At 48.9% G+C, this 45,138-nt stretch carries 41 protein-coding genes and 1 riboswitch (1 of these 42 running past the window's edge); of the genes, 30 read left to right on the top strand and 11 right to left on the bottom strand.

What is annotated here, in order from left to right:
* Positions 1–62: 62 nt before the first annotated feature.
* Positions 63–935 carry a helix-turn-helix domain-containing protein gene (locus tag B2U10_RS04075; RefSeq protein WP_290785799.1) on the bottom strand — a complete coding sequence of 291 codons (873 nt, stop codon included), beginning with the start codon at positions 933–935 and terminating at the stop codon, positions 63–65.
* 147 nt (positions 936–1,082) lie between these two features.
* Between B2U10_RS04075 and B2U10_RS04070 the strand changes: the two genes are divergently transcribed.
* From B2U10_RS04070 to B2U10_RS04055, 4 genes are all read left to right on the top strand, one after another.
* Entirely contained in the window at positions 1,083–1,229 is a 147-nt protein-coding gene (locus B2U10_RS04070) for a hypothetical protein (RefSeq protein WP_290756601.1), read from the top strand.
* Positions 1,230–1,308: 79 nt separating this feature from the next.
* Positions 1,309–2,514: a hypothetical protein gene (locus B2U10_RS04065; protein WP_290785796.1), complete on the top strand. Its 1,206-nt coding sequence runs from the start codon at positions 1,309–1,311 to the stop codon at positions 2,512–2,514.
* Positions 2,507–3,244 carry a hypothetical protein gene (locus B2U10_RS04060; RefSeq protein ID WP_290785793.1) on the top strand — a complete coding sequence of 246 codons (738 nt, stop codon included), beginning with the start codon at positions 2,507–2,509 and terminating at the stop codon, positions 3,242–3,244. Before B2U10_RS04065 ends, B2U10_RS04060 begins: the two co-directional genes overlap by 8 nt.
* A gap of 141 nt (positions 3,245–3,385) precedes the next feature.
* Complete coding sequence (locus B2U10_RS04055; protein WP_290785790.1) at positions 3,386–3,697, top strand: hypothetical protein; 312 nt, start codon at positions 3,386–3,388, stop codon at positions 3,695–3,697.
* Positions 3,698–3,734: 37 nt separating this feature from the next.
* Here B2U10_RS04055 and B2U10_RS04050 read toward each other — a convergent pair whose 3' ends face one another.
* The gene (locus B2U10_RS04050) at positions 3,735–4,154 is read right to left on the bottom strand and encodes a helix-turn-helix domain-containing protein (protein WP_290785787.1); all 420 of its coding nucleotides are present in this window, start codon (positions 4,152–4,154) and stop codon (positions 3,735–3,737) included.
* A gap of 207 nt (positions 4,155–4,361) precedes the next feature.
* Between B2U10_RS04050 and B2U10_RS04045 the strand changes: the two genes are divergently transcribed.
* On the top strand, positions 4,362–4,886 hold the full coding sequence (locus B2U10_RS04045) for a VanZ family protein (RefSeq protein WP_290785782.1): 525 nt from the start codon (positions 4,362–4,364) through the stop codon (positions 4,884–4,886).
* 17 nt (positions 4,887–4,903) lie between these two features.
* Complete coding sequence (locus B2U10_RS04040; protein ID WP_290785779.1) at positions 4,904–5,899, top strand: ATP-grasp domain-containing protein; 996 nt, start codon at positions 4,904–4,906, stop codon at positions 5,897–5,899.
* Positions 5,900–5,965: 66 nt separating this feature from the next.
* On the opposite strand, the gene B2U10_RS04035 is transcribed toward B2U10_RS04040, so the two are convergent.
* Positions 5,966–6,724, bottom strand: coding sequence for a homing endonuclease associated repeat-containing protein (locus B2U10_RS04035; protein ID WP_290752739.1), 759 nt, complete (start codon positions 6,722–6,724; stop codon positions 5,966–5,968).
* A gap of 29 nt (positions 6,725–6,753) precedes the next feature.
* A complete protein-coding gene (locus B2U10_RS04030; RefSeq protein WP_290785777.1) occupies positions 6,754–8,022 on the bottom strand; it encodes an O-antigen ligase family protein in 1,269 nt (422 codons plus the stop codon).
* Positions 8,023–8,360: 338 nt separating this feature from the next.
* On the opposite strand from B2U10_RS04030, the gene B2U10_RS04025 reads away from it, so the two are divergent.
* The 13 genes from B2U10_RS04025 to B2U10_RS03965 are packed head-to-tail and all read left to right on the top strand — an operon-like array spanning position 8,361 to position 22,795.
* Positions 8,361–8,996: a YveK family protein gene (locus B2U10_RS04025; protein ID WP_231496901.1), complete on the top strand. Its 636-nt coding sequence runs from the start codon at positions 8,361–8,363 to the stop codon at positions 8,994–8,996.
* Positions 8,997–9,017: 21 nt separating this feature from the next.
* Complete coding sequence (locus B2U10_RS04020) at positions 9,018–10,883, top strand: polysaccharide biosynthesis protein (protein WP_290785773.1); 1,866 nt, start codon at positions 9,018–9,020, stop codon at positions 10,881–10,883.
* A gap of 15 nt (positions 10,884–10,898) precedes the next feature.
* Positions 10,899–12,158 carry an oligosaccharide flippase family protein gene (locus B2U10_RS04015; RefSeq protein WP_056063271.1) on the top strand — a complete coding sequence of 420 codons (1,260 nt, stop codon included), beginning with the start codon at positions 10,899–10,901 and terminating at the stop codon, positions 12,156–12,158.
* 12 nt (positions 12,159–12,170) lie between these two features.
* Complete coding sequence (locus tag B2U10_RS04010; RefSeq protein ID WP_290785769.1) at positions 12,171–13,457, top strand: glycosyltransferase family 39 protein; 1,287 nt, start codon at positions 12,171–12,173, stop codon at positions 13,455–13,457.
* Entirely contained in the window at positions 13,447–14,481 is a 1,035-nt protein-coding gene (locus tag B2U10_RS04005; RefSeq protein WP_035410391.1) for an NAD-dependent epimerase, read from the top strand. The genes B2U10_RS04010 and B2U10_RS04005 overlap by 11 nt, the downstream gene beginning before the upstream one ends.
* A complete protein-coding gene (locus B2U10_RS04000) occupies positions 14,471–15,820 on the top strand; it encodes a phenylacetate--CoA ligase family protein (RefSeq protein ID WP_290752719.1) in 1,350 nt (449 codons plus the stop codon). Before B2U10_RS04005 ends, B2U10_RS04000 begins: the two co-directional genes overlap by 11 nt.
* 12 nt (positions 15,821–15,832) lie before the next feature.
* Positions 15,833–17,176 carry a nucleotide sugar dehydrogenase gene (locus B2U10_RS03995; RefSeq protein ID WP_290785766.1) on the top strand — a complete coding sequence of 448 codons (1,344 nt, stop codon included), beginning with the start codon at positions 15,833–15,835 and terminating at the stop codon, positions 17,174–17,176.
* Positions 17,164–18,273 (top strand): glycosyltransferase family 4 protein, encoded by a 1,110-nt coding sequence (locus B2U10_RS03990; RefSeq protein WP_035410382.1) that lies wholly within the window; start codon positions 17,164–17,166, stop codon positions 18,271–18,273. The genes B2U10_RS03995 and B2U10_RS03990 overlap by 13 nt, the downstream gene beginning before the upstream one ends.
* Before the next feature lie 15 nt (positions 18,274–18,288).
* Positions 18,289–18,909, top strand: coding sequence for a sugar transferase (locus tag B2U10_RS03985; RefSeq protein WP_290752713.1), 621 nt, complete (start codon positions 18,289–18,291; stop codon positions 18,907–18,909).
* Positions 18,890–19,960, top strand: coding sequence for a lipid II:glycine glycyltransferase FemX (locus B2U10_RS03980; protein WP_035410377.1), 1,071 nt, complete (start codon positions 18,890–18,892; stop codon positions 19,958–19,960). Before B2U10_RS03985 ends, B2U10_RS03980 begins: the two co-directional genes overlap by 20 nt.
* A complete protein-coding gene (locus B2U10_RS03975; RefSeq protein WP_290785762.1) occupies positions 19,957–21,108 on the top strand; it encodes an aminotransferase class I/II-fold pyridoxal phosphate-dependent enzyme in 1,152 nt (383 codons plus the stop codon). The genes B2U10_RS03980 and B2U10_RS03975 overlap by 4 nt, the downstream gene beginning before the upstream one ends.
* Positions 21,109–21,131: 23 nt before the next feature.
* Entirely contained in the window at positions 21,132–21,875 is a 744-nt protein-coding gene (locus B2U10_RS03970) for a hypothetical protein (protein WP_290785759.1), read from the top strand.
* Between the two features lie 29 nt (positions 21,876–21,904).
* Positions 21,905–22,795 (top strand): LCP family protein, encoded by an 891-nt coding sequence (locus B2U10_RS03965; protein ID WP_290785756.1) that lies wholly within the window; start codon positions 21,905–21,907, stop codon positions 22,793–22,795.
* 275 nt (positions 22,796–23,070) lie between these two features.
* Here B2U10_RS03965 and B2U10_RS03960 read toward each other — a convergent pair whose 3' ends face one another.
* Together B2U10_RS03960 and B2U10_RS03955 are read right to left on the bottom strand one after the other, a co-directional pair.
* A complete protein-coding gene (locus B2U10_RS03960; protein ID WP_290752698.1) occupies positions 23,071–23,676 on the bottom strand; it encodes an AmiS/UreI family transporter in 606 nt (201 codons plus the stop codon).
* Positions 23,677–23,821: 145 nt separating this feature from the next.
* A complete protein-coding gene (locus tag B2U10_RS03955) occupies positions 23,822–25,075 on the bottom strand; it encodes an SH3 domain-containing protein (protein ID WP_290774658.1) in 1,254 nt (417 codons plus the stop codon).
* 172 nt (positions 25,076–25,247) lie between these two features.
* On the opposite strand from B2U10_RS03955, the gene B2U10_RS03950 reads away from it, so the two are divergent.
* Complete coding sequence (locus B2U10_RS03950) at positions 25,248–26,159, top strand: Gfo/Idh/MocA family protein (protein WP_290785753.1); 912 nt, start codon at positions 25,248–25,250, stop codon at positions 26,157–26,159.
* 66 nt (positions 26,160–26,225) lie between these two features.
* Here B2U10_RS03950 and B2U10_RS03945 read toward each other — a convergent pair whose 3' ends face one another.
* Both B2U10_RS03945 and B2U10_RS03940 read right to left on the bottom strand, forming a co-directional pair.
* Complete coding sequence (locus B2U10_RS03945) at positions 26,226–26,846, bottom strand: hypothetical protein (protein ID WP_290785750.1); 621 nt, start codon at positions 26,844–26,846, stop codon at positions 26,226–26,228.
* Positions 26,843–27,532 (bottom strand): hypothetical protein, encoded by a 690-nt coding sequence (locus B2U10_RS03940; RefSeq protein WP_290785747.1) that lies wholly within the window; start codon positions 27,530–27,532, stop codon positions 26,843–26,845. The genes B2U10_RS03945 and B2U10_RS03940 overlap by 4 nt, the downstream gene beginning before the upstream one ends.
* A 133-nt stretch (positions 27,533–27,665) precedes the next feature.
* Here B2U10_RS03940 and B2U10_RS03935 point away from each other — a divergent pair, with 133 nt between their 5' ends.
* Together B2U10_RS03935 and B2U10_RS03930 are read left to right on the top strand one after the other, a co-directional pair.
* The gene (locus B2U10_RS03935; protein ID WP_290785744.1) at positions 27,666–28,739 is read left to right on the top strand and encodes a glycerate kinase; all 1,074 of its coding nucleotides are present in this window, start codon (positions 27,666–27,668) and stop codon (positions 28,737–28,739) included.
* A 63-nt stretch (positions 28,740–28,802) separates the two neighbouring features.
* Positions 28,803–29,372 carry a hypothetical protein gene (locus B2U10_RS03930; RefSeq protein ID WP_290784492.1) on the top strand — a complete coding sequence of 190 codons (570 nt, stop codon included), beginning with the start codon at positions 28,803–28,805 and terminating at the stop codon, positions 29,370–29,372.
* A 47-nt stretch (positions 29,373–29,419) separates the two neighbouring features.
* On the opposite strand, the gene B2U10_RS03925 is transcribed toward B2U10_RS03930, so the two are convergent.
* Positions 29,420–29,899 (bottom strand): glutathione peroxidase, encoded by a 480-nt coding sequence (locus B2U10_RS03925; protein ID WP_035410348.1) that lies wholly within the window; start codon positions 29,897–29,899, stop codon positions 29,420–29,422.
* A 170-nt stretch (positions 29,900–30,069) separates the two neighbouring features.
* Here B2U10_RS03925 and B2U10_RS03920 point away from each other — a divergent pair, with 170 nt between their 5' ends.
* The 6 genes from B2U10_RS03920 (at position 30,070) to B2U10_RS03900 (ending at position 36,334) form a co-directional block, all read left to right on the top strand.
* Positions 30,070–30,264, top strand: a complete 195-nt coding sequence (locus tag B2U10_RS03920; protein ID WP_023469379.1) for a hypothetical protein — start codon at positions 30,070–30,072, stop codon at positions 30,262–30,264.
* Between the two features lie 241 nt (positions 30,265–30,505).
* Positions 30,506–30,659, top strand: a riboswitch (cyclic di-AMP (ydaO/yuaA leader).
* 222 nt (positions 30,660–30,881) lie between these two features.
* Positions 30,882–30,962: a potassium-transporting ATPase subunit F gene (locus B2U10_RS15535; protein WP_081780413.1), complete on the top strand. Its 81-nt coding sequence runs from the start codon at positions 30,882–30,884 to the stop codon at positions 30,960–30,962.
* 23 nt (positions 30,963–30,985) lie between these two features.
* Entirely contained in the window at positions 30,986–32,626 is a 1,641-nt protein-coding gene (gene kdpA, locus B2U10_RS03915) for a potassium-transporting ATPase subunit KdpA (RefSeq protein ID WP_290785741.1), read from the top strand.
* 17 nt (positions 32,627–32,643) lie between these two features.
* A complete protein-coding gene (gene kdpB / locus B2U10_RS03910; protein ID WP_290785737.1) occupies positions 32,644–34,713 on the top strand; it encodes a potassium-transporting ATPase subunit KdpB in 2,070 nt (689 codons plus the stop codon).
* A 14-nt stretch (positions 34,714–34,727) separates the two neighbouring features.
* Positions 34,728–35,249, top strand: a complete 522-nt coding sequence (gene kdpC, locus B2U10_RS03905; RefSeq protein ID WP_290752674.1) for a K(+)-transporting ATPase subunit C — start codon at positions 34,728–34,730, stop codon at positions 35,247–35,249.
* The gene (locus tag B2U10_RS03900; protein ID WP_056063215.1) at positions 35,246–36,334 is read left to right on the top strand and encodes a universal stress protein; all 1,089 of its coding nucleotides are present in this window, start codon (positions 35,246–35,248) and stop codon (positions 36,332–36,334) included. Before kdpC ends, B2U10_RS03900 begins: the two co-directional genes overlap by 4 nt.
* Before the next feature lie 331 nt (positions 36,335–36,665).
* On the opposite strand, the gene B2U10_RS03895 is transcribed toward B2U10_RS03900, so the two are convergent.
* Both B2U10_RS03895 and B2U10_RS03890 read right to left on the bottom strand, forming a co-directional pair.
* Positions 36,666–40,253: an SH3 domain-containing protein gene (locus B2U10_RS03895; RefSeq protein ID WP_290785733.1), complete on the bottom strand. Its 3,588-nt coding sequence runs from the start codon at positions 40,251–40,253 to the stop codon at positions 36,666–36,668.
* Between the two features lie 201 nt (positions 40,254–40,454).
* Entirely contained in the window at positions 40,455–42,485 is a 2,031-nt protein-coding gene (locus B2U10_RS03890) for a thioredoxin domain-containing protein (protein WP_290785730.1), read from the bottom strand.
* 600 nt (positions 42,486–43,085) lie between these two features.
* Here B2U10_RS03890 and B2U10_RS03885 point away from each other — a divergent pair.
* Both B2U10_RS03885 and B2U10_RS03880 read left to right on the top strand, forming a co-directional pair.
* Entirely contained in the window at positions 43,086–43,265 is a 180-nt protein-coding gene (locus tag B2U10_RS03885; RefSeq protein WP_035410333.1) for a hypothetical protein, read from the top strand.
* Between the two features lie 129 nt (positions 43,266–43,394).
* On the top strand, positions 43,395–45,138 hold the 5' portion of the coding sequence (locus B2U10_RS03880) for an FN3 associated domain-containing protein (protein WP_290785727.1). 1,007 nt of this gene lie beyond the right edge of the window; only the first 1,744 of its 2,751 coding nucleotides appear in the window; it begins with the start codon at positions 43,395–43,397; its stop codon lies off the right edge, out of view.

The following is a 45,138-nucleotide window of genomic DNA, read 5'->3' as shown; positions in this document are numbered from 1 at the left end:
AGCAAGTGGCAAAAACAGAATTACCGTATGAGTATGTTGTTATAAATAAGGCACAAGTTTAATTAGATAATGTATTTTGATTTATAGGTTAATATGATTTGCTGATATTCTTTCATTTTTAATAATTCAAAGAATACAAAAGCTCGTTCATAAGATTTTTTGATTAAATCATAGTCTTCGTTTAAATTTTCAAGACAAGAACCTTTTTGGTAATATAGCTGACCAAGCATAGACATATCTTTATATTTTAAACTTTGCTCGATTGCTTCATTAGTTATGTTGAGCGCATACTGCATGTCTTTCAACTGAAAAAGAGTTTTTGAGAAATTATATAGAATGCGAATACGATCTAATACAAGTTCTTCGCTCTCAAAGTCTAGGTTAATAATTTCTTCGTAAACTTTTCTACTATGTGAATAATTTTTATTTTCAGAGTACAGATTTGCAATCGCTGACTTTATTCGAATAATCATGCTAGGAGAATAAAAGGTGGAGGAATACTTTTCCGATAGCTGGCGTAAGACTACAATGCAAGTTCTATAATCAATTTTATTTAATTTGTGAGCAGCAATATTATTGTAATAGTTAAGTAGCAAGCTAACTTCCTCATCAACATTTGATTGTTCTAGTCTTGATTTTGTTTCATGGTAAACGTCATCAAATTCGTTATTTCGAAATTTTTTCAGTAGTTCTTCGTCTAGATGATAGAAAGCTTCACGATAATTGGCATGATCAAAGAATGAAGAAAAAGGAACTTGTAGTTTTTTAGATAGTGCAAAGAGAAGCTCAACCGTCGGTGAATGGGTACCACTCTCGATCTTGCTGATTTCTGCTTGACTGCAAATTCCGTTTGCTAAATCTTTTTGTGTCAGATTATGTTTCTTTCGCAGTCGGCGTAATGCTAAGCCGATTTGCGGTGACATGAATTGATCCATCGGCTCCTCGTCCTTTCGTGAAGATTGAACTGGTACAGGGTACCAATTTCTATTATAGAAGCGAATGGAACGGGATACCACTGATTTACTTGATTTCGTATCAATGTTTCAACGACCATCTCACTTGATTCAGAAAGGGGTACAACCATGACACTCATTTTAAAAGAAACGCGACGTAACATGACTTCTTGCGCTTGGTGTCTCAATCCTGCTACCGTCTCCGTCGCCCCCCTCGCTCATCGGGAAATGGACCGGACTAATACGAAACCAAAAGCAACTATCAAATCGGCTTAATACACACAAAAAGGACTTCATTCGGATAGTAGAGAATGAAGCCCTTTTTTCAATCACTTGACGAGAAAGGAGAGAGGACATGATCGGATTATCACTTTTATCGGAACAAAACGGCTGGTTACAACGTTCCTTGCCATCCCTCGCGATGCAGACTTTTTGTGAGACACATCGTATTTCAATCGATGCCTTTGATTATGATACGCATACGTTTCATGATTTACTCGATTACATGGATTTTCAGGAATATGAGCACTATGTCTTCGTCCTCCAAGGAGAAGGGGAGCGTACGTTGCGTCTCGTTGCCTATTTGCAACACGAGATGCTACACGTCCAGTTTCATTTGATCCGGCAGAACGGGGAGGTTCTGTTCGGTCAACCGGATTTCCTGAACGGTCTCTTCTTACCGCAGGAAGAGATACCGGTTTCGGCATCCGTTCCGGCTGTCCATCATGCTCTCCTTTCGTTGATGACGGGTGTCTATCCCGCATCCGTGCCGCACCATCCACAACCGCTGCGTCATGTCTACATTGAGGACAGCTCATTGTTGGACCGGATTCCAGTAGAGAGTTTTCAAATGATGACGATCAATAGTGTCATTTATTTTGATCATCCGATGCGGCACGATCTGCCGATCATCGAACTGATGAGCCGGACCCCGATTTTGTTGACGTTCTCAGATCGTTTATCTCCGTCACTTGCGTCACAGCTGACGGTTTTATCTCGCGATGCACTTGCCGAGCGGTTACAAGACTGGCAGCAAACGGGGCGCATTCAAAACGATCAATCGATGGGTATTCTCGATTATGCGACATTAAGCGGATTACGCGTCTCGCATCGCCTGTTCTTTTTTGCGGACGGGATTTACGCTGATCGACAAAAAACGATTCAGTTGAGTGCGGATATTTCAAGCGATATTGAATGTCTTCGAGAACAGCAACCTCAACCGGAGGCGCTCGCATCGCAAACGGAACTGGAGTTGTTTCCGTTGTTGTATCAACTGGCAGGGTCGTTTCAAGGGACGAGCCGTTTCATCACCCCTTACTCGGATCTTGAATTACCCCGGACGTCTGGACGGATTGGACCGTTAACATTGATCGGCATTCAAAATGAGGAAGGGTGTTTTGCGTTCGATCGAACGACGTTACGCCTGTTCGAGACGAACGAAGCATTCCTCTGGATTTTAGAAGCGGATCAAAAGGAACAATTCGACGTGTTGCCAGAGCGACTCGGCGCAGACTATGCGGAAGCGATTCAGCATTACAAGGAGTTGATGTATCATGGGTGAGATCTTATTTGGTCCGTTTTTGCGTAAAGGTAGCTACTCCCGCGTCCAAGTGCTCGATCATGTCCAGGGAGATGAACGATTTGGTCGATTGTACCAAGAAGCACAACAGTTAAATGAAGTCGATGAGTTGATGCTCTATCGACGTTATCTACAAAAAGGAGAGCGGATCCTGTTTCATGGAACGTTTGATCCATCCCTGTTTAATCTTTTATCGGATGAGGGGTATGACCTTTATCTGATCGAACCGGAAGCTTCGCGGACGAAGCAAATCGCGGAGGCGTATCAGCATAAGGTTTATGGATGGAGTCATGACGTGACGGACGTCGTCGGACCTGAGTATTTTGATCGAATCATCTTACCGGGAACGACGATTTTACGTTATACGCGCGGGGAATTACTGTTGTTCTTCCGAAACATCCGTCAGTTGCTACGACCGAGCGGACGCTTGCTTGTGTCCTTGTATCACATCGATCACCTGAAATCAATTGTCCATCCGATTGCGACACGACGCTTTCAAAAGACATTACTTTTCTATGGCTATCACATCGATGGGGAGCGTCTTTTGTTCAACGCTTATCTCAAATCCGGACAAGAGGAAAAAGTCAGTTATGCGATCGAATATCTATACGAACCAAAAACGCTGTTTGAATTTGCGACGTTATCGCGTTATCATGGACAATTTCTATATGAAGGAAAGACAATGATGGTATTGGAGTTCGAAAAACAATAAGTACAAAATATAATGTACTAATAAAATAAAAAATATATGTAATATATTGGTTTGAATAGGTCTAAAGACTGGGTAATGAGATACAGTAGTTTCCTTTGCACGATTCAAAGTACATCATAAGAAAGAGGAGCCGGATGTATCATGGAAAATCAGAGCGGAAGTACCTTTCAACAAAGTTGTCTATCGTTCATTGAGACCTTGTTTCCAGACGAACCTTTTCATTTCTTAGAAGAATCGAAAGCGACGGACGCCTTTGGTTATCCCGGTCGTCAATTGTTTTTCTCTTCATCTGCCCGTACTTTGAAATTCACTGTACTCGAGCAGGCGCATAAGCATTACGCACGTGTATTCGTATCCGAGAAAACAAGCGAAAATACGTTTTTTCGTCAGTTATTAGAAGCAACATATGACGACAATCAATTATACATCGATCATATCGTCCAAACAGAATAAAAAAAGAGATCAAAATCAGCTGATTTTGATCTCTTTTTTACGCTTCGATAGAAGAAAGACCCCGCTTTAATGCTTGATCAATGAACGTTGCCATCTCATCCCGGACAGGTGATGAGACGAGTCGACCATCAAAATAGATTTCCTTCGATAGACTGAGATGAACCAGTAAATCTTCAAGAATGAGCTTTAGATCAAGCGGTTGCGATGGTTCAAGCGCTTGTTGCATGAATTCACTCAATGAAGGATGCTGTACATACTTCGGATCGATGAGATCAATGATCGTCGTGTCTAAAGCAAGAGCCAATCGTTCCAAAACTTGAGCAGAAGGAATGCGCTGACCACGTTCGTAAGCGGAAATGTCCGTTGCTGATTCACCACACCGTTCACCTAAAAATTTTTGAGTATACTTGTGTTGTTTGCGCAATTGCATGATTTTTTTTCCTAGTGCACGATTCATGGCACTCCACTCCTATTCTTCAGCTCATTCTTTATAGTACTAATTAACCACTTTCATTATAAAAGAAACCTGATAAATGTAAAATATCGTTTTTCAAGGAAACTAAAAAAATGAACTGGGTTAAAATAGAAATTGATTTTCGGAGAAAATCGCCTATCGTTTCTGTCCGTGCTATTCTAAAGTGATATCACATAAGGGAGTGTCTTCATGAAAAAAATCACCTGGTCCGGCTATGTCGTCTTTGCCGTCCTATTGATCCTCTTCATCTCAAGTTCGATGCCCTATCAGGCGCAATCGATCAAACCTGATCTATCTCGCTATATCCCATTAGGATTCGTCGATCATCTACGATTCATCTCCTTCTCGTATCATGGAGAAGTCAGTGTAGCGGCGCTCGGACGCAGTGGGTTCATTGAATTTTTCATTCGTAAAGCAGCGCACGTCTCGACGTTTCTCGTATTAGGTATCGGCTTGATTGATTTGACGCGTCGTCGTTTGACACCGGGTCTTGCCATCTTATTCGCTTACTCATTAGCAATCACCATCGCTGTGTTTGATGAGTTTCATCAAATTTTAACGGGTGACCGGACTGGTCTCGTCCAAGATGTGCTACTCGATGGAACGGGAGCATTGATCGGAATCGGATGCTATCTGCTCGTTCGTAGGAAAAAAGTCCGGCGTCAAGCAGGAAGTCTTTCTTTCTGGCACGAAAAGAAAAGGCATCACTTTTAACGAAGGAGATTGCCACTATGAAGACTGCCCATTTGTTGATGACAAGCGTCGGTCGCCGGACGAAACTGGTCGAGTACTTCGTCCGTGAGATGCCGGACGGTCGCGTCAGTACTGCGGATTGTAATCCACTTGCACCGGGTCTTTATATGACGGAACGTCATTATCTTGTCCCGCGCATCGACGCACCGGGGTATATCGATCATCTACTAGAGTTGTGTCAGCGGGAAGGCGTAACGGCGCTGTTGTCATTGATAGATCCCGAACTGGAGTTGCTCGCAGCGGCAACGGAACGATTTGAAGCAATCGGTGTCACGGTCCTTGTCTCACCGGTGGATGCGTGCCAATTATGCTTTGATAAATACGCTATGTATACGTATTGTGTTACGGAAGGGATTGCCCATGCACGGACATACGCGACGCTCGACGCATTCAAAAATGCGCTCGCGCAAGGGGAAATCGCATTTCCAGTCTTCGTAAAACCACGTAACGGCAGTGCTAGTCTTCATGTCCAAACCGTCTCCTCCCTTCAGGTCGTCGAAGGATTGTTCGCTGTCCATCCGAATTTATTGATTCAGGAATACTTAAGAGGACAAGAGCTTGGCGTTGATGTTTATGTCGATTGGCTGACGCATGAGGTGACGGATATCTTCATTAAGGAGAAACTCGTCATGCGCGCAGGAGAAACGGATAAGAGTCGCTCCGTCAAACGCGACGACGTCTTTGAATTGATTGAGCAGGTCTTAGCGGGAACTCGTCTCGTCGGTCCACTAGATTTTGATCTGTTCGATGTTGACGGCACGCTCTACTTATCGGAAATCAATCCACGATTTGGTGGGGGGTATCTTCATGCCTATGAATGTGGGGTCAATTTTCCGAAAGCGATCCGAAACAATCTCCACGGGCAACGCAATCCTCGACGGATCGGGGCGTATACGGAAGACATCTATTTGTTGAAGCACGATACGGTGACACTATTACCGGCATCTTTACTTGAGCAGATCGAAAAATCATGATACGCACGAAAAAGGAGTGATCCGGTAACGTACCGGGTCACTCCTTTTTTAGATGGAAGAGAAGGATTAGGAAAGAGAAACGCGTGCACGCTTGAGACATTGCACGGCAGAGGTCCAGCTGCCGAAGAGGGCGTTGATCGTCGAGGTACTCGGAACCGAGCGACCTTCTGCCCATTTTCGGTAATGGATGATGCTGAGAGAAGGTAATTCTTCTTGTGCCTGCCGCAGTGCTTCAAGGACGTCTTCTTCGACCCATTTCCGGCGAGGTGGAGCGATGTCAAGGCAAGCGAGAGCATCTGCCCACGAACCATATTTACGGGCAATCGTCGCGACTGTCGGATGTCCATTTTCCTGTGCCCAAATCGCATACGTCTGTGTTGTCAGACGCGAAAGGACATCGGAAGCTTCAAGTAAAGCAGTGATGATCCGTTCTTCCGTCATCGAGATGGAGCGTGTCATCTCGATCTGTGCTTCTTCAAGCGCACGTGACCAAGAACCGAAACGTAAGTTGATCAGCGTCAAGGATGGTCCGTGTTTGGCTTTTGCCCACTCCCGGTAGCTATTACTATGGAAGGGATGTAAACGTGTCGATGCTTCCTTGATGAAAGTAAGAATCTCTTCATCTGAAAAATACGGACGAATTGATGAGAGACCAGCAGCTTGGAGTGCTTCACGCCAAGAGCCGAATACATTGATGATCGTCGTGATCGATGGAATGTCTTTTCCGACCGACCAGCGCGCATATGTCTTTGCGTCGAGAGAGGGATATTCGATACTAGCTTCGATCAGGCTATCGATGACTTGTTGTTCTGTCCATTTCTTCATGATGTCATACCCCTTTCGTGTAGGTGCGTCTAGGTGTGGGTACTGTCGTGATGTGGAAGTCGACGAAGCGACGCATAAGCAAGAAGGCTGAGCCAAATGAAATAAAATCCACTCGGTCTGACGAGAACACTTTCCGTGAATTGGAGTAACCCGAGCCAGCTGGCTAGCAAGAGCGCGAGGAAAGCGAGATCCGTCGTCTGAATGCGAAGCAGTCGATAAAACAGATACAGAAAGACTGCACCGTACAGCAGACAACCGATGAGACCGAATTCGTAGAGAAACGTGATCGGTGTGCTGTGAAATGTATAAAGAATCCGTTCCCCGAGTTGTTCCTGCATTCCACGCGGGGCACTTCCGATCCCGTGACCGAACCAGAGCGCGTCAGCGGAAGCGTGCCATCCTGCTTGCCAAAGCGTAAATCGTCCGTTAAGACTGAGCAGACGAGGAAGCAGACCTTGAAATGCGAAGACGGCACATAAGATCAGGCTTCCTGTCACATAACAGGCAGCTACCTGCATCCGGCGTCTCGTTCCCGGAACCATTCGAATACTCGTCAAGAGTGCCAGGAGGACGAAGGAGTAGATTCCTGTCTGCGAACCGCTCCTTAGCAAAGCAATGACGATCAGGAGTAAGAAAACAGCGTGCAGAAGACTTTGCCAACGTGGAAACTGTCGGAGTAGATAGAACCAAGCAAGCAGTCCTCCCGGAACGAGCCACGCTGCGAACGTATTCGGATTGTTCATCAGTCCAGCAAGGCGAAGGAATGAACCTTGCTCTCCGACATACAGCTGAGGAAACGACAAAGGACCGATTCGAAGCCATTGTAGGTTTTCGACCGGAACATACTCTGTGCCAAACGAGACGATGAGTGCGTAGGAAGCGAGAAAGACGGCTTGTCCGTAAAGGAAGTAATACAGAAGACGATGCCATTGATCGATCGATGTACGTGAGAGCGAAGAGACGATGCCGACGAAAAGCCAAGTCGAAATGAGGTAAAGCGAAGCAAGGACACGATCCGTATTCGCGTTAAAAAAGAAAAATACAATATGAAATGTCAGATAAATCAGAAAAATAAATCCGATTTGATGTCCAGTTGTGCGATTGACGCGATAGAACGGTCGTAAGATGAACCAACAGACGCTGAACAGAATGATGTAGGCAGGAAGCAACCAAAGTGACCACTGTTTCGGTAACACTTCGTCCGTAAAGGATAGAGGACGAATCCAAGCATCGAGCATGATCCAAATGACTAGGATGGATAAGGCAAACGATGTGGGTATATTGACTGATTTTAACATGATTTCTAAAGACTATCCACCCTTCATATAGGACTTATTACCGATTCAAATACTTTTTAATCGTCAAATTTGTATTTACCCTCATCTTTTAAAAAATCATGCATACCAATGAAAAAATATTAAGAAAAACGCAATCATTTTTTCGTGAATCGCGTTTTTTTTGTGACATGAATTCCTGCTGTGAACTCGCGTCACGCAAACGAGATAGCTACCGAAAAAAATATAATCATTTTCACCAAGCTCTAATTGTTTTGGAATTCGATTGGAAATAAGGTGTAGACATAACCAATGTCCATCCATTCGGTCAAGCTAGAAAGAGGTGAACAACAGTGAGCTCGATGCATCAAAGAAAAACCTTTGGAGATCATCTGACGACACTCCGACGCGGCTGGTGGCTACTGGCACTCTTCACGATGCTCTTCGCAGGTGCCGGATATGCACTCAGCACGTATGTCATTCCGAAGACATATGAAGCGACGGCCTACATCCTCGTCGTTCCTCAAGCAAACGCAGAGGCGACATCGACGCCGACACTCGTCAGTACCTATCAAGATATCTTGCGAAGCCCAGAGGTCGTCGATCAGGTTGCCCAAAAGATGAACGTCACCGACAAGCGATTATTCGATTTGACGGATCGTCTGACGGTCTCGAGCAATCTCGATTCGCAAGTCATCGCCTTATCCATCACAGATCGTTCAGCGGAGCAGGCAGCCATTCAGGCAAATACGATGACGGAAGTCTTCCAGGATTATCTCCCGCAACTGATTAACACGAGTAAGACGGAAGTCTTCTCTAGTGCACGAATTCCAACGAAGCCCGTATCCCCGAACATTTTGATGAATACGGGAATCGGTGGTGTCCTTGGTTTAATGCTCGGACTCCTGATCGTCTATTCGCGCTCGTTAAGCAAAAAAGAAGTGACACGTGAAGCGACCGACAGTTATCCGAAAGTCATTCCCCGGACGCACTCATGAGAGAGGAGAGGAGACACCATCATGCAGCATTCCCCGCTTACCCCGTATCGTCGGCAGTTGAAGATTGGACTCCTTCGCCTGATCGACGCCGGAGTCATCGCACTCGCAACCGTAGTAACGTTCTACTTCTTTAATCCGCTCCATCTCACCGTCAATTTCGAGTTACAGGATGCGCTCGAAATCGCACTCATCCAGTGGATTGCCCTCACCTTCGTCGCTCATTGGATGCGTTTCTATCAAATCATCTGGCGCTACGCGAGCTTACGTGATCTCGCCGTTCTCCTCGTCGTCGTCCTTGCCAGCAGTTTCGTTTTACTTGGTCTTGAATATGCGTTGTTCGACTTTGCGGTCGAACGGGCGATCTTCTTGCAGACGGGACTTGTCTTGAACGGTATCTTATTCGTCCGGTTGTTGATTCGTGGCCGTAGTCTCAGACTCGTTCCGGAGCATAAGACGCTCGGCAAACGGACGCTAATCATCGGTGCCGGAGCTTCCGGACAGATGATCACGAAAGAACTGAAACAAAAGAAATCGCATATCTTAAACGTCGTCGGATTACTCGATGACTCGCTTGAATTACGCGGGATGCGAATTCACGGTGTTCCTGTCATCGGAGCGATCGAGCAACTTGAATGCATCATCAAGGAACAAAAGATTGAAGCGGTCGTCCTCGCGATCCCGTCCTTACCGTATCCGCGACGAATCGAACTGTTGAATCGAATTAAACAGACGCAAGTCGAGGCGCATACGTTACCGATGCTCGTTGAACTCGCTTCCGGTAAGGTCTCGATTCAACAAATCCGTGAAGTCTCAATCGCTGATTTACTCGGACGGGAACCAGTCGAGCTTGATATCACGGAAATCGAACGAAGTGTGCATGGAGCGACGGTCCTCGTCACCGGTGCCGGTGGATCAATCGGTTCCGAGATTTGCCGGCAACTGATTCGTTTTCGTCCTGAACGACTTGTTCTTCTTGGACACGGTGAAAACAGTATCTACCTGATTCGCCGGGAACTCGAGTGTCTCAGCCAGGACATCCAGTTCGAATCCGTCATCGCCGATGTACAGGACAGTGACCGGATGCTTGAAGTCATGCGACGCTTCGAACCGGACCTCGTCTATCATGCGGCAGCCCATAAGCACGTCCCGCTGATGGAGGATAATCCGAGCGAAGCCGTCAAGAATAATATCTACGGAACACGTAACGTCGCCCGAGCAGCAGAAGCGGCTGGAGTCAAACGCTTCGTCATGATCTCGACCGATAAGGCAGTCAATCCGACGAGCGTGATGGGCGCGACGAAACGAATCGCTGAGATGGTCATCCAGCAGATGGCAAGAAATAGCGAAACGACGTTCGCCGTCGTCCGGTTCGGCAACGTCCTCGGTAGCCGCGGTTCCGTCATCCCACTTTTCAAGGAACAAATCGCGAAAGGCGGGCCGATCACGATCACCGATCCTCGGATGACACGTTACTTCATGACGATTCCGGAAGCGAGTCGTCTCGTCATTCAAGCGAGTGTCCTCGCAAAAGGAGGCGAAGTGTTCGTCCTCGATATGGGTGAACCGGTTCACATCACGACACTTGCGAAAAACTTGATTCACTTGAGTGGATTTACGGAAGAACAGATCCCGATCGTCTACAGCGGGATTCGAAAAGGGGAGAAACTCTACGAGGAACTGCTCGCTCGTGATGAGGTGCATGACGAACTCGTCTTCGATAAGATCCTCGTCGGAAAGACACGCCCCTTCGGCTCCGTCGATCCGTACTTGCGTGAGATCGCCCAAGCGCTCGATCGGGATGATACACTTCGCCAGTATTTATTAGAAGCGACGAACGAGACCGATGCCGATCCAGTCGCACCAACGATGCGGATCGCTCGTAAATAGAGAGGGGGTAGAACGATGAAAACGGTTCGGCTGTCTCGCTTCAATCTCATCTTCATTGCAGATACAGCATATTCGTTGCATCAATGGATGATCTTGACGCTCCTGATCAAATGGAGTACGCCGCTCAATATCGGCTACTTCAATTACGCCCTTGCCATCACCGCACCAATCGTCATGTTCTGTTGGCTGAATGCCAGTACGATCCTGACGGCAGAACGGGCTGGACTGACGAACTTCTGGCTCTTCATCAAGACCCGTTTTTCGCTCCTCTCGGCAGGTGTTTTCGTCCTCCTTGGTGTCTATTATTTCTTCGGTGAAGCGAACATCTTACTACTGACGTTACTCGTCTATCTCAATAAATACATGGAGTCGTTCGCTGATCTCGGATACGGCTTCTTACAGGGACACACTGCCTTCAAGGAAGTCGCCATCTCGAAGATTTTTCGCAGTCTCCTGAATGTCTCAGGCGCAGCACTCGTCCTCTTTACGACCCATTCGATCCAGGGATTCGTCATCGCTTTGATCACTGGTAACTTGATCATGTTACTCGTCTACGATCTCCCGACGATTCGCCGGGTCGGTCGTGGTTTTGACAACCAAGCGCTCGACTTACGATATCGATCCGGTAAGGAGTTGTTCCTTAAAGCGATGCCACTCGGGTTCGTCGCTCTACTGATCGCCTTGAACGCGAACATCCCACGGTTATTCGTTGGACATGCGATCGGAACGGAAGAGCTCGGATATTATGCAAGCATTGCCTATCTACTCGTACTCGGTAGTCTGTTCATCCACTCCTTGATTGCTGTCTTATTGCCGAACTTCTCGTCAGAGACTGGAGAACGCCAAAGTTTACCGGAACTGCGCAAGCTGACACGGTCGATGTTACTGATGACGAACGTCGTCGGGATCCTCCTGATTCTTGGAGCAATCTTCTTCGGAAAGTGGGGTTTGACGATTTTCTACAATGCGTCGTTCGTCAAATATCATCTGATTTTCGTCTTGATGATGGTCGCGTCGTTGTTCTTCTATAATTCGACCGTCATTCAAGCACTACTGACCGGCTTCCAGCAGTTTCGAATCCAGACACTCTCGATCTTCGGCAGTGTCGTCGTCAATCTCGTCGCTTGTAGCCTCTTGATTCCGTTGTACGGACTATACGGAGCGACGATTGCATACACACTTTGCGCAGTCACTCAGATCGTCCTACTGTTACCCGCGCTCTATCGCTCCTTGTATCCACGAAACGTCGCCCTCGTCGTCGAACAAAGCAGTTAAGGAGGGAAGAAGATGCGACCAATTCTCTTACTCATCGTCATTGAAGCGCTCGTTTGTCAATTCGCCCGGTCGCTCTTCCCGGACACGTACGTGACCGCCTTGCTGCTCATCAACTCGGTGTTGTTTCTCTATTATCTACTCCGCCAAGCCGAGACGACGCCGCTCTATCTCGTCTTCATCACCGCTTTCTTCGTCCGATTGGTTTTGATGTTCATCGATCTCGAACTGTTCCGCTTACCACCGCACAGTGGGGACGATACGGAAGCCTTTCATCTCGAAGGTGTCCAAATCTTCACCGACCCGTCGACCTTCAACGATGTCGTCCGCGGCACCTATTCCAAGTTTCTCGGAATTTTCTATCTGATGTTCGGACCGGAACGAATCCTAGCTCAGTTCTTCAACGTCATCCTCGGCGTCGTCGCCGTCGTCATTCTAGCAAAGACGTTACAGCGGTTACGTTTACCGGAACGATACGTCTTCGGTGCAACACTCATCTTCGCGTTCTTCCCGCAAGGATTGTTGCTCTCACCGATTCTCTTACGGGATCAGATCGTCGCTCTTGGTATCGTCTATACGCTTTATTACATGGTCCGCTGGACGGAAGAGAAGTCCAGCAGACATATGGTTCTCGCGTATCTCGGCTACTTCGTCAGTACGATGTTCCACTCCGGTCTTGCCGTTGGAATCGTCGTCTTACTCGTCTACTTCTCGTTTTATAGCCATGAGACACGACGCATGGACTTTGAACCGACGAAGGTACAGCGACTGATTTTCCAAGTACTCGTCGTCGGCTTCATCGTCTACAGCTTCCAAGACGTCTTGTTCGCGAAGTTCACTCACGTATCGGAAAACGGACAGTTGTTCAGCGGGATGAGCTATGACCGTGGCGGCTCCGCTTACTTGAATGGATTGACGGTGACAGGTCCAGGCGACATGATTCTCTACTCACCGATCCGGATGATCTACTTCCTGTTCTCACCATTCCCGTGGCAATGGTCGAGTGTCATGAACATCCTGATTTTCTTCCTTGACGCCATCTTCTACTTCATCGGTTGTTTTGCCATCGTTCGGTCGTTCAAACTGATTCGTCAGCATCCGTTCGGCAGCGTCCTCTTCTTCTTTTTCCTTCTTTTTGCACTCAACGCGTTGATCTTCGGTCTTGGAACCGGCAACGTCGGAACGGCCATTCGACACCGGTATAAGTTGTTCCCGATGTTACTCATCGTCTATACATCCGTTCACTACATGCGCCTGCAAGCGCGCCACTACTTCGAGGAGGTCGAACACCGTGCCGAATAAAACGATCTTAATCACTGGTATCGCAGGCTTCATTGGATTTCATGCCGCACGTCGTTTCATCCGGGAGGGTTACCGAGTCATCGGACTCGATGAAGTGAACGACTATTACGACCCGACGTTAAAAGAAGCCCGGCTCGCTGAACTCGGCACGAATTATACATTTTACCGGGTCTCGCTCGAAGAGACGGAAGTCGTCGCGCGAATCTTTGAACAAGAATCAATTGATCTCGTTCTGCATCTCGCAGCACAAGCAGGCGTACGGTACAGCATCGACCGACCAGACGTCTACATGACATCCAACATCGTCGGTTTTCTCTCGATTCTAGAAGCCTGCCGCCATCATCCCGTCGAGCAGTTGATCTACGCTTCATCGAGTTCCGTCTATGGATCGAATACGAAGATGCCGTTTGCGACGACGGACGCCGTCGATCATCCGCTAAGTCTTTATGCCGCTTCAAAGAAAGCGAACGAATTGATGGCACACACCTATAGCAGCCTTTACGGCATCAAGACGACAGGGCTTCGCTTCTTTAGCGTCTACGGTCCATGGGGGCGCCCGGATATGGCATTGTTCAAATTCACGGAGGCAATTGCGAAGGGCGAACCAATCGATCTCTACAACTACGGCGAGATGGGACGAGACTTCACCTACGTCGACGATATCATCGAAAGCATCTATCGTCTGTTCCAGACTGAACCGGAAGTCGACGCGACGTTTGACGCGTCAAATCCCTTACCGGATCGTAGCAACGTCCCGTATCGCGTCTACAACATCGGTAGTCATAGCCCGATTCGCTTAAGTGAATTCGTCGCCTTGATTGAACGACGCCTCGGTAAGACGGCGATCAAGAACGGGATGCCGTTACAGCCGGGTGACGTCCCGGAAAGTTTCGCCGATGTCTCCTCACTATTTGAGACAATCGGCTACCGACCACAGACGACGGTCGAAGCTGGTGTCCATGCATTCATCGACTGGTACGAGAGCCATTACTTGATGAAGGAGGAAATCCAAGATGGCGCTTAAAGAGAATATCTACTATCGCTCTCCAATTTTCATCCAAAATTGGCTGACCTCGTTATACGGTCGGAAGTTGATGCAAGAACGCTACGGTCGCTTCTATGAGCAAAAGATGAAGGAGCTCCGGATGAAGGACCGGACGCGGGATTACCAAGCGGAACAACTCGACCGTCTGAATGCGTTCCTTGCCTTCGCCGTGGCGCATACACCGTATTACAGACAACTCTTTCACGAACATGACATCCAGTTACCGTTTACGTCACTCGAGCAGCTGAAGACGATTCCGATCCTTGAAAAAGAGACGCTTCGCCAAAACAATGATGCTTTCATGTCCCGTGTCGATGCGCCGGTTCGCGGACGGACGGGAGGGACGAGCGGAAAGTCACTCCAAGTCGCCTTCATGCGAGAAGATGTCCAGGAACGGATGGCCCATCTTGATTACTTCAAGGAACTCCACGGTTTCAAGGCCGGAATGCGCCGGGCAAGCTTCACCGGGCGGACGCTGACAGCCGTCGATCAAACGAAACCGATCTTCTGGCGGATGAATCGACCACTCAATCAATTGTTACTCTCGATTTTTCATATGAAAGAAGAGAACTTCCCAGCCTATATTGAAGAGCTGAATCGTTTTCAACCACGCGCACTCGACGGAACACCGACGGCGATGGTCGAAATCGCCCGTTATATGCTGAAGCACCACATTCAACTGGATATCCCGCTGATCGCCATCTTCCCGACATCCGAAACGGTGACGGAGGAGATGCGCTCCATCCTCGAGGAAGCATTCGGTGTCCCGGTCTTTGATCAATACGGTTCCTCGGAAGGAGCACCAATCATCTCGGAGTGCCGCCATCATAAACTGCATCTGCACCACGAAACTGGCATCATCGAACCGTATGGAGAGGACGGAGAAGTCGTCGTCACATGTTTTACGACACGCGGCACACCGCTGATTCGTTACCGGATCGGTGACCGGATGACACTCAGTGACGAGACATGCGGCTGCGGATTAAATGGTCCCGTCATCGCCTCGATCGATGGTCGGGGAACGAGCTACATCGTCAGCGAGAAGCGTGGCAAAGTCTTCGAAGGAGACATCACGACGATTGCCCGGGAGCTACCGAACTCAGTTCTACGACTCCAAGTCGAACAGCATGCGCTCAATCATGTGACACTCCGCTATATTCCGGATGCGAAACGTTTCCAACCGAAGCACGAACAGATTCTCTTGAACGAGATGCGCAAGTTACTCGGCTCCGACATGAAAATCGTCCTCGAACCAGTCGAACACGTCAAACAAGAGCCAAACGGAAAAACGTTGATCGTCAAACAGTCGATGAAATAGGAGGAACCCAACATGAACAAGGCAGTCAAACACATCGTAGATACGACAGCAGCCCATACTGGTGCACTTCCCATTGCCAACCGTTCGATTGCCGTCGTCGGACTCGGCTACGTCGGACTTCCCGTTGCCGTTGCGTTCGGTGAAAAGACGGGCGTGATCGGCTTTGACATCAAGGAACAACGAATCCAAGAACTTCAAGAAGGCATCGACGCGACACTCGAACTGAGTCCCTTCACGTTGAAGAACGCAACCGTCGATTATGTCTCAGATCCATCGGTACTGCAGGCGAGCGACTTCATCATCATCGCCGTTCCGACCCCGATCAATGCACAGAACCAGCCGGACCTGACACCACTCTTACGGGCGTCGCACCTCGTGGGTCGCCAGCTCAATAAAGGCGACATCGTCGTCTACGAGTCGACCGTCTACCCTGGAGCTACGGAAGAAGATTGTATCCCGGTTCTTGAAGAAGCGTCCGGCTTATGCGCTGGTGTCGACTTCTTCGTCGGCTACTCACCGGAGCGAATCAACCCGGGTGACCATGAGCACACGTTTAAAACGATTAAAAAAATCGTCTCCGCCCAAGATGAACAGACACTGGATATCGTCGCGGAAGTTTATGAAGCCGTCGTCGAAGCCGGTGTCCACCGTGCCTCATCGATCAAGGTCGCGGAAGCAGCAAAAATCATCGAAAACACACAACGCGACCTCAACATCGCCTTGATGAACGAACTCGCAATCATCTTCGACCGGATGAACATCGATACGCTCGAAGTCCTCGAAGCAGCCGGTACGAAATGGAACTTCCTCCCGTTCCGTCCGGGTCTCGTCGGTGGTCACTGTATCGGTGTCGATCCGTTCTATCTGACAATGAAGGCGGAGTCACTTGGATACCATCCGGAAGTCATCCTTGCCGGTCGCCGGATCAACGATACGATGGGGCGTTTCATCGCAACAGCGCTCGTTAAGAACTTGATCAAACAGAACATGCCGGTGCTCGGCGCCCGGGTCACAATTCTTGGATTATCGTTCAAAGAAAACGTCAGCGACATCCGCAACTCGAAAGTTGCGAACCTCGTTCATGAAATCGAAGAGTTCGGAATCGACGTCCAAGTGACGGACCGACTCGTCGAAAAGAGTGAGGCAAAACGTGAGTACGGGATCGACTTACTCGAGATGAGTGAACTCAAACCAGCCGACGTCGTCATCTTTGCCGTCTCACACGAAGAATACGTTGAAGGTGGTTGGAATCTGGCACAACACTTACTGAAGGTCGGTCGCGGCATCGTCGTCGACATCAAAGGCATGTTGCCACGAGCAGAACAACCGGAGGGGGTCCACGTATGGCGCCTCTAAAAATCCTTCAAGTCTGTGCTCTCGATACGACGGCAGAGACGATGTTGCAGCCGCTCTTACTCGCTTTGCAAAATGCGGGGCACGACGTCGGCATCGCCTGTGCCGACACGGGTGCCTCGGTGAAACTGGCAGCAAAGGGATTCCGGATGCATGACATTCCGATCGAGCGGCGAATCGACTGGACGAGTAACTGGCGGACGATCCGTGAAATCACGCGAATCCTGAAAGAGGATGGTTACGACGCCGTCCATGTCCACACACCAGTCGCCGCCGCCCTTGGACGGGTCGCCGCCAAACGTGCCGGGACGAAGCATATCGTCTATACGGCACACGGTTTTTACTTCCACGAGAAGATGGGGCGGATGACGTATCAGCTAACGTATTCAGTCGAAAAGTGGTTGGCACGTCTCGCGACCGATTATCTGCTCCTTCAAAGCGAGGAAGATTATCAACTCGCCCAGCGCAAACGCTTTAAAGCGAATACCCGGCTGATGCATCTCGGAAATGGAATCGACTTGACCCGCTTCTACCCACGACCACGTGAAGCCGGAGCGCCGTTTACGTTCTTATTCATCGGTCGGATCGTCGAAGAGAAAGGAATTCTCGAACTGCTCGATGCATTCGAGGATGTCGTCTATCGTCACCCGGAAGCGCGTCTCGTCATTGCCGGTGAGATGATGGCAAGCGAGCGCGATCAGACGACGAAACACTTATTCTTACGGCGGATCCGCGAGATTCCAAACGTCGACTACCTTGGATTCGTCGAAGACGTACCGGGTTTGTTCCAACAAGTCGATGCCTTCGTCTTACCGTCGCATCGTGAAGGCGTACCACGATCAATCATCGAAGCGATGGCGAGCGCAAAACCGGTCATCGCGACAAACATCCGCGGCTGTCGTGAGGAAGTCGTCGAGGGGAAGACAGGTTATCTCATCGAAGTCCGCGATATCACGAAGCTTGCCAAACGGATGAACACACTCGTCGAACATCCTGACCGTGCCAACGAGATGGGACGGAACGGATTTGACCGTGCCATGAAACATTTCAACGAAGCCGACGTCATCAAACGACAACTTGATCTCTTTTCAGCTATGTAAAAGGAGGACGTCATCATGAAACGCACATTCGACTTCACGGTTAGTCTTATCGCTATCTTGATCCTGATTCCCGTCTACGCCCTCGTCGCCTTAGTCATCTATACGAAGCTCGGTCGTCCGATTTTCTTCAATCAAGTCCGCCCAGGTTACAAGGGGGAGTTGTTCAAAATCTACAAATTCCGCACGATGACGAACGAAACGGATGCTGAGGGAAAACTTCTCCCGGATGCAGACCGGATTCCGGCATCACTCGAGTGGATTCGTCGCTTAAGCCTTGATGAGATTCCGCAGTTCTTTAACATTCTTCGCGGTCAGATGAGCTTCGTCGGGCCGCGTCCGTTACTCGTCAGTTATTTGAACCACTATACGAAGGAGCAGATGACACGGCATGATGTCCTTCCTGGTCTGACGGGCTGGGCGCAGATTCATGGACGGAACGCGACGACGTGGCAACAACGACTCGAGCAAGATCAATGGTACGCAGCGAATCAGACATTCCGACTCGATCTCTATATCTTGTTCAAGACGTTCAAAATGGTCATCTCGTCAGAGGGGAACTCGACGGCTCATCAGACTGGGATGGGTGAGTTCAAGGGTCTCGACGGAGGTGTTCCCCATGATGTCGTTAAGCGATGAACGGTTAATCCGGGATCCGCGCGAATGGGATGCACTCGTTGCGACCTATCAGCTCGATTGTTACTACGAACATGCTTACTTCGAACTCGCGAAGGAACACGACGAGATTCCTGAGTTATTTTATTATCCGACGGAGTTTGGGACGTTGATCTATCCGTACTTGCGGCGACGGATTCCAGGCACACTCTTTGAAGATATCACGACACCTTACGGCTACGGTGGTCCTTCCTTCAAAGGCATCTGGTCACTCGATCAGATTCGCGAAGCGCGCGAGCGATTCGAACGCTATTGCAATGAGACGGGAATCGTCACAGAGACGGTTCGCTTCCATCCACTCTTGCACAATCAAGAACTGGGTCAATACTGGTGCCATCAAACGGAGATCCTGCAGCCGACCGTGACACTGGAACTAACGGACCCGTTCGAGATGATCGAAAGCGACTTTTCGCAAATGACGCGACGCAACATCCGGAAGGCGCGTCGCGAAGGCGTCACGATTCGTCTGGGACGCCCGGAAGAATACCGGGACTTCGCGCGTCTCTATCAGATGACGATGGACAAACATCAAGCCGATGCCCGGTATTACTTTGATCAGACCTACTTCGATCACTTCGCGGACGGACGAATCAAAAATGTCCTGTTGCTTGCTGAACATGACGGACGGATCATCGCCGGATGTATCGTCTTGACCGGTCGCCAGTTCGCGCATTATCATCTCGGTGCTTCCGATCCCGCGTCGTTAGCACTTCGACCCAACCACCTATTATTCGCGGAGATGATTCGTTGGGCAAAACAAGCCGGTTTTCAAGCGCTTCATCTCGGTGGAGGCACGACACGATCGAATACGGATAGCTTGCTTGCCTACAAACGATCCTTTAGTGCGAATCAAACGTTTTTTGGACTCGGTACGTCGATTCTGGATGCCACGATCTATGAGCGTCTAACGCGACAATTCGAACGACAACATCCGGAAACTCAAATGGGTCACTGGTTCCCGCTCTACCGAACACCGATTCGTCATCTGTCATCTCGAAGGGAGGAAACATCATGAAACACATCCCACTCTCCATCCCGCATTTAAGTGGTCAAGAAGCCCGTTATGTCACCGAGGCACTCGAGACGAACTGGGTCGCCCCTCTTGGACCAAATGTCGATGCCTTTGAACGAGATATGCAAGCGTACACGGGTGCTGGTGCAACGCTTGCGACGAGCAGTGGGACAGCAGCGATTCATCTGGCGCTCGCGACACTTGGTGTCACGACGGGGGATGATGTCTTCTGTCAGTCTTTGACGTTCATTGCTTCGACGAATCCGATTCGGTATGTCGGAGCGCGACCTGTATTGATCGACTCGGAAGAAGAGACCTGGAACATGTCGCCCGTTGCACTCCGGCGGGCGTTGATCCAGGCGGCAACACGTGGTCGACTTCCGAAGGCTGTCATCGTCGTTCATCTGTACGGTGTCGCCGCGCAAATCGAGGAGATTGCTGCGCTTTGTGAAGAATACGATGTTCCGTTGATCGAGGATGCTGCAGAATCACTCGGGACTCGTGTCAACGGGCGGATGACCGGAACGTTCGGAACGTTCGGTATCTATTCGTTCAATGGCAACAAAATCATCACGACGTCAGGCGGCGGAATGCTCGTCGCAAATGATCCGGCTCTGATCGAACGTGCCTTTTATCTCGGAACACAGGCGCGACAGCAGGTCTTGCATTATGAGCATACGGAAGTCGGCTACAATTACAGAATGAGTAATGTCGCTGCTGGGATCGGACGGGGACAGCTTGAGGTTCTCGATCAACGCGTCGATGCACGGCGGAAAATTTTTGATCGCTACGACCGTGCCTTTGCCCCGGACGGCGTCACGTCGCAAGTCGAGCAGCCTGGAACGTTCGCCAACCGCTGGCTCAGTGCCTTTCTTTTACCGGGTGGTCAAGCGCAACGCGATGCGATGATTCAGACACTGCAACAAGCGAATGCCGAGTCTCGCCCGGTCTGGAAACCGATGCACTTACAACCTGTCTATCGCGACGTACCATTCGTCACAGCAGAAGGGGTTGACGTCAGCCGTCGCTTGTTTGAAGACGGTATCTGCCTTCCGTCTGCTTCACAAATGACGTTCACTGAACAAGCCGTCGTCATCCGAAACGTTCGTCATGCTTTACAGACGACCGTACGCCGGAACGTCCAGTCATGAATATATGGGAAGGGGACATCGTCATGCGCGATATGGAGGAAGCGATCCAAGCACTCCGTCTCGCTGCGAACGGGAAGAATGAATTGACGGCCAATACCTATTTCCGCTGGCAACTCCACACCACTCATCCAAGCGTCGCGGAAATCCTGATGCTGTTTGGATCGTGGCAAATCGCCTTGGAACGAGCAGGCATCGGGCATGCCCGCTTGACGTTCACGAAATCGGAAATCATTGACGCCTTGCGTCAGGCACGGGAGGAACTCCATCCTTTCACGAGTGCGACGTACCGCGAATGGGCACAACAGAAACAAGCACCAAGCCTGACGGATATCGTCCATCAATTCAACTCGTGGCAGCAGGCATTGTCAGAAGCGGATATCTTAAAGGAACGCGTCCAGGAAATGGAACAACGGATCATCGAGTCATTACTGGAAGCGCAAGGGGTCTTGCCGGTCTTGACGAGTCAGACCTACACGAAGTGGGCGGCTGGTCAAAATCGTCCGACTGTCGCAACGATTGCCCGCCGGTACGGCTCTTGGTCAAACGCACTTGAAATCATCGGCATCGAATTCCCGCGTAAACGCTGGCGGGAAGAAGAAGTGCTCGACGTACTTGCTGAAGCCGCACAAGAGACGGAGCATCTGACGATCGCAAGTTATCAACGGTTCAGTATCGGACGTGATGCGCCAAGCATCGGAGTCATCACTGCCTTGTTCGGTAGCTGGCGCAATGCTTTACTGGTACTCGAAGCACAACGACCGTCCTGAATTGAAATTGAAGAAAAGGAGAATGGGTGATGAAGAAATGGAAATGGATCGTACTGACACTTACGGGGATTTGCCTGCTCCTTCTCTTTAGTTCAGGCGGATATGTGTATCATAAAGCGAGTCAGACGCTCAAAGAAGTTCAGGTACCGGTCAAAGCAAGCGTTGAGACGGAAAATGCCGTTGAGCAGAAAAAAGGACTCTCGTTTCTCTTACTCGGCGTCGATCAACGAAAAAATGAGACAGGACGGAGTGATACGATCATCGTCGTGACGATTGATCCGAAAACGAATACCAGTCAGATGATCAGCATCCCGCGCGACTTAAAGACAGACATCATCGGCAATGGTTCGAATGATAAAATCAACCATGCCTATGCCTTCGGTGGTTCACAGATGGCGCTTGATACGGTCAGTCATCTGTTAAAGATTCGAATCGACTATTTCGCTGAGATCAATCTAGCGGGTTTTACGGATCTCGTCAATGCGGTGGATGGGGTCAGAGTCAAGAACGATATCAATTTTTCGTACTATGAGATGCAGTTCCCAAAAGGAGAACTATCATTGAACGGGAAGGAAGCACTCGCCTATGCCCGTATGCGGCACGATGATCCACGTGGGGACTTCGGACGACAAATCCGCCAACGGCAAGTCGTTCAGGCAGTCGCCGATAAGATGACAGAAGACTTCTCGATTCGTCGCTTTAATGCTGTCCTCGACGCCCTCGGGAAAAACGTCAAGACGAACGTACCATTTTCCGTTGCCCGGACGGTCGCGACGGACTACCGGGATGCCTTACGCAACGTCAAGACCTTGTCGCTTGACGGATCAGGAGGCATCGAATCGGACGGCATCTATTACTGGCATCCGACGGATAAGTCGTTAAAAGAAGTTCAAGCTCAACTGCAGGAAGCGCTCAAATGATTGGAATGGAGAGGAAATTGCGATATCAGGACTGATTGATAACGAAACGAACGCTACTCTCATCCGCGCTTTCCTCAGGCGGGAAATCAGCCGCGGCAACCAACATTTCATGCTGTTTGCCAGGTCTGATTCATCCCTGACGAAAGTACCAATGGCACTTTCTTTTCCTGTAGGAGTCGCGGATGAACGATAGCGTTCTCCATCAATCAAAAAAGATGTCCATCTCCGATTCATAACCGGAAATAGACATCTTTTTTGATGAATCGATTAGCATGTCACGACGAGCGGATCGTCCGAAGCATCGAGAATTTCATCATCGTATAGAGGAAATAGACAACAGTCAGAACGGCAGCCCCACTCCATAACCATTGATATGCGGAACTAAAGTAGCCGAATCGAAGACCGATCAATGCCGGTACGATCAACGTCAACCAGCTTAATACGAGGGCGACGCGGGCAGTAATCGCGTCAATCGGACGATTCATTCCCATCCCGAGGAAAAACAGGCTCCAGAGCAATACCCAGAACAACCATGTCACCCCGCCGATGATGTCTGCTGTCGTGAAGCTGACAAATGCATAAAATAAAGCGGCGATCGCAACGAACAAGGAAAACCAACCGACACCGCTTCCGTCGAGGTTAAATAAGAACGTGATCCCGACATAAACATACGTAAAGGCAAACAAATAAATACTCGCGTACCCGAACGTCAACGCTGGATCACCTGCAGCACCGATGACAAGATACGTTGCGATGAACGTTTGCAGTAGACCCGTGATGAGACTGAAGACGCCAGCGCTACGGAGATCGACTTTTCCGAACAAGGTCAAACTATTTAAAAAGAGCGCAACGCCCCCAAATAATAAACTGACATTTCCCACGTAAAAACTCTCCTTCATTAAGACGTCAGACGTCTGATTCTAATTTCAACTCTAAGATGAATTCGTTTTCAGCGCAAGTATAATTTGAAGGAAAAAGAAAACAGTCTGGCTCCCGAAACGGAAAACCAGACTGTTGATGAGTCGATTATTGATTTAAGACGGAGCGAAGTGTCGTCTCGGTTTGGGACAACGTTCCTTTCAGTGTGACGAGACCATATCGTGTCGATCCTTTTTTGATGAAGAAGACACGTGTGTAACCAGATTCCGGTGTGTAACCAGTCTTGCTTGCATAAACACGTGTATCTCCTGGAAGCGACGTATTCGTATGATACCACGTCAATGTCCGTGCATACGGTCCTTTAACGGTCGTCTGATACGACTTGCGTCCACTGATCGTCATGAGCGTGCTGTACTTCGCATATGTATTCGCGAGTTTTTGCATATCAGCAGCTGTCGTGTAATGACTTGGATGATAGAAACCGTGTGGGTTCATGAAATGGCTCGCACTCATCCCGATTGAACGGGCGCGGTTATTCATGTACGAGACGAACTTCGATTCAGAACCTGCTGTCCGGACGGCGATCGCTTTTGCTGCATCGTTGCCAGAGCGGATCAGCATCCCGTTCAAGAGTTGGCGCATCGTCACTTTGTCGCCAACACGGAAACCCGCTACGCTACTGCCAGCAGGGACAGATAACATCGCAGACGTCAGGGTGAACGTTTGATCGAGTGTGCCTTTACGCGCTGCTTCGTCATAAGCGACGATCCCCGTCAATAGTTTCGTTGTACTCGCTGGGTAACGGCGAACGAAACTTTCTTTCGTCAATTGATAACTTGACGATCCAAGCTTAAAATACCGCATCGACGCAACAGGATAACTACCACTCGAGGGTTTTGGACTGCTCGTCGTCACTTTTCTAGCGACTTGGTTCGACACATAGTAGTAATTGGTCGTACCTTTGACCTTATACCAACCGTTCGAATACGAAACCGCATTGAACTTCGAGTTGTAAGGTGCGAGTCGCTTGATATTCTTTGACGATGCCGTGCTTGGGGATGTTCGGACGTTCGCTCCAGCTTTCGAGTAGACGACGATTTTGTACGTCTTCACTGAGCTACTCGATACTTTTTGAGCGACCTGGTTCGATAGATAACGATATGTACCTCCGTCCTTGATCTTGTACCAGCCATTCGTATACGAGACGGCTGTGAATTTTGCCTTGTACGCAGCACGTCTTACAATCGTTGCGGACGAGGCGGTACTCGGCTTCGAGCGGATGTTCGCTCCAATCGTCGAAGTGACGACGACTTGGTAACTGGCTGCCTGAGCCGGAATGGCGGGAAGGCACAAAGCGAACAATAATAAGAGCGTAAGACTAGTACGGAGCAAGCGCTTCATAAAAACTCATTCCCTCCTTGTTCAAATATGGTTTTATCATAAAACAAAAAAAGGAAATTCACTTCTTTTCAAAAAAAGGAATTTGATGCCTGTAAAGGGCTGTTTCTCATCTTTTCGTGTCAATTAACGTATCATAGGGAATGTAAGCAACAGTCGAAAAGGAGGAGTTCATATGAAATTAGCCGTCATTGGTTTAGGGGACATCGCTCAAAAAGCCTATTTACCGGTCTATGCTGAACGATCTGGTATCGAGGTATATTTGATTTCACGAGATGAAGAGAAAGCAAAACGATTGCAAGCAGACTATCGCTTTGCGGGGACATACGCGACGTTTACTGATGCTGTACAGGAAGGGATCGACGCGGTTATGATCCATTCAGCGACCGTCGTCCATGCCGAGCAAGCGCGACAAGCGCTAGAAGCAGGAATCGCCGTCTACGTTGATAAACCAGTCTCGATGGAAATTGAAGAAATTCGTGAACTGACTCGTCTATCGGAAGAGAAGCAGTTACCGTTCATCACGGGATTCAATCGTCGCTTTGCGTCAGCACACCAGCGATTACTTGAAGTGAACGATCCGAATCTCGTCCTCATGCAAAAGAATCGGACGTCGTTCATCGAAGACGCCAAGCCATTTCTGTTCGATGATTTCATCCATGTCGCGGACACGCTTCGCTTTTTGACGGGACGTGGTGAGATTGAAGACTTACACGTCAAGAGTAAGCAAGACGAAAGCGGGCTACATCACGTGACGATTCAATTCGTCTCAAACGGCATCACGGCAATCGGTGTCATGAACCGCGATAACGGTATGACGGAAGAACGCGTCGAAGTGATGGGACCGGAGGAAAAACGGGTCGCAACCGACGTGACGACACTCGATCAATTGACGAAGCAAGGAACGCTCCGGTATCCGCTCGATAACTGGGAAGCGACATTAAAGCGACGCGGGTTCGTCGATATGTTAGACGCGTTCCTTCGGACGATCAAAGGGGAACATTCCGAATCGGTCGTAGCGTCTGATAGCCTCGCGACACATGAATTATGCCAACAGGTGTATGAACACGTTCAAGCTGCGCGCTGAGTAGGAATCGTCAAAAATGCCGCTTCACTCGAGGATATTCTCTCAAGTGGAGCGGCATTTTAGCGTTTACTTCTTTGATAGTTGTTTGAGTTGATAAATCCGCTTACCGCTCGGTCCTTCGAACGTCACACGAAGTGTCGAGCGGGCGAAGCGGTAACTGACTTGTCCTTCGGATAAGTTGATACGAGCAGATAAATCCGGTTCAAAACGAATGATCTCTTCGTCGTTTCGGAGTGCGTCCGGGAGACCGAACTGCTCAAAGCGAATCATCGCGATGAATGTGTCCTGCTTGTCAAAAGACACATGAATACGTCCGGTTCCGTCGAACGGCTCGTCTTCGAGTATACTTCGTTCGACTTCATACGTACCTTCGAACTGTTTGACTTGCTTCAACATCTCTTTTGCACTGAGGGCAATGGCTTCTGCCCTTTTTCGAACAGGATGATCTGTTGTGAGTTGAAGATGTTCGATTGCTTCCGCTGTTTTTAAGACATCACGCAGTTGATAACCAGCAAGCTGTCGTTCAAGCTGAACCATCAGCTGAGCAGCCGGTTCATCGATATCTTGTTCCGATCGTTCGACGGCACGGGTGTAGGTTTGCTGCTCGAGCTGTTCTTGAATCCTAGATGTTTCTGGCGAACACGCCATCAGAAGACAAAGAGGCAGACAAAGGAGCACTCGTTTCATGAAGTCACCTCCGTTCGATTAACATCAATGATTTGAAGATGATCCGTATGCACTTTCAGACGATAATGGACGCGATACGTCACAGGCTCTGAACCGTTTGCTGTCGCAATTTGGTACGTTTCTTGTGTACGTAAATGATACGTAACTCCCTTTGACGTGAATTTTTGGAATTTCACGGCGAGAACACTTGGAGCGACAGGGGCATCAACGGCATTCGTTATACGATGGAGATGCTTGAACTCTGATTCAAAGACGTTCAAAGTCGTGAACTGGATCGCAGAAAACGTCTCGATGGAATCGTATTTCTTCGAGAATGTCGCAAGCTCCGGAATCGTCCGAGTATATTGACGGACGAAGCGAAGGACATCATAGGACGTTGGAGGACGGTCTTTCGAGTACGTTTGATTGTACGCTGTTTGTTCATCGGACCATTCCGAAAGCGCGAGTGCTTCGACACTAGGTGTCTGACCCGCTTCAGGGGAAACGGGATCTTGTAGCGAATACCACAGGAAACCGGCTCCTCCGACGAGAAAGAGCAAAAGGCAGGTACTGATGAGCCAAGTCCGTGAAGTGGACGAAGTGGGTGGTTCGGCGAGTTGTTCTTTCTTGATAACAGGATGTTGGCAATGCGAACAAGTCGTATCGTGTTGACGAAGTGGTGTTCCACATAACGAACAGCGTTCCATGGGATAAGACCTCCTGTGTATGTAAAATGAAATGTCAGATAAGGTAATGGTAATTTGAAATTAGTATCATCGTAACATTAATTGGAAACGCAATCAAAACTTGATATGAGATTTTTGAAGGGAGAGCTTACAGATGGAACGTCACTTGATTTTAATGGATGCGTTCAAAGGTAGTATTTCTTCGAAGGAGGCAGCAGAAGCCGTCACGTCTGGAATACTGGCATATGATCCAACCGCGATCATCGATTCCTCACCTGTCGCGGACGGTGGGGAAGGAACGCTTGAAGTCTATCTCGCGCTTGGATATGAGGAAAAGACGGCCGTGACGATTGATCTAGCAGGTCGTCCGTGTGAAGTACAGTATGCCGTAAAAGATTTAGACGCCGTCATCGAAGTCGCGCGTATTTGTGGACTGCCGATGCGACAAAGCGGAGATGATCCTGTTCGAGTGAATACGCGTGGTGTCGGGCGTTTGATGGAACAGTTACGCGATCAAGGAATAACAAGTATCCGACTGGCGTTAGGGGGGACAGGTACGACGGATGGGGGACTTGGATTACTCGCGGAAGTCGGTTGTCGTCTTCAAGATGCCTCGGGTAAGCCGATTTTGTTCCATACGAATCCATTACTTGAGACGCAGACCATTCATTGTTCAACGTATCCGGTTCAGCTGGAAGCCCTCGTAGATGTGACAGCTCCCTATCATGGTCTAGATGGTCCGGCTTATCTGTTTGGTCCACAAAAAGGACTGCTTCCGGATGACATCATAAAACTCGATCAACAACTCGAACAGATTGGAAAGTTACTTGGATTAGAGGGCGTCAAAGGAGCAGGGGCAGCCGGCGGACTCGGTGGAGCCGTGTATGCGCTTGGTGGACGGATCGTTCCGGGCGCATCGACGATCTTGCAACACCTTCGTGTAGCAGAGCGGATGCAACAAGCGGATTATGTCTGGACAGGGGAAGGACGGGTCGACCGTCAAAGCCAAATCGGTAAGTTGCCAGGTGAGGTCACGCGGATGGCGAGAACAGCTGGCGTTCCTTGTCTGATCCTTGCAGGAATCGTCGAAGAAAACATCCTGCAGGCACTTGATTGTCGATCGATTCATGTCGATCAGAAGATCACCCTCGACCCGGAACAGACGAAAACGCGTATACAGGAGCAAACACGTAAGTGGCTCGAGGAACTTTCGCTGAAACAGGGATGAAGTCGGAAAAGTTTGGGTAAATAACTGTATATTGCCATACTTTTAGAGAAAGTAGGTCATCCTATGATCAATCAATCGATCCAATTATCGTTTCGCCAAGTCCGAGCGCTTGTCGAACATACTTTGCTGTTATTCAAAGAGCTCGATCAACAATTAGCGAATCGTGGATACGAACCAGTCCTACCGGATGTCGTTCAAACGGAACATGGTTTGAGCATCCATCAGACGAAAGAGAGTGCGGAGTCACTCGTTCCACATTTCCTGACGCGGACGTATGTCCGACAACAGGAAAAAACGAACCAACATGGATTGCTGATCTCTGTTCAATATACGCATCCTCTCCATGAACGATTCGATCCCGTCGTCCTCGTCGGCGATGTGACATTCAAGCAGGTGAAGCATGCCCACAAAATTTTGAGTGAGAAACCGTGGCTCCTGAAGTATGCTGCCTTTGAATCGACGATCGCGCAAGAGTTCGTCGCCGATGGTACACGATACACGACGCAACCGATTGAAGAAATCGAAGAGCTGATCGTCTGGGGGCATCCGTTCACGGAAATGCGCGATATCGATGATGTCAAACGATTGGCGGAAGAGATGATTAGCCGTCATCTTGAGCCAGGAACAACATAAAAATAAGCTTCCGTTCCTTCAAGGGAGAAGGAGGGAAGCTTTACCTTTTAGACTTGAACGAGCAATCGTTCGATCGCTGCCGTCAAATCCGTTGGATTCGTTTTTGGAGAGAACCGCGTCACTTCTCCATCACGAGTCACGAGGAATTTCGTGAAATTCCACTCGATGTCTGTTGTACCGTCCGTCGTCGGTGCTTGTGCTTTCAGTTCTTCGAATAACGGATGTGCTTGCTCACCGTTGACATCGATTTTTGAGAAGACGGGGAACGTCACGCCGTAGTTGACTTGGCAGAACGACTGAATCTCCTCGTCCGTTCCGGGGTCTTGGTTCGCGAACTGATTACATGGGAAACCAAGTACGGTCAATCCTTGCGAACGATAGTCTTGATGCAATTGTTCCAGTCCTTCGAACTGTGGCGTCAAGCCGCATTTACTGGCTGTATTAACGATCAGCCATGCTTGAGCTGGGTAGTCACTTAAGGATGCCGACGTTCCGTCGACGCGTTGAAATGAATGATCTTGTAACATATCAATTCCCCCTTTTTAAGTACTTCTCTAGTGTAACAAATCCGTTTTCCTGTCGTCTGCTATCATTACTTGCGTGATGACAGAAACATCACAATCAAGTATCAACGACGCATTTGATGTCAATCTTTGTTACGATGAAAAGGAATATGGAAGGAAAGGAGAGATGCCACATGAGAAAAATGTTGAAACAATCGCGGTTCGTCATGATCGCGACGCTTTGTCTCGTCCTCGTCGGAAGTTGTATTACCTTACTGACGCTTGGATTTGAACGCGATATTGTGATTCTTGTTTCTGGAGTGGTTGCCCTATGGGTGACGATGCTAGCTCCTTTGACGGTCCATGCCAAAATGAATCAGCAATCATAATTCTGATTTGCTTATGAAACCGCAGAGCGATTCGATCTAAAAAGGAGCTCCTCCATTTTAGATGAAAGAATCGATTTCTGTGGTTTTTTTTCTTCTATAGCATAGAGTCAAAAAACACTATTTTTCGAAAGTAAGTCATTAAAAAATCAGACTATTTTTTTTTCATTTTTTCTATTTACATCCTTAAAAAATCGGAGTAATATCCATCTCATCAACGAACACTAACATGTTAATGCTTCGATCTCAAAGTACGCCGAATTCATGATTGAAGCGGGGGACCCAATCGTCACGACACGTGACACGGGGTGAATCCTTTCCGAACGGGAAAGGTAGGGCGAAATCCTAGGTATGCCCGAATCCGACAGCTAACCTCGCAGGCGTTTTTAGGAGGGAACGACTCTTTTTTCAGTATGCCAAGTTATAAAGGCGATGCTGGGGCCGTTTTTCGCCTCACATCGTCTTTTTGTTGTGCTTAATTGTAAAAATATTGAATAATATGGGGGTAATTTCATAATGGGAGAACTATGGAGTATCGTACTGCTCGTCTTCTTCTTCGGTACGACGTTCGGAATGATTCGACTGATCGAACGTGTCCAGTGGAGAGCAGGTGACCGGAAATGACGTGGTTTTTACTAGCAATGGGATGTCTCGTCTTTTTGTATCTCGGTTATTGTCTGATCTATCCAGAAAAATTCTAATCGCATAGGGAGAAAAGAAAAACATGTGGACTCAATTCCTGATCCAATTTTGGATCCTACTCGTCATTGCACTTTGTGCAGCGGTCTTGCTCGGTCGCTACATCGGGATGTACTTCGCACCGATCGCAGAGCGTCGAGTCGATACAATCGGTAAGGTCGAACGACGCCTTCTATCGTTACTCGGTGTCGATGAAAAGAAACAAGATCAATCGTGGGTCGGCTATTCAAAAAGTCTATTAGTCGTCAATCTACTGTTTTTCATCAGTGGGTATTTGTTGCTTCGCTTTCAAGGAAGTTTACCGCTCAATCCGAACGGCGCCGCTAATCTTGACTGGTCGACAGCGCTCCATACGACGATCAGCTTCATGACGAACACCGATCAACAGCATTATTCAGGTGAAGCGTTATCGTATCTCTCACAAACGTTCGTCCTCGGAACGATGTTATTCGTTGCACCGACGATGGCATTCACGGTCTGTATCGCTGTCATCCGTGGTCTTGCGAATAAACCGCTCGGTAACTTCTACGCCGACTTCGTTCGCTTCATCTTCCGCATCCTGCTTCCGATTTCATTGTTCTTCGGGATGTTGATGATTTTACTCGGCGTACCACAGACGTTTAGTGGCGCAATCAGCGTCACGACGCTTGAAGGGGCGAAGCAGTTGATTTACCGTGGACCGGTCGCAGCGTTTGAGGTCATCAAACAGCTTGGTAACAACGGCGGTGGTTTCTTCGGAGCAAACGGTGCCCATCCGTTTGAGAACCCGAACCAGTTCGTTAACTTCATCCAGATGTTCTTAATGTTATTGATTCCGATGTCACTTCCTGTCGCGTATGGCAAAATTATCGGTTCTGCGAAACAAGGACGTCTTTTCCTTGGCGTCATGACGATTTTATTTATCATGATGACGTTCGGAATGGCAGGTAGCCTGTTTGCAAATCCAACCGCACATGGTCAGGAATTACGCTTCGGTCAAGTCGGTACAGCGCTCTACAGCTCGATTACGACAGCAGCCGAGACGGGTGCTGTCAACGCGATGCATGACTCGCTTCATCCGCTTGCTGGTTTGATTCAGCTCGGCAACATGATGCTGAACGTCGTGTACGGCGGTGCCGGCGCTGGATTCTTGAATGTCTTGCTTTATGCTTTTGTCGCAGTCTTCCTGACAGGTCTCTTGATCGGTCGGACACCGACGTTCCTCGGTAAGAAAATCGAGACGTTCGAAGTGAAGATGATCGCGATCGCACTTCTCGTGCCTCCTTTCTTGATTCTCGTCGGAACAGCGATCTCGATGTACGTCGCACCAGGCGTCGCCGGCATCTCGAATCCAGGCTATCACGGGCTATCGCAAGTCCTGTATGAATTCACATCCGCGACGGCGAACAACGGATCAGGCTTTGAAGGACTCGGGGACGCAAATGTCTACTGGAACGTCTCGACGTCGTTCGCATTATTCTTCGGACGCTACATTCCATTGATTTTAATGCTTGCGATCGTTGGTTCGCTGAAGGCGAAGCCATCCGTGCCGCAAGATGAGTTTTCATTCAAAACAGACACACCACTCTTCGGAACAGTCTTCCTCGGTACGGTCGTACTCGTCGGTGCATTGACATTCTTGCCAGTGCTCGTACTTGGACCGGTCGCGGACTGGCTGACGATGTGAACAGGAGATAAAAGCATATGATGGAACGTATCATGCATCCGACGTCCGACGAACACCAACCGAATGGGCAGCCGGAACAGCAATCCAAATCAGCAATCAACGGCTCAATCGCGCGCCAGGCGATAATCGACGCCTTTAAAAAAATGAATCCCGTCAACATGATCAAACAACCAATCATGTTCGTCGTCTGGATCGGTTGTTTGCTCGCAATCGGCTATACGATCTTCATTGATGAGATGCGTGGATTTAACTTGACGGTCAGCATCATCCTCTTCTTGACGGTCTTGTTCGCAAACTTCGCAGAATCGATCGCCGAAGGACGCGGGAAAGCACAAGCAGACTCGCTAAAAGCGTCGAAAGCGGACGTCATGGCACGTAAACGTGTCGGACAATTGATTGAGAGTGTCTCGTCCGCGACACTCCGGAAAGGCGACATCGTCTTCGTCCGGGCCGGTGAATATGTACCAGGTGACGGTGAGATCATCAAAGGTCTTGCTTCGATTGATGAATCGGCGATCACAGGGGAATCGGCACCAGTCATCAAGGAAGCGGGCGGTGATTTCTCATCGGTCATCGGTGGAACACTCGTCGTTAGTGATGAGATTGAAATCCGGATCACGAGTAATCCAGGGGAATCGTTCCTCGATCAGATGATCGCGCTCGTCGAAGGCGCAAGCCGTCAAAAGACACCGAACGAGCTCGCTTTATCAACACTGTTGACGAGCTTGACATTGATTTTCTTACTCGTCGTCATGACGTTACCAGTCTTTACGAACTATCTTGGATTCAATCTTTCTGGTCCAATCTTGATCGCTTTGCTCGTCTGTTTGATTCCGACGACGATCGGTGGCTTGCTGTCCGCGATCGGCATCGCCGGGATGGACCGTGTCACCCGTTTTAACGTCATCGCGATGAGCGGGAAGGCGGTCGAAGCAGCAGGGGATATCCAAACGATCATCTTAGATAAAACGGGAACGATCACGTTCGGGAACCGGATGGCGTCGGAAATCACGCCTGTCGGTGGACGCTCTTCCGAGCAAGCATTCGAAGGGGCGATCATCGCTTCGTTAGCCGATGAGACACCGGAAGGACGATCCGTCTTAGAACTCGCAGAACTACGAGACATGCCAGTCGAGCGCCAGTGGTTAGATGGCGCAGAAATCATTCCGTTTCGCGCGGAAACACGGATGTCAGGTCTTGATTTGACGGATGGTCGCCGGGTGCGTAAAGGAGCGGGACAAGCGATCCAAGAATGGGTGACAGAACAAGGTGGAACGATTCCGAATGATTTGCAAGAAACGATCGATTCCGTCTCACGCTTAGGTGGAACCCCACTTGTCGTTGCGATGGATGCGACGATTCTTGGAGTCATTTACTTGAAAGACACCGTCAAACCAGGAATGCGGGAACGGTTTGATCGGTTGCGTGAGATGGGGATCAAAACGATCATGTGTACCGGCGACAATCCGTTAACGGCAGCAACGATCGCTCGCGAAGCAGGCGTTGATGACTTCGTCGCAGAATGTAAACCGGAAGATAAAATTCGTGTCATTCAGCAAGAACAAGCAGCTGGTCACCTCGTCGCGATGACAGGGGACGGTACGAATGATGCACCAGCACTCGCTCAAGCGGACGTAGGTCTAGCGATGAACAGTGGGACACAAGCTGCGAAAGAAGCAGCGAACATGATCGATCTTGATTCGAACCCAACGAAGATCATCGAAGTCGTCGAAATCGGAAAGCAGCTCTTGATGACACGGGGAGCGTTGACGACGTTCTCGATCGCAAACGATGTCGCAAAATATTTTGCGATCATCCCGGCGATGTTCATGGTCGCGATTCCGCAGATGGAAGTACTCAACATCATGCGACTCGATTCCCCGACGACAGCAATTTTGTCGGCTCTAATCTTTAACGCGATCATCATCCCGATGCTGATCCCGCTCGCGATGAAAGGTGTCTCGTATAAACCGATGACAGCCGATCAATTGCTCGGGCGTAACTTACTCATCTACGGTCTTGGTGGTGTCATCGTACCGTTCATTGGGATTAAAATCATCGATGTCTTGCTTGCAAGCATCCTTTAAGGAGAAAACGAATCATGAAACAAGCCATTCGTGTGACGATCTTCATCACAGCATTATGCGGGATCGTCTTTCCCGCCTTGTTGACGCTGTTCGGTCAGATTCTCGTACCGGATAAAGCAGCCGGTTCACTCGTACAGGAAAACGGAAAATTCATTGGATCGGAATTGATTGCCCAACCGTTCACGTCGAAACAGTATTTTCACGGACGTCCATCAGCGGTCGATCAATTAGCGGGATCATCTGCTGGGGATAACTTGGCAGCATCGAACCCGGAGCTTGGTACGAAGATAGCGGCATTGCAGAAACAGAATCGAGAGGACGGCGCTTCGCTTCCGGACGATGCCCTCGTGACATCCGGTTCTGGTTTCGATCCGCATATCTCAGTCGCTTATGCTTTGGATCAAGCGAAGCGTATCGCAACCGCACGCGACCTATCGCATGACGAGGTACGCAAGCTAATCACGAAAGAAGCCGGGACGCATGATTACGTCAATGTCCTCCTTTTAAACCTAGCACTTGATCGGAGCAAATCATGACACGGGGAAAGCTGAAGCTTTATATCGGCTCAGCTCCCGGTGTCGGAAAAACGTATAAGATGCTTGCCGATGCACGAACCTTGACGCTTGAAGGCAAGGATGTCGTCATCGGTCTGATCGAGACGCACGGTCGAAAAGAGACGGCGGAGATGGTCGGACAGCTTGAACAAGTCCCGTTACTTGAAGTCGTCTATAAAGAGAAAGTGTTTCCTGAGGTGAACGTGGACGCGATCATTGCCCGTCACCCGGATATTGTCCTGATCGATGAACTGGCGCATACGAATGCTCCCGGATCAGAACGGAAAAAACGCTATCAAGATGTCGCGGCACTCCTTGACGCCGGGATCAACGTTTACTCGGCCGTCAACATCCAGCACTTCGAAAGCTTACTCTTTAAAGTCAAAGAAGTGACGGGTGTCGAGGTCCGGGAGCGAATCCCGGATCCATTTCTCGGAGAGGCCGATGAGATCTTACTCGTCGACGTGACGCCGCAAACGTTACGGGAGAGACTCGAGCAAGGGAAAATCTACAAGAAAGAAAAGATTGAACAGAGTCTGAATTCGTTCTTCTCGCTTCAGAATCTCGCGAGCTTACGGGAGTTATCGTTACGACAAGTCGCGGACGAAGTCGACGATCAAGTCTATCAATCACGTTTGTTGATTGAAAAAGACCCGGCGACGTTACAAGAACGGATTCTCGTCTGCATCCAGCTTAATGATAACGCGCGAAAGTTGATCTATCGCGGATTTCGCATGGCAAGTCGATTAAAGGCGGAACTGTATGTTCTGACGATTTTACCGGCAGCGGAAAATCAATTGAATGCGAAACAGAAGGAAGTGCTTGCGATGGTGCGGGAGAGTGGTGCCTTGTTCGGAGCAGAAGTGCTGATCCGGATTCAAGGCGAACGTTCGATTGCTCAAGCGATTACTGCCGCTGCCAAACATCATCGCATCACGCAAATCGTCCTCGGTCAATCCGCGCGGACCCGCTGGCAGGAAATCCGACGCGGATCGATCATCAATGAAATCATGCGTCATGTCCGCGGAATCGATATCCAAATCGTCGCCGATGACATGGAACGCTAGGGGAGCCCTTCCGCGTAAATGCAGGGGTTTTCTTCGCAACATCATCAGTCTATCGTTTCATAAGACGAACGAGTCAGTTGGTCATCCTCCCTTTCCGCAGGCGGGAGGTAAGCTGCGACATCCTCGCATTTCATGCGGTCTACCGGGTCTTACCTATCCCTGTCGAAAGTGCCGAGCGCGCTTTCTTTTCCTGCAGGAGCTGAGGATGATCCTGCTCGTTCGCTACTAATGAAAAAGGAAAGACCGTTCCGGTGGGATCACCAGAACGGTCTTTCCTTTTTTTGATGTTGGAACACATTCATTGATTTAAAGACGTTGGTTCATCGTCTCCTTAACGAGCGAAGACTGGAATATCAAAGACAGCTGTGTAGCTATCCATTTGTTGATAGAGTGAATAGATCCGAGACGTTTGCTTAACGGCCCATCCCATGTCTGTTGCGTATTGATGGCTACCAGGACGCATCGGACTCCAACGCATCTTGTAGAGCGTGTTTTGTCCGTATTCATTATGGATGTACTTCGTGCTGATGAATTCAGCACCACCGACGATTGCCGCTTCTGGTGTAAACCAGCCCATTTTATAGGCATAAGCAGCGCCGGTGTTGATCGCATCATAATCATACGCACCGATTCCATACATGTTATAGACTTTACGTCCATTCCATGTCACACCCATTGCGAGTGTCGATTGTCCATTGCCTGTCTCAAGTAAAGCGTGTGAGATCAAGTAAGCTTCGTTGACGCTGTATTTTTGACCAGCATCGATGAACGCTTGTCCACAACTACCGTTGCTACACTTGTTGAAGATCCCGAGTCCTTTCGTTACGTTCGCTAACATCTTATCAAGTGTCGCAGCCGATGCTCCTGTCGTTTTCGAGAGATCGAGGAACTGATAGAACGCAGAAGAGTTGCGGTCGACTTTCAGTGGATCGGCAACATCACGGACGTCCGTTTCCAGTGCATTCAACCATTGGATCGTTGAGTAACCACTTGTCGCACTCGTGTAGACACGTGGCTTTGTCGTATAGAAGCCACTGACTGATTGATAGACGCGAATCATTCGACCAGGTTGGAACTGACCGTAGACGTGACTCGCCGTCGAAGCACCAGAGCGGATGTTAAGTGGTGTCGTCGCTGTGACAGTCGCAATTGTTCCATTGACTGGATCAAGTGCGCCGCCGAGACGGACGTAACCCGTACTGACATACATCAATTTATCTTTATAGATATCCGTTTGTGGTGATGGATTTAGTTTCATCTGGGCGCTGATGAAGGTATCGAACGTATACGGTGTCGCGACAGAGTTATAGACGTTTAATTTCGAAGAAGTCGTCACGAACGCCCCCTTATACGCGTACCCACTTTTTCCATCATAAGAAATCTTATACCAATCACCGATTTGACCGGAGACAGTAACGACGAGGTTTTTCGGAATCGTCTTGATGACATTATAGGAGCTACCAACGTAAGACCGTAAGGCAGCGTCTGATGTTGCCCGTACATACATTTTGTCCTTTGATTCATATTTGATCGATGACGTATTTTGTCCGGTACGGATATAACCCGTTTTCCCGTCGATCGTTACTTTATGCCACGACGTGTTCGTGTACGACGTGATCAAAGCAGAAGTGTAATAGACATTTCCGAACGCGAGTGTCGTGACATTCGATGCTTGATCGTCCGGTGCTTGTTTGACGACGAGCGATTCATTCGACAAGAAGCGTGCACCTGTGATCTTTTTCGTTTCGGTATACGGTGTCAGTGTTGATTTTAAGACATAGCCATTCTTCCCAGCGTAGCTGATCTTTAACCACTGATCGAGACTGCCTGTTACTTGAACGACGGCTGCTTTTGGTAGCTTCGTCACTGTCGCATAGGCTGAACCGGCATCCGACTGGAGTGTCGTATCCGTCGTTGCTTGATAGCGGTGGTTATTAACGCTCTCATAGGTGACCTGTGAACCTTGATTGATTTGAACGTAGCCGGTCTTCCCATCGACTGTCAGGCGATGCCATTGCTCGGAATGACCATTCGTGACGACTTGATTCGTCGTGTAGACGTCTCCAAAAGAAAGGCGAACGACGGTTTCTGCTGTCGCATGGTGCGATGCTTTCACTTCGACGGTACGTTCAAGGCGATAATAAGAAGAAGGAATCGATTGCGTCATGACTTTTTCCTTGGCGTAACGTGAAGCGATATAACCCGTCTTCCCGCTGTACGTCACACGATACCAGTCGTCGATCATTCCAGTGACGGTGATGCTTGTGCCAGAAGGAATCGTTTTAACGGTCGCGTAAGTGTTTCCGGCATACGAGCGAAGTGGAGTCGAAGCCGTCGTCTGCATGACGATCCGGTCCGATTGGTACTGCACACTCTTGCCTTGGTTGACAGGGATGTAGCCCGTCTTTCCATCCTTACTGACACGATGCCATTGCTGTCCGTTTGACGTGACGAGCTGTGTCGTGTAATAGATGTCACCGCTCTGCAGTGTTGCAAGTGTCGATGCTTGTGCGTCGGGTGAAGATTTGATGGAAACCGTATTTTCCAGTTCGAAGCGGGCGCCTGAAATCGTTTGTTTCGTCGCAAGTGTCGTAAACGTGTTTGATGCGGCATATCCCGTTTTACCGTTATAACTGACACGGTACCAATTCCCGATCCGTCCAGAAATTTTGATGACGGTATTGCTCGGAATCGTTTGTACTGTTGCATACGATGGACCAGCATACGAACGAATCGCCGTCGATGCCGTCGTTTTTAAAGAGAGGTTTGATTCAGTTTCGTATGCAATCGCTGTCCCTTGATTGGCTGGTACGAATCCGATTTTACCTTCCTTCGATACTTGATGCCATGTTTCGCCGAGCGGATTCGTCACACGTGTTTTCGTATAATAGACGTTTCCGGCACTCAGTGTCGCAAGTGCTTCTCCATTCTCAGTAGGTGTCGTTTTGATGACGAGTGGTGATGTCAACAAGAAGCGTGAAGACGGAAGCTTTGTTTTTTCTGTGTATTCTGCCAACGTAGCGGATAAGACATACCCTGTCTTTCCGGCATATGTGACTTGATGATAGATTGCCGTCTTAGCATTCGAGGTGACGACCGTACCTTTTGGTAGACTCGCTAGACTTTGTTTTGCCTCGGCTTGACTGTAAAGTGGTGTCACACTTTTCGTCTGATACCGTGTTTGTGGAATTAATGTCACATTTTGCTTTTCAGAAGAGGCGAACGCATCTTGATGCATGTAGCCTGTCTTCCCGTCGTACTGGATACTGACCCATTTTTCGATCCGACCGACGACTTTGACCTCTTTTCCAGATGGAATGGTCTGAACTTTGGGATAACCTGTTCCAGCGTACTGACGCAAGATGTAAGCATCGATCGTCTTTAACGTCGTGTTCGTCACCTTTTTATACGCGACCGCTTTTGCGCCAGCTGCGACATAGCCTGTCTTGCCGTCATATTTGACGCGGTACCATGTCTCGCCATATGGATTCGTCACACGTTGTGACGTGTAGTACACATCCTCTTCGTTCAACGTGCCGATCGTCGTTGCAGTATCCACTGCTGTCTTTTTGATCGGTGTCTTTTTGAGGACGAGGTAGCGCTGTCCTGAAACGGTTTGTTTCTTTTCATACAGCGTGAGGTATTTCGACGCGACATATCCCGTTTTTCCAGCATATGTGACCCTTCTGAACGAGCCAGAAGCATACGTAGATGAAACGACAGTTCCGGTCTTGATCGTCAACAAGCGTTTCCGAGAAGATGCCGTCTTATCGTACAGATAACTATCGGTAGACAGACGGTAGGTCGTCGCTTTCGTCGTTGCTGCTTCAGCCATCGGAAGAGATGTCAAAACGATGCTAAAAACGATGAGAAAGCTTGCGAACACCTTCAAGGTCTTCGAGAATAATGTCGTGTTCAAAGTATCTTTCCTCCTAGTAGATATTCGTCCGGATGGACGGAATCGGCTTCTAGGATGTCTAAGTCTAAGTTGTAAAATCTATTGCCTATCCTTACTATCGACAATATCGGATTTTTATGAACAAAAGATTGAATAATTTTGAAAAAAGGGGTCTGGTTTTTTGAAAAACCCTCCTGTTTTTTTAAACAAGAGGGGATATGGTTAGATATTGAGACGTGCGAGGATTTCCGTTAAACGCGTCGTCGGACGTTCGCAGGAAAAATCATGACAGAGATAAGCCGTTGGTGCGTCTGGTTCTGGATACTCCGCAAGCAGTGGGACGTGCGGAAGAAGGTCGCGCTTCGTACCGATCAACAAAGCAACTTCCGGTAAGCGTAACTGTTGCAGTTGCTCGATTTCGACCGGGATAGCTACTTCTTCCGGAAGCAAGATAATCAATTCCTTCGGTTCCATCTGCCGGTAGGTGAAGGTACTGACAAGTGAGGCGAATCCAGTCGGTTGTTGCTCGACTTCCTCTATTAAGGTTGCGAGAGCCCGTTCAGCACTCTTTTGATAAACGAGACGACCAGTAAGACGACTGAGCGTGAAAAGGGCGTTCAAGGCAATGCTATTTCCGGCAGGTGTGACGCCATCATACAGATCGAGTGGACGAACAAGTAGTTTGTCGGAGCGTGACGACGTCAGATAAAAATAACCATCTGCTGTCTGGAACTGGTCCTGCAGCACATCTGCAAATGCTAAAGCTTCCTTTAGATGGAGAGCATGGTGTGTAGACTGGAATAGTTCAAGATGTGCATCAATCATGTACGCATAGTCATCGAGGAAACCGTGACCGGTTGCTTGTCCATCGCGGTAATGGACTGCAAGATGCTGTTCAGTACGAACGAATCGTTCGAGGGACGTCATGGCACGCGTTGCGACACGTGTATAATACGGTTCGCCAAACACACGACCGGCTTTAGCGAACGTCGAGATCATCATCGCATTCCACGATGTCAACCGTTTATCATCACGGAATGGACGCATGCGTTCATTTCGCGCACGAAGAAGAATTTGGCGCTCGTGTTCGAGTTGCGACGCTGTTTCAGCAAGCGATAAGTGAATGGAACGCGCGAATGCCTCGAGTGTTCGTCCTGTCCGGTAAAAGACGTTCCGTCCCTCAAAGTTTCCCAATGCTGAAGCATGATAGAAGCGGGGGAACAGCGCGTTTGGCCCGAGTAGGTCGGTCAGCTCACACTCCGTGAACGTATAAAAATGTCCTTCGCCCCCTTCGCTATCTGCATCCAGTGCCGCATAAAAGGTGCCGTCCGGTGCGGTCAGCTCCTGTTCTACAAACGTCAGCACTTCTTCTGCGTAGCGACGGAAGCGAGTTTGACCCGATGCTTGATACGTTTCGATGCATACTGTCGCAAACCAGGCATTGTCATAGAGCATCTTCTCGAAATGAGGAATTTCCCACTTGGCATCGACCGTGTAGCGGAATAGACCGTAGCCGACTTGATCCGTCATCCCGCCGTCACGCATCGCGATCAGCGATCGCATGACCATATGAAGTGCCGTCTCGTCTTCCGCGAACTGATAATAATCGAGCAAGAAACGGAGCAGGGCAGGCGACGGGAACTTCGGTGCCTCTCCGAATCCGCCATGTTGACGATCAAATTGTCGCATCGCTTGATCGAAAGTGTCATGAATGATCGATTCATCCCAAGTACGGGTAGACGTCGCAGGCTGCAATACGTCGCGAAGCGTCTGCGACATATTCTGACCGACTTGTGCGATTTTCTCTGGTGAACGGCGGAATTGTTCGCTAAGCTGGAGTGTCACTTGACGAAAACTCGGACGATTGAACTGAGGCGTTTTTGGAAAATACGTGCCGATATAAAATGGCTGTTGATCCGCTGTCATGAAGACGCTCAGCGGCCAGCCGCCTTGTCCGTTCATGACTTGAGCAGCCGTCATGTACAAATGATCGATGTCGGGACGTTCTTCTCGGTCGACTTTGATCGAGATATAGCGTTCATTTAAGAGTCGTGCCGTTTCTTCATCTTCGAAACTTTCGTGTGCCAGCACATGGCACCAGTGGCACGTCGAATACCCGATTGATAAAAAGATTGGCTTACCAGTCTCTCGCGCGGCAGTGAAGGCATCCTCACCCCAGGGGTACCAATCGACAGGGTGGTGGGCATGTTGCAATAGATAGGGACTCGTTTCATGGATAAGTCGATTCGACATGATGGATTTCCCTCGTTTCTTCTATAGTAATGAGTCCTCTTCACGATACTCGGCTTTTGTAGCAGGTGCAACTCTGATTCCAAGACGAGGGAAAACGATTTTCCAAAAGAAAGATTGACTTTGTAAAAGAAAGTATGATAAATTAATATAAGTCATGAATCGGGGATGATCACTCATGTGAGAATCTTCAATCCATATCATACAATTAAATCGACAGGTCAGGATTTTTAGACCGCTACTGACAAATGAGTCAGACATAAGTCATCGCTTTTATTTTGTCCTTCTTCATACTACGGGAAGAAGTCGACCCAGCAAGATAAACCTTCCAATCGATACTTTTCCGCTCATTCCCGAGCTATTTCTAAAAATCCCAGTATCATGCGTCCGTTGCAGACGCATCACGATTCTTGCTAAAATGCTTGATTCAGCTGGCGCGGCCAAGGAGCCGTAACAACGAAAGAGAGGTAGGGCTTTCGTCGTTTCAGGTGTTTTGATCACCTGTAATCCTCGATTCTCATGACAACCAAAAACAACGACACGCTGATGAGGCGTTTTTTTTATGCCTTTTTTCGGGTAAAGCGGAAAGAAGGGGGTGACGACATGCCATGGAATGAGAACAACTATCCGGATTCATTCAAGAACTTTGATCCACCGCTTCGAAAAAAAGCGATTGAGATCGCGAACGCTTTGTTAGAAGAAGGGTATGAAGAGGGACGCGCTATTCCGATTGCGACATCACAAGCTGAAAAATGGTACGAAAGTCACAAAGACGAACAATAAAATATTGTAAGCGATACCATTTCTTTCATTTACGAAGGATGGTATCTTTTTTTACGAAAAATATACACTCTTTTGAATATAATCTGATATTATAAAGAAGTGTCAGAAAATTCAATAGGGGGTCACATCATGAAATACGGCAGTACGTTTGGAAAGTGGGCATTGGCCGGAGTATTGACTGCAGGAATCCTTCCACAAGCGGGTCTTGTCGGGGCAGAAGGCGAAGGCGTCATCTTGTCTGAATACATAGAAGGAACAAGTAACAACAAGGCAATCGAGCTATACAATGGATCGGGGCAAATCATTGATTTAGCAGACTATACACTCGTTCAATACACGAACGGTGGACCATCTGAGTCCAAAATCACATTATCGGGAAAAGTAGATCCAGGTAAAACATTCGTTATCGCGAATTCAAGTGCGAATGCAGACATCAAAGCAAAAGCGCAAATGACGACGGGTTCGTTGAACTTCAACGGAAATGATCCGGTTGCATTAAAAAAGGGCGACGTTGTCCTTGATATCATCGGACCGATCGGTTCATCCGTTGATTTCGCAAAAGACACGACACTTGTTCGGAAATCAGGTGTTACATCAGGTGTTAAGACGTATGAACCATCACAGTGGACGAGCTTTCCTGTCGATACACTGACGAATCTCGGTAGCCATCAAACGGAAGCCGGCGATATTCTCGTTGCACCAACGGCTACTCCAGTCGGTGAGGTCGAGCGTGGGGATCAAGTGACACTGTCAGGTGAAGGAACGATCCATTATACAGTTGATGGTACGACACCGACTGTTGACAGTCCGGTTTACACATCACCGATTACGATCAATGACGAAGTGACGATTCAAGCGGTTGCTGTCAAGGACGGGAAAACGTCAGCTGTCTCGACATTCAAGTACTACATCGCACCACCAATCACTAAAATCAGCAGTATCCAAGGCGTCGCGCACACATCACCATACGCAGATCAACTCGTCCGGACGACGGGTGTCGTCACGTATGTCGTTGACGCGAACAACTTCTATATGCAGGATCCAAATCCGGATAACGACAGCCGGACATCAGAAGGTATTCTCGTCTACGCGAAAAACCACGGTGCTGCCGTTGGACAAAAGGTCGCGACGACAGGTTACGTCAAGGAATGGATCCTTGGCGGATACAGCGATAAATTCGATACGGATCTAGCCGTTACGGAAATCAGTACAGTCAATCTCGTAAAGGGTGCGCTCAACGAAGGGTTACCAGCGAGCATCATCCTTGGTGATAAAGGCGTCTTGATTCCGACTCAAGTCGTCGATAACGATTCCTTCACTCAGTTTGACCCGGAAGAAGATGCGATCGATTTATACGAAAGCTTAGAAGGCATGCGTGTTGCTTTACCGAACGCGATCGTCACAGGACCACAAGCGAACCGGACGATCCCAGTCCGTACACAAACAGACGCAAACAAGGTCTATACGAAACGTGGCACACCGATTCTGACGAAGGACAACGTCAATCCGGAGCGCTTGTTCGTCGAGATGGGAAGTTCATCGTATCGTGCGAAAGCCGGAGACACATTCGATGGAACGATTGAGGGTGTCATGAGCTACAACTATTCGGCTTACAAAGTACTCGCAAAAGCAGCAGACCTTCCGAAACTCGTTACGAGCAAAGCGGAACGTCAACCGACGAACATTGAAACGGGTGAATCACGCCTGACTGTCGCTTCATACAACGTCGAGAACTTCGCGTCGACAGCGGATGCTGGAAAAGTTGATCGTGTCTCGGAAGGCATCGCGACATTCCTGAAGACACCAGACATCGTTGGTTTGACAGAGATGCAGGATAACGACGGCGCAACAGATAGCGGCACAGTCGACGCTT

The sequence above is a fragment of the Exiguobacterium sp. UBA7533 genome (assembly GCF_002479335.1).
GTDB lineage: Bacteria > Bacillota > Bacilli > Exiguobacteriales > Exiguobacteriaceae > Exiguobacterium_A.
This window is presented reverse-complemented; position numbering and strand designations above follow the sequence as displayed.

What these genes read in the sequence shown, in the direction of transcription:
- B2U10_RS04055 (WP_290785790.1), top strand. Translation starts at nt 3,386, where the DNA reads ATGGAAAATCAGAGCGGAAGTACCTTTCAACAAAGTTGTCTATCGTTC.
- B2U10_RS03975 (WP_290785762.1), top strand. Translation starts at nt 19,957, where the DNA reads ATGAAACACATCCCACTCTCCATCCCGCATTTAAGTGGTCAAGAAGCC.
- B2U10_RS04035 (WP_290752739.1), bottom strand. Translation starts at nt 6,724, where the DNA reads ATGAAGAAATGGACAGAACAACAAGTCATCGATAGCCTGATCGAAGCT.
- B2U10_RS03955 (WP_290774658.1), bottom strand. Translation starts at nt 25,075, where the DNA reads ATGAAGCGCTTGCTCCGTACTAGTCTTACGCTCTTATTATTGTTCGCT.
- B2U10_RS04020 (WP_290785773.1), top strand. Translation starts at nt 9,018, where the DNA reads ATGCAGCATTCCCCGCTTACCCCGTATCGTCGGCAGTTGAAGATTGGA.
- B2U10_RS04045 (WP_290785782.1), top strand. Translation starts at nt 4,362, where the DNA reads ATGAAAAAAATCACCTGGTCCGGCTATGTCGTCTTTGCCGTCCTATTG.
- B2U10_RS15535 (WP_081780413.1), top strand. Translation starts at nt 30,882, where the DNA reads ATGACGTGGTTTTTACTAGCAATGGGATGTCTCGTCTTTTTGTATCTC.
- B2U10_RS03935 (WP_290785744.1), top strand. Translation starts at nt 27,666, where the DNA reads ATGGAACGTCACTTGATTTTAATGGATGCGTTCAAAGGTAGTATTTCT.
- B2U10_RS03995 (WP_290785766.1), top strand. Translation starts at nt 15,833, where the DNA reads ATGAACAAGGCAGTCAAACACATCGTAGATACGACAGCAGCCCATACT.
- B2U10_RS04065 (WP_290785796.1), top strand. Translation starts at nt 1,309, where the DNA reads ATGATCGGATTATCACTTTTATCGGAACAAAACGGCTGGTTACAACGT.
- B2U10_RS03950 (WP_290785753.1), top strand. Translation starts at nt 25,248, where the DNA reads ATGAAATTAGCCGTCATTGGTTTAGGGGACATCGCTCAAAAAGCCTAT.
- B2U10_RS04075 (WP_290785799.1), bottom strand. Translation starts at nt 935, where the DNA reads ATGGATCAATTCATGTCACCGCAAATCGGCTTAGCATTACGCCGACTG.
- B2U10_RS03940 (WP_290785747.1), bottom strand. Translation starts at nt 27,532, where the DNA reads ATGGAACGCTGTTCGTTATGTGGAACACCACTTCGTCAACACGATACG.
- B2U10_RS04060 (WP_290785793.1), top strand. Translation starts at nt 2,507, where the DNA reads ATGGGTGAGATCTTATTTGGTCCGTTTTTGCGTAAAGGTAGCTACTCC.
- B2U10_RS03970 (WP_290785759.1), top strand. Translation starts at nt 21,132, where the DNA reads ATGCGCGATATGGAGGAAGCGATCCAAGCACTCCGTCTCGCTGCGAAC.
- kdpA (WP_290785741.1), top strand. Translation starts at nt 30,986, where the DNA reads ATGTGGACTCAATTCCTGATCCAATTTTGGATCCTACTCGTCATTGCA.
- B2U10_RS03890 (WP_290785730.1), bottom strand. Translation starts at nt 42,485, where the DNA reads ATGTCGAATCGACTTATCCATGAAACGAGTCCCTATCTATTGCAACAT.
- B2U10_RS04050 (WP_290785787.1), bottom strand. Translation starts at nt 4,154, where the DNA reads ATGAATCGTGCACTAGGAAAAAAAATCATGCAATTGCGCAAACAACAC.
- B2U10_RS04010 (WP_290785769.1), top strand. Translation starts at nt 12,171, where the DNA reads ATGCGACCAATTCTCTTACTCATCGTCATTGAAGCGCTCGTTTGTCAA.
- kdpB (WP_290785737.1), top strand. Translation starts at nt 32,644, where the DNA reads ATGATGGAACGTATCATGCATCCGACGTCCGACGAACACCAACCGAAT.
- B2U10_RS03985 (WP_290752713.1), top strand. Translation starts at nt 18,289, where the DNA reads ATGAAACGCACATTCGACTTCACGGTTAGTCTTATCGCTATCTTGATC.
- B2U10_RS03885 (WP_035410333.1), top strand. Translation starts at nt 43,086, where the DNA reads ATGCCATGGAATGAGAACAACTATCCGGATTCATTCAAGAACTTTGAT.
- B2U10_RS03920 (WP_023469379.1), top strand. Translation starts at nt 30,070, where the DNA reads ATGAGAAAAATGTTGAAACAATCGCGGTTCGTCATGATCGCGACGCTT.
- B2U10_RS03930 (WP_290784492.1), top strand. Translation starts at nt 28,803, where the DNA reads ATGATCAATCAATCGATCCAATTATCGTTTCGCCAAGTCCGAGCGCTT.
- B2U10_RS03945 (WP_290785750.1), bottom strand. Translation starts at nt 26,846, where the DNA reads ATGAAACGAGTGCTCCTTTGTCTGCCTCTTTGTCTTCTGATGGCGTGT.
- B2U10_RS03990 (WP_035410382.1), top strand. Translation starts at nt 17,164, where the DNA reads ATGGCGCCTCTAAAAATCCTTCAAGTCTGTGCTCTCGATACGACGGCA.
- B2U10_RS03965 (WP_290785756.1), top strand. Translation starts at nt 21,905, where the DNA reads ATGAAGAAATGGAAATGGATCGTACTGACACTTACGGGGATTTGCCTG.
- B2U10_RS04015 (WP_056063271.1), top strand. Translation starts at nt 10,899, where the DNA reads ATGAAAACGGTTCGGCTGTCTCGCTTCAATCTCATCTTCATTGCAGAT.
- B2U10_RS04000 (WP_290752719.1), top strand. Translation starts at nt 14,471, where the DNA reads ATGGCGCTTAAAGAGAATATCTACTATCGCTCTCCAATTTTCATCCAA.
- B2U10_RS03900 (WP_056063215.1), top strand. Translation starts at nt 35,246, where the DNA reads ATGACACGGGGAAAGCTGAAGCTTTATATCGGCTCAGCTCCCGGTGTC.
- B2U10_RS04025 (WP_231496901.1), top strand. Translation starts at nt 8,361, where the DNA reads ATGCATCAAAGAAAAACCTTTGGAGATCATCTGACGACACTCCGACGC.
- B2U10_RS04070 (WP_290756601.1), top strand. Translation starts at nt 1,083, where the DNA reads ATGACACTCATTTTAAAAGAAACGCGACGTAACATGACTTCTTGCGCT.
- B2U10_RS03925 (WP_035410348.1), bottom strand. Translation starts at nt 29,899, where the DNA reads ATGTTACAAGATCATTCATTTCAACGCGTCGACGGAACGTCGGCATCC.
- B2U10_RS04030 (WP_290785777.1), bottom strand. Translation starts at nt 8,022, where the DNA reads ATGTTAAAATCAGTCAATATACCCACATCGTTTGCCTTATCCATCCTA.
- B2U10_RS03980 (WP_035410377.1), top strand. Translation starts at nt 18,890, where the DNA reads ATGATGTCGTTAAGCGATGAACGGTTAATCCGGGATCCGCGCGAATGG.
- kdpC (WP_290752674.1), top strand. Translation starts at nt 34,728, where the DNA reads ATGAAACAAGCCATTCGTGTGACGATCTTCATCACAGCATTATGCGGG.
- B2U10_RS04040 (WP_290785779.1), top strand. Translation starts at nt 4,904, where the DNA reads ATGAAGACTGCCCATTTGTTGATGACAAGCGTCGGTCGCCGGACGAAA.